Origin of the sequence: Tardiphaga sp., from assembly GCF_041424195.1 — a bacterium.
Classification (GTDB): domain Bacteria; phylum Pseudomonadota; class Alphaproteobacteria; order Rhizobiales; family Xanthobacteraceae; genus Tardiphaga.
The window spans coordinates 112,635-165,888 of sequence record NZ_JBGMOE010000228.1; the positions used below are offsets into that span (position 1 = coordinate 112,635).

Here is a 53,254-nt window from a genome sequence, read left to right on the forward strand (position 1 = left end):
GTCTACGCAAGCGACGACGGGCATGCTCATTTCGTCAAGGATTTCGTCCAAGCGTGGGACAAGGTGATGATGCTCGATCGTTTCGACGTGCGAAACGCTTGATAGTTCTGACAGGCAGTCGGTAGGTCGGCGCGAGGCTACGGCAACCAGTTGCTGTATTCAGCCCGACCTTTCGTCCGCTGCTTGCCATTTTGCATGACGATCGAGCGACGTCGTGTGCGGTCATCTAACGCGTGAAAGAGCATCATGGACAGACGCTTGCACTATGGGAATACCGCAAAGATCCTACATTGGTCGGTGGCGGTACTTCTGCTCGTTCAATTCCCGATCGGCTGGTTCATGCCCGACATTCACGCCGGGCCGCCCGGCGCCGCCATGTCGCTTCACGTCTCGTTCGGCATTCTTATTCTGGCGGTCGTCGCGGTTCGCTTGATTTGGCGAATTACGCATCCCGTAGCCCCGGAAAGTTCGCTTCCGGGATGGCAGCGCGTCAGTTCGGAGGCCGTCCATTGGCTGCTTTATGCACTTGTGCTCGGGACCACACTGACCGGCTGGCTATTCGCCTCTTTCCGCGGGTGGTCGCTGTCGCTCTTTTCGATCGTACCGCTTCCGATGCTGGCTTCGAAGAGCGCTTCGGACTTAAAGCTAATGGAGGGGTGGCATCAAGTAGCCGAGTGGGCTTTGCTTGTCGTGATTGTATTGCACATATCGGCGGCCTTGCTGCACATTTTCGTCTATCGCGATGGCGTAATGCGGCGCATGTTGATTGATGAGCACCAGCGCCCTTAGCGCGATAGATCCTGCTTTTGACATGTATCAATCGCCGTTTCCCCCTAGGGTGGAAGCTGGATTACACGACTTCCTGTTTCTCCGGACAAAGTGATTGCAGTGACTCGAATTGGCACGATGACGCTGGCACTTCTTTGCTTGTTGAGAATGCTCGAACCCGCATTCTCGTTCGGTGGAGTGGCGCAGGACAATTGGAAGCCTGACCATCTTGAGCGATTGTCGCCGGGACTTCGCACTATCGTACGAAAATGGGAGAGCGTTTGCGGAGGATCGATAGCCGCCGCTCAGCAGTTTGCGCTCTATCTTTCGATTCCCGGCGGTGAACTCGTCGCCCTTCATTTCGATGATTTTCGTTGCGGCACCCGCTCTGTCCTTTGCAAATCCAATGGGTGCCTGCACGAAGTATATTACTCGATGAAGGGGCGATATCGCCGTGTGCTTTCCGTGCACGCCCGCGACGTTCGACTGTTTCATGATAATGACGCCGCCTGCATCGAGATCTCTGGGGTCAATGGCGAGACGAAGGTCTTAAGGTGGAGCGGCCGTCAGTTTGTCGAGCGGCAATGATGGCTCGGGCTGCGGGGAAGGCGGCGTTTCAGCCGCGAACAAGCGTCCATTCCGGAATGGCTTGGACTGTTGCGTTTCACATGCCAAGAGCCGGCAGAATAGATCGACTGCGGGAATGCCCGGAGCCGATCCTAAGCGACTGGGAGCAATGATGCTTAACTTCCATCAAGCAAGCTTGAGCCATCAATTCTGGCGCCGAACAACGTGCACGCTGCTAACGGTCACGATCGTTTGCCTCTCATCTGCCTCGATAGCCGAGGAAGATATAAAGATCAGCGCAGCGCAGGTGCAGACCCTTGGCATTCGATCGGTCCACCCAGTATCGAGCCGAAACGATCTGACGTTACCCTATCCCGCCCAGATCGTGATACCTACTCCGCAATTGTGGGTCGTGAGTTCGCCCGTGGCCGGCATGGTGACCAGCCTGTCGGTAGCGCGCGGCGACCGGGTCGATGTCGACCGACCGCTCGTCACCCTCGAGAGCCCCAGTTTCGTGTCGCTGCAACGCGAATATCTGCAAGCGTTCTCGCAGGATGTGCTGGCAGCGCAACAACTCAAGCGAAATGCCGAATTGTTCGACGGCAAGGCGGTCCCCCAACGCGTGCTGGAGACCAGCCAGGCGGAAGCTCGGCAGGCCAGCATCGCAGTCGCGGAGAAACGGCAGATGTTGCGGCTCAGCGGACTTGCGGATGCCGCCATCGCGCGGCTGACCACCGAGACGGCTATAACCGCGACCATGTCGGTTGCCGCGCGCCAGCAGGCCACGGTTGTCGAGATTCTGGTCTCGCCTGGCCAGCGCGTTGAGCAGGCGGCGCCGCTCGTCAAGCTCGCGCGCCTTTCCGTGCTATGGGCCGAGATCGCCATTCCGGCCTCCAACATCAGTGCGATCCGGCCAGGCGCGCGGGTTGAGATCGACGGCTATGCCGTGCCGGGTAAGGTCATCCTGGTGTCCGAAACGACGGACGCCGCGACCCAGACCGTCCTGGTGCGCGCCGAGGTGCCGAATTCCGGCGAATTGCGGCCGGGGCAGACCGCCGCAGCGCGGATCGGCTTCATCTCAGTCGGTGAAAGCGCTTGGGAAATCCCCTACAGCGCGCTGGTCCGGCGCGGCGACAGGGCGTCGGTCTTCGTAGCGATCGACGGCGGCTTCCGAGTGCTGCCGGTGACGCTGATTGCCGAGGACCAGGATCACGTCGTGATTTCGGGCGCGATCTCCGACAAGGACGAGGTCGCCGTCAGCAGTACTTCGGCATTGCGCGGCATCCTGCTTCGGCTCGGGGCTGGCGAGTAATGCTTCAGCGTCTGGTTGCTTTCGCCCTATCGCAGCGCCTGTTCGTCGCATTGAGCGTGCTGATGCTGGTCGGCGCCGGCGTCGTGCTGCTCCCGACGCTACCGATCGATGCCTTCCCGGACGTCTCGCCGGTCCAGGTCAAGGTCATCATGAAAGCGCCCGGCCTGACGCCGGAGGAGGTCGAGCAACGGATCACGGTCCCGATCGAGCTCGAACTGCTGGGATTGCCAAACAAGAAGATCCTCCGCGCCACGACCAAGTATGCCCTGGCCGACATCACCGTCGATTTCGAGGACGGCACCGACATCTACTGGGCGCGCAACCAGGTCTCCGAGCGCCTGGCCAACATCACGCGTGACCTGCCCGAAGGCGTGACCGGCGGCCTCGCTCCGATCACCAGCCCGCTGGGCGAAATGTTCATGTTCACCATCGAAAGCCCCGAGCTATCGTTGGCGGAACGCCGGACACTGCTCGACTGGACCATCCGGCCGGCACTGCGCACGGTGCCCGGCGTTGCCGACGTCAATTCGCTGGGCGGCCATGTCCGAGCGTTCGAGATCGTGCCGCTCAACGAGGCCCTCGCAGCACGGGGCATCTCGTCGGAAGTGTTCCGGCGCGCGATCGAGACCAACAGCCGCAATGATGGCGCCGGTCGCGTCAACCAGGGCGAGGACAGCGCGCTCGTCCGCATCGAGGGCAGCATTCGCTCGATCGACGACATCAAGGCCATCGTCGTCGATACAAGGGACGGCGTTCCGATCCGGGTCAACGATGTCGCCCGCGTCCAGATCGGCGCGCTGACGCGCTATGGCGCGGTCACCATCGACGGCCGCGGCGAGACGGTCGAGGGGCTGGTGCTCGGCCTGCGCGGCGCGAATGCCGGCCAGTTGGTTCGCGACGTCCGCCAACGCTTGGAGGAGTTGCAGCCGTCCTTGCCAAAGAGCGTGACAATCAACGTGTTCTACGACCGGAGCCGGCTGGTCGGCCGTGCCGTCGGCACCGTGGTGCGTGCGCTGGGCGAAGCCACGCTCCTGGTGATCGTGCTGTTGCTGCTGTTTCTTGGCAACTGGCGCGCCTCGCTGATCATTGCCTTCAGCCTGCCCCTCGCCATCATGATCGCGCTGATCGTGATGCGTCTGGTCGGCATGTCGGCCAATCTGATGAGCCTGGGCGGACTTGCGATCGCCATCGGCATGCTGATCGACGCCCTGGTAGTGGTCGTCGAAAACATCGTCGGCAACCTTGGCATGGACCGCGACGGCAAGGCGACGCCGCTGATCCATATCGTCTACCGATCGGTGTGCGAGGTGCTGGAACCGGTTGCCACCGGCGTGATGATTATCATCATCGTATTCTTGCCGCTGCTGGCGCTGCAGGGGCTCGAAGGCAAGCTGTTCATCCCGGTTGCGCTGGCCATCATATTTGCGCTTGCCGCTTCGCTAGTGCTGGCGCTGACGGCACTTCCCGTAGCGGCGTCATTCTTTCTCAAAGCTACGCCACACCGCGACCCCTGGCTGATCCGCCAGGCGTCGCGCGCCTATGCACCGGCGCTTGTCTGGTCGCTCGCCCATGAACGCAAAGTCATGGTAGCGGCCGTGGTCGCCCTGGTGGCGTCGGGCGTGGCCTACACCCAGCTCGGCAAGACGTTCATGCCGACGATGGACGAAGGCGACATCATCATCAGCGTGGAGGCCATCCCGTCGATCAATCTCGATCAGTCGGTGGCGATCAACGGCAAGCTCCAGGCCGCCATCCTTGCGCGGGTCCCGGACATTGCGGGGATCATCGCGCGCACCGGATCGGACGAGCTCGGCCTTGATCCGATGGGTCCGAACCAGACCGATACCTTTCTCGTCCTCAAGCCGGCCGAAGAGCGCCAGACGGCCGACAAGGCCGCCCTGCTGCAGCAGCTCCGGCACGTGCTCGCTGACTTTCCGGGACTGTCGCTCAGCTTCACCCAACCGATCGACATGCGGGTGCAGGAGATGATCAGCGGCGTACGCGGCGATGTCGCGGTGAAGATCTTCGGGCCGGACATCGCCAGGCTCAACGAGATCGCCAGCGCCTTGTCGGCGATGCTGTCTTCCATCGACGGCGCGGAGGACGTCTATACGACGCTCAACGAGGGCGCGCAGTACTACACGGTCGCAGTCAATCGCCTGGAGGCGGGCCGCCTCGGTCTGGCGGCGGACGGAATTGCCGCCTCGCTGCGCACCCAGATCGAAGGCCGCACAATCGGTACCGCGCTGGAAAACGGACGGCGCACGCCCATCCTGGTACGCGGCAGCGAGACGACCCGCGAGGCGCCATCGATGCTGGCCAGCTTGCCGCTGACGCTTCCGTCCGGACAGCATGTGGCGCTGTCCCAGGTCGCCCGCATCAGCCGGGTGGACGGCCCCGTCAAGATCGACCGAGAGGACGGCGCCCGGATGAGCGTCGTGCGCTCCAACGTCCGTGGCCGCGACATGGTAGGCTTTGTGATGGCCGCGCAGCAGAAGGTGGCTGCCGAGCTGAGGCTGCCGCCGGGCTATCGGCTCACGTGGGGCGGGCAATTCGAGAACCAGCAGCGCGCCGCCGCGCGTCTGTCAGTCGTGGTCCCTGTCGCCATCGGACTGATCTTCGTGCTGCTGTTCACCACATTCGGCTCCATCCGGCAGGCGCTCATGGTTCTGGTGAACATCCCCTTTGCGCTGATCGGCGGGGTCTTTGCGCTTGTGTTGACCGGCGAATATCTCTCGGTTCCGGCGTCGGTCGGATTCATCGCGCTGCTCGGCATCGCCGTACTGAACGGCGTCGTGCTGGTGTCCTATTTCAACCAGTTGCGCGCGCGCGGCGTGGCCGAGTCCCGCATCGTGATAGAAGGCGCTCAGCGCCGGCTTCGGCCGGTGCTGATGACCGCCAGCATCACGGCGCTGGGCCTGGTGCCCCTGCTGTTCGCAACCGGCCCCGGATCCGAAATCCAGAAGCCGCTGGCCATCGTAGTGATCGGCGGGTTGCTGTCATCTACGGTGCTGACCCTGATCCTTCTACCCATTCTCTATCGCCGGTTCGGCGGCGTAGCGAGGAAGGCCGTATGACTGTCGAATCCGTCTGCCTGACGCTGATCGCCGCCCGCCGGCTGCGCGACGAACTGTTCGACTTCCTCAGCGACCAGCATGATCTGGTGTCGGGATTTACCGCATCGGACTGTGCCGGCTTCGGCCCGACCATCCGCCTGCCCTCGGCGCCCGAGCAGGTGAAAGGCCACGCCGACCAGGTCCTGGTGCGGATCATCCTGCAAAAGGTCCAGGCCGCCGAATTGCTCTCCCGCATCAAGACCGCCTACGCAGGGACGCGGCTCGTCTACTGGATCACGCCGGTCACCGAGTTCGGTACGCTGGATGACCGCAGCATCGAAACGGACCACTGAACTGCAGTCTTGTTTGCTCGGTTCGGCGCGGATGCGCCGTCATTGGTCCGGTCGCGGCCCATCAATTGGAAAGGAAGCCACTAAACGCACCGGCCCAGGCTGCAACGGCAACCAGGATCAATCCTGGCATCACGCGCACGGCGAAGACAGCGCCACTTGTGGCCGCCAGAACGAGTTTGGTGATGGTGTTGGTCGAAAAGGCAGCCAGAATAGGCAGCAGCGCGTCGGGCGCGGCAAGTTTACCCGACGCGACCAGTGAGGCGACCGAGATCGCCGCCGAATGCGTGTCGGCGAAACCTGCCATGGCCGCGGCGAAGATGATTCCTTTTTCGCCGAAACGGTCCTGCAACGCTGCGGAGGCGAGCAGAATTGCGGCAAGGGTCACCGCAAAAATAGATGCCGTCCGGAGACTGAAAGCGTGGCCTTTCTGCGCGTTGGCTTCGGTGTCGCCGCGCAGCGCCAGCACGGTGAAGGCCGCACCGTAGACGCCGGCCGCTACCCCGGCGCAGGCCAGCGGTACGGCCAAAGTCTCGAGGGTCGCCACGCTGGTGCTCGCAAGAACGACGGCCATTTGTACGACCGTCGCGACCGTGGACAACACGGCACCGGCAACCGCCGCTGGTAGGACGTTCTCCGCCTTCGCCGCGCGTACGCCCATCGCTGCAATCGTTGCAGCGCTTGAGATGAACCCTGAAGCGAGGCCGGCTGCGGGAAGTCCGAAACGGCTGCCGAGGACTCGCACCGCGATGTAGCCGGCGGCGCTGATAGCCATGATGAGAATGACGATCAGCCAGATGGAATGCGGATTCAGGGCGCCATACGGGCCCATCGGGCGGTCCGGCACCAGCGGCAGAACGATCAACGTGGCCCCTGCGAGGACCAACGCATCTCGCATCTCCTGCTCGGTGAGGATGCGACTGACAAATCGATGAAGCTGCGATTTCACCGCCAGCAGGATTGCCAGCGCCACGGCGAGGCCGCCCGCCAACGGGGTATTGTCCATCGAAAGTCCGCCCAGCATGACCGTCACTGTGAGAGCCAGTTCTGTCGTGAGACCGGGGTCTCTATCACTGCCGCGCCAGTAAGCAATGGCGGCAAGGCCCAGTACGCCGGCCGTCGTGACAGCCAACAGCGTCGTACCGCCGACGATAATACTGATCGCGCCGGCAAGCGAAGCGACAGCAAACGTTCTGATACCTGCTGGCGCGCGGCTTGCCCCGGATCCCTTGCGACGCTCGCGCTCGACGCCGATCAGCAGGCCGATGCCGAGGGCGGCGCCCAGCTTGAAAACGATCGGATCGATGATGGCTATGCCTCCTGCCCAAGGGCGCTGTGCCCATAGCATCCTGATGCCGGCATGGCACCAAGCTCGCTAGTCGCAACGACTTCGTCGCGCGACGGCGGCGCCAGTCAACCGAAGTTATCATTCGGCTCATATGCCGGCCCGCTATTGATCTGCGTCAATGGCGGGAGGCTAATGCGCGCTAGTGTACTTACAGAGGTGGCTCATGCGTCTACGAAACACCAACACGGATTATGGCGCTGTTTCGCAATCGCTGCATTGGCTGACGGTTGTTTTCGTCGCCCTTGCATGGCTGTCTGGAATACTTGGTGACGAGCTCCCTGGGGGCATGCGAAAGTCCGGTCTGCTCGTTCATATTTTCACCGGACTTGCCATTCTAGTGCTGATGGCCGCGCGGATGGGCTGGCGTGCATTTGACAGAATGCCGTTGGCTGAAGGAGCCGACCGTACTTCCTCGGTATCGCGATGGGTCGAACTGGCGGGACGAATGGCGCACGTCGGCCTTTACGCGCTGCTTATCGCGGTTCCGGTTATCGGCATTGTCCTTCAGTTTGCGCGCGGCGAAGCCCTGCCGCTGTTCGGGCTGATGGAAATTACATCACCATGGCAAAAGGACCGTGCGTTCGCTCATAATGTCAAAGAGCTGCACGAAATCGCCGCTCACGGGCTCGTCGTTCTAGCGGGTCTCCACGGGGGCGCGGCACTCGCGCATCATTGGATTTTCCGTGACCGCACGCTTGTCCGAATGCTTCCGCATTTCACCAAGCGAGCGGGTTGACGCCGCGGCGCGACAAAGCGCCATCGCAGTGAAAGTTGCCGGCCCGGTCCCCGCCGGGGCAATCTCGACAGCAGACATCTGACCGGTACCGCCGCGCAGGTGCAGTTACAGCCGCCGAGAGGTCCCGAGATGAATGCCGGCTTCTTTATACGGTCCTTACTGGTGCTGTTGCCGGTGTTCGGGGTTGCGCTCGGCTTTGCGCTGCCGGCACTCGGATTGGGGCCGTGGCAAGACAGCGCATTCGCCGCCTTCACGATTCCGGTGCTGGTCGTCCTGTCATACGACATCGTCGCGAGCCTGCGGCGCGGCGAAGTCGGGCTCGACATCGTAGCTTTGCTCTCGATGGCCGCCGCGCTCTTTGTCGGCGAAGAACTGGCCGCCGTGGTGGTGGCGTTGATGTACGCCGGCGGGCAATTTCTCGAAGCCTACGCCGAGCGCCACGCGCGGCGCGAGATGACCGCGCTTCTGGCACGGGTACCTCGCACCGCCGTCCGGCATCGCGGCGACGGCCTGGAAGAAGTCGCGCTGGACCTCGTCGCGCCCGGCGACCGCCTGTTGATCCGGCAGGGCGACGTCGTCCCGGTCGACGGCGTGGTGGCGAGCGGGCTGGCAGTGTTAGATCAATCCGCACTGACCGGCGAGTCGATCCCAGTCGAGCAGAAGGCCGGCGAGACGGTGATGAGCGGGTCCACGAACGCGGGTGAGGCCTTCGATCTCACAGCGTCGCACCGTGCGGCCGAAAGTACCTATGCGGGCATCGTGCGTCTGGTCGACGGGGCGCAGCGCTCCAAGGCGCCGATGTCACGGCTCGCCGATCGGTTCGCGCTGGCTTTCCTCGCCGTCACCGTGCTGATAGCTGCGTTGGCCTGGTTCTTCACCGGCGATCCGGTGCGCGCGGTGGCCGTTCTCGTCATCGCGACGCCGTGCCCACTGATCCTCGCGGTACCCGTGGCGATCGTGTCCGGCCTTTCCCGGGCTGCCCGTCACGGCATCCTGATCAAGGGCGGCAAAGCGATGGAAGCGCTGGCCCGCATCCAATCGCTGGTCCTCGACAAGACCGGTACGCTTACCGACGGGCGCGCGAAGGTCGTCGCTATAGATATTCTAGGTAATGACGATCAAGCCGACGTTTTCCGCCTCGCCGCTTCGCTAGATCAAGCGTCCAAGCATATCATTGCTCAGACCATCGTTGCCGAAGCCCAGAATCGCCAGCTCAGTCTGACAAGACCTTCCGAGGTCGTCGAGACGCCCGGCGAGGGGGTCGAAGGGGTGGTGGAAGGGCGAAAGGTCGCGGTCGGCGGCCTCAAGTTCGTTCGGTCCAAATTGTTGCCCGGCGCGGAAAGTCCTGATCGGTCCGACGCGGCGGCCGGCGGCGTTGTCGTCGCCATTGCCATCGATGGGCGCTGGGCGGGCGAGATTAGGCTGGCAGATGAACTGAGGGCGGGCACCGAAGCGTTTCTGCAGCACCTGCGGACGCTCGGCGTGGAACGGGTCGTTCTGGCGACGGGAGATCGCCGTGAGGTGGCGGAGACCATTGTGGCCGGCCTCGGTTTTGATGCGGTCCGCGCCGGCTTGACCCCTGACCAGAAAGTCCTGGTCGTTCTGTCCGAGCGAAAGAGCGGACCGGTCATGATGATCGGCGACGGCGTCAACGACGCGCCGGCGCTGGCCGCGGCCGATGTCGGGGTGGCGATGGGAGCCCGGGGAGCGGCGGCCTCCGCGGAGGCTGCCGACGTCGTGATCCTTGTCGATCATCTCGACCGCATCGTGCCCGCCATCGAGATCGCGCGAAGGTCGCGTCTCATCGCCCTGGAGGGCGTCTTTGCGGGCATCGGGCTCTCGATAGTCGGCATGGTCGTCGCAGCGTTCGGCTACATCACGCCTGTCCAGGGAGCCCTGATTCAAGAAGTAATCGACGTCGCGGTCATTTTGAATGCTTTGAGAGCTCTAGGTGACGGAAGCGCTGCTACCAAGGCTTAATGTAGCATGCGGCCCCCGAGGTGTCTTTCGAACATCACTCCAATCCCGCCTGTCGACCATTATTCTTAAATGTTACGGAACGGCCGTCTATCTGCAGATCAAGCAACCGGCGACGAACCGGCGGACGGCGCGAACATGGGATACAGAGCTTCAAACAACCCATAGGTCGCCCTGAAGGGCCTCATCAAGAATGTTTAGGCGTCAGAACTCTTGCCCGCTCCTCTGCCAATAGCTCCAACAATATCTTCCGCTCGGCCGGGGCTGTCACCTCTTCGAGACGCTTCTTGAACAAGGCCAAATTCGCAGCGTGGATGAAGTGATCCATATCGTTCTCCCCGAAGTGGCGCCTCGGTCCAGCAGTTGAAGTTGCGATGAAATCGCTAGTAGTGAAGCGGCGGTAAAACATGAAAATCACGGGCGCTTGAGCCGCGATTCTATTCAGCTTCTCGAGTGGCGGTTAAGTGGCTCATACCTTCAAGCTTGCGGAGCGCTAACGGAATACTTTTCGCCATCGCCGTCTGCATGTTGCCTAGGACCGTCCTATCATCTGGGCGGGACGATGCCCTTGATCCACCCGTTCCAGACCGCCCCTTTCGCGGGGTCGTCATTCCGCAGCTTCTTGGGATTCCAGGCTTTCGGGCAGCCCTCGCACCAAGGGAATTCGAAGGCGCATAGATCGTCGTTCATTGCGCTGTCGGCTCCGCCGACAGAAAACGTGTCGAGGTGGCAATTGAAAGGGGCTCGGGGAATCTGTGTCATGGCGCACCTGCAAAACTCGACAGGCGGGAGCTCAAGGCTCTCAGTCACCGATTGATGCCAATGGCCGAACGGTGATGCGGGGAGCCTACGCCTGCCTATGTCCGAAAGTCGACCGATAAGTGCAGAGTGCCCGTCAGAATTTCTGGTTTACAGCACCCTGGTGCGACTACATCGTTCTTCTTGCAGTGCAAATCGGATGAGATCTGAAATTGCACCGGCGGCGCCCAACGTCAGGTTTGGCGGCTGCTGCAATTTGAGTGCAGCGCTCGATATGGCGACGTCAGACTGCCAAGACGAGTTGAGGCTGCTCGCCCTGATTTCCTTGGAGCGCGGATAGCGAAACGCCCAATAGCCGCACGGCCTTAGGCAGCGGCATGACAGCCTGGAGCAAGCCGACAGCCAAGCGCTCGAGGTCGTCGCGGCTGCCGACGGCGATAGGGACGGACCGGCTCCGCGACATGATCTCAAAATCGGCGAACTTCACCTTGAGCGTCACGGTCCGGCCGCGGTTGCCGGTGTTCTCGCAGTGGCGCCAGACCTTATCGACGAGCGGTTGGAGCTCCGCGACCATGGCGTCGAATTCCGTCAAATCCTGGAAGAACGTGTTCTCGGCGCCGACGGACTTCCGAATGCGGTTGGCGCGGACAGGGCGCTCGTCGATGCCGCGCGAGATCCAGTAATAGTAGACGCCGGCCTTGCCGAAATGTGCCTCCAGGAAAGCAAGCGTCTGACCGCGGATGTCGAGGCCTGTCTGGATCCCGAGAGCGTGGAATCGGGCGGCGGTCGCAGGACCGATGCCGTGGAATTTGCCGACTGGCAGGGTCTCGACGAACGCCGGCCCCGTCTCCGGAGAGATGACGTACTGGCCGTCGGGCTTGCGGTGGTCGGAAGCCAGCTTCGCCAGGAATTTGTTGTAGGAGATGCCGGCGGAGGCATTGAGGCCGGTCTCGGTCTTGATCCTGGCGCGGATGGCGAGGGCGACGTCGCGCGCCAGCGGGATCTCCTGCAGGTTCTCGGTGACGTCCAGGTAGGCCTCGTCCAGCGACAGCGGCTCGATGACTGGTGTGTGCTCGGCGAAGATCGCACGGATCTGCTGGCTGATGGCCTTATAGACCTCGAAGCGGGGCTTCACGAAAACAAGGTCCGGACATTGCCGCCTGGCGGTGACCGACGGCATCGCGGAGCGGACCCCGAACTTGCGGGCTTCGTAGCTGGCGGCGGCCACGACGCCGCGTTCGCGCGAGCCGCCGACGGCCACCGGTCTGCCCCGGAGCTCCGGATTGTCCCGCTGCTCGACCGAGGCGTAAAAGGCGTCCATGTCGACGTGGATGATCTTGCGCTGCCGCTGCGAGGGCGCCGCGCCGGGGAGCTCGTCGGCATCGTCTGGCTCTAGGTCAGCCACGGTGTCGGCTCCTGCCAGCCGCAGCGAGCAAGCCCCACGGCCCGCCAACACACCGGTCGAGCCCGCCATCGTGCCCAGACGGGCCGTCCAGGGGCGACGCGTCCAAAATGCCATACACGCCTACGCCGACCGACACCCCCACCACGGCGCGCCTGGGACGGGCCGATCGGTCCGCGTCCGGAATGGATCTCGTCGGCCTTGTGTCTGGAGCGGCGGTCATATCTCGGCCCCGCCTTCGTCCTTTTTCTGGCCTCGAGCGACGATCGTAAGCGAACCGTCCGGAAGCGGCCGCTGGAGAGCCTTCGCCTCGTCCCACGGCGCGCTCATCCAGACATCGACCTCCTCGGGCGTCGTCAGGATCACCGGCATGGCTTTCGGGTGGACCGCCTCGACCTCGGCGTTAGGCTTCGTCGTCAGGAAGCCGAAAATATCTGTGGTGACCTCGCCCTCCCGGACCTTCCGGACGGACGTCCAGTTCGTCCACAAGCCGGCGAAGCAGACCAGCGGCCGGCTCTCGTCGAGGGCGAACCAGATGTCGCCGCCGGCGTCCTTGTTGAACTCGCTAAACGAGGACAGCGGGACCACGCAGCGGTTCCCGACCCCGAGCCACGGCTTCCAGTGCTTGCTGGTCACGTTGCGGATGTTGGTGGTCCCCTTGTCCGGCTCCTTCCGAAGCAGATCGTTGAAGTCGATGGGCTTGCCCTTGGCCTCAAGCTTGGCGGCCCGCTTCTTGGTGGCGTCGAACAGCGCCTTTGACGACGACGGCATGCCCCACCGCGCCATCGCGAGTTCACGGCGGCCATCAGCGTTGCGCACGATCGGCGCCGGATAATCGGGAAAGATGCCGGGCATCGAGGGCAGGTTTCCGGCGCTGTCCCGGTCGACCTTGAACAGGTTGCGGATCGCGGCCTGGTTCTTCGTCATCGAATAGAGGTTACACACGCAGGTTTCTCGCTAGTTTAGCTCCGTCGCTGTCTATCCTGAGGTCAAATAACGCCGGATCCTTCTGGACATCTTTAAATAGCGTCCGGAACAAAGCGCTGTAGACCTCGTGCAGGAGTACATCGGTTTCCAAGAGAAGGGAGCCGATGAGCGTAACGCCTTCGTCGAATACCGCCTGAAATAAATTTATCGACGGTGTGCCATCGTCGAACGGAATATCGAAGGGAGCGATGGTCATCCTCATCATCGCGGCGTCCGAGTGCGCTACGATCTGGTTGCGCATCTGCATAAGCTGGTCATGAAGCGCACGATTCTCCGGCGTCGGGTGGAAGTCGATCATCTTCATCGTCAATGGAGGATAGCCGCCCTTCGACTGTGTGAACGGCCGTGTATAGGCGATGACGAGTGTGGTCTCGAAGCAGCGGAAACGACGGAGATCAACCTTCGAGTATTCTTCGCCCTCATCTAGCTCATGCAGAAAGGCCGACGCGCTGAGAGCCTGTTGGAGGTCGTTGAGCGAGTAGAGCAAGCGTTGCCTGCGGCGTGCTGCTTGCTGCAAGGCTCTTTCTGAATCGGAATGATTGGGCTGCATTTCGCTGCGTCCGCCTGATATCTATTCCCGTCGGCCGTCATCATAGCGTGTCCGCGCAGCCAATTGGAGCAATGTCGCTGCGGGGCGCTTCCCAGCCCGATGGCATTTCCAGCATCTTAGCTTGCCGGCCAGATCATACACGAATGTCGTCGAGGGGCGCTGCAGCGCGGCCAGATCGATGTCGTTGGGTGTCTTGCAGCGGGAGCACTCGAGTTCGAGCCACGGGTATCCGCCGTTGATCGCCTGATCGATCGTCGGGGAGGGATCGATTGGCTCACCGTCGGCCCACATCCTCTCGTTCCAGCTTTCACAGGTCAGTTTGTCGGCCTTCCGGATCAGCGCTTCGCCCTTGGCCCGGAATTCCTCGGCCTGGCGGGCAAAAACAGTGGTCATCGCGCGTGCGCCGGCGAGCTCTTTCTTCTGAGCCTTGCGGTCCCCTCCAGAGAGGGGCGTCGGGTGATATTTAGGAGCCATCCGGAGATCCTGGCCAGACAACACGGCGGCGCAACCGGGCCTCAGGGCGCCTCAAAAATCGGCCAGCAACCGTCATCATCGCGATTGCCTGTCCGCTGTCGGCAACCGTCGTCGAGGACGGCGGGTCCCGGCCTCCTTCCACGTCGTATGCCGCCCATACAGCCGCAGGGCTTCAGCAGTCTGGATTTCGACGACACGGTCGCAACGCCGGCAACTCACGCGCAGCACGTGGCGGGGGATCTCCGACAGGCGGCGCTGTTGGATGGGAATGCCGGTGGGTCTGACGTCGGCATGGAGGTCGTTCAGGACCGCTTCCCAGTATTCGGGCGGCATATCGGCCGAAGCGGCGCCGGCGGGGTCTGCAGCGGGCGTTCTCCGGACAGCCTCGATGGCCAACTTTTCCATCTGTTTGGGTATCGACATGCGCCAGCTCGCAAGATGATCCTTCATGGCGAGAATTAGAACATAAAGAGAACAAAAGTCGAGTCGGTTCGAAACGATTTTTGTCCGCGTCGGTCAAAGATGGCGCCAAAGCTGGTGGTGAAACAATTCCGCAGCCGAAGGTCCCCCCCCCCCGAGCTATCGCTCTCCGGATCCGGGGCCTTGGACTTCGACCGTCCCGGAGATCGTGAAATTAGCATGGACAACACCGTGAAAAAAGAAACGGCGCCGCCTGTGTCGGAGATCGGAGGCCGACGCATCGGCCTTGCCCTGTCAGGTGGAGGCGTGCGCGCCGCGGCCTTCCATTTGGGTGTCCTTAGGCGTCTCGCTGCCGAGGGCCTGCTGGAGCGAGTTTCGGTTATCTCGACCGTTTCGGGCGGGAGTCTGGTAACGGCGGCGGTGATGGCCGAAGCGGGGATGCTGTGGCCAGGCAGCGGATGACGATGATCCGACGGGAGATGGAGCTGGATTCGAGAAGGCCGCCGGCCAGACCGGCGCGCGGGGCTTCTCAGGCCGGACTGCGAGGAATCCTTGCGCGGAACGGAGCAGCGGCGAGCAAACTGACTATGGCTGCCCGCAACGAGTCCGGCTACCTGGACGACGACGAAGAAGGAATTCTTGAGGACTTTTTAGAGCTTGGAGCGATCCCAAGGGAGGGGGAGGAGGATGCATAATGAGTTACTCTGCTTCGGAGCGCTTGCTGCGGTCGCTCGGGATAGAAAAGCCCGACGAAATCGATCTCGAAACCGTCGCGTGGAGCGTCGGTGCCAAAGTCAAATACCGTCCACTGAAATCCTGCGAGGCCCGGATCTGCGGATGTGGCGACAGGGCGATTATCTCTGTTGACGACAGGAAGACCCCTCAGAGGCGGCGGTTCTCCGTCGCGCATGAGATCGGCCACTGGATCTACCATCGCGGTCAGCTTCTGGTATGTCGCCCGAGCGAGATCGGCAGCTTTGGCGGCCTTCGCAAGGGCGCGATAAGTCCCGAATTCGTCGCGGATCAGTTCGCTTCGGAGCTGTTGCTCCCTTCCTACATCCTCGGGCCTGTTCTCAGTCAGTACAAGTCCCTAAATTTGAAAACGGTCATCGAGATCGCAGGCGCGTTCAAGGCGAGCCGCACCGCGACAGCGATCCGGCTTGTTCAAAGCAACAAGTTTCATTCCATGCTTGTGTGCCACGGGCAGAAAGGACGGAGATGGTTTCTCCGTCCCCCATGTGTCCCGGACCGCTGGTTTCCTAGGGAGGATCTTGACCGGGAAAGCTACGCCTTCGACGCATTGTTCGGTTCGAAGGTCGAGCAGCCTCATCCGAGAAAGATCGGTGCAGACGCATGGTTCGATCGGCGGGACGCCGAGCGATACATGATGCTCGAACATACGTTTCCGCTTCCGAACGACGAAGTTCTCACGCTGCTGACCTTCACCGACGGTGATATGATGGAAGAGCGGGACACGTCCTGGTCCTACCGACGAAGATAGGAGATCAAAATTGCCGAAGAACATCCTAATCTTTGCGGACGGTACTGGCCAAGCTGGGGGTTACCGGTTCGACGAAAACCGATCCAACATTTACAAGCTTTATCGCGCCACCCGCTGCGGTCCTGACACGAACATCGATCCTAAGGAACAGTTGGCGTTCTATGACGCCGGGCTCGGGTCCAAGCCGCCCGGCGGCGCGACGTTCGTTGCGCGCGCCTGGCGATGGCTACACAATCTAGCAAGTCAGGTGACAGGGCTTGGCATCACCTCGAACATCATTGATTGTTACGCCGCCATCATTCGGATGTGGGAGCCGGGAGATCGCATTTTCCTGTTCGGCTTTAGTCGCGGCGCCTACACCGTCCGCTGCCTTGCCGCCGCTTTGGGACAGTGCGGCGTACCGACGCAAATGCCCGATGGATCCCCGCTGCGTCGCGACGTATCTACGTCCACGCGGATCGCACGTGAGGCCGTTAAACATATCTATCAGCACGTGAGCTCACCCAACGATAAGGCATACGTGCCCCAGCGCGTCGCCTTGGCCCAACGTTTCCGCACGCGGTACGGCAGCGACCACGACGGCGGGTCGAACGCCATCCCGTTCTTCATCGGGGTGTTCGACACCGTCGCTTCGCTGGGCAGCAAAGCCCTCACCATGGCGATGATCGCTGGCGGCGTCCTGGCAGTCTTTCTTGTCAGCGTCACGCTGTCGTTCTTTTTGTTTCCGCTCTGGCCGACTTTCGGTTGGTTGCTTGCATTGGCTTTTGTTCTTACGGTCATCGGATACATCTGGACCCATCTGAAGTATGCCAGAAACCTCGATGGTTACACCGTTTGGCAGACGGTTCACCTGGTTGCCCCCAAGATGCAATTCTATGATCTCCATCTGAACAACGCTGTCTGGTACGCCCGGCACGCCATGTCGATCGACGAGAATCGAGCCGATTTCGCGCGGGTCCCGTGGGGCGGCGTCCACAACACGGGACCTGTACGTCCTGACGAGTATCCCGACTGGCTGCAGCAGATCTGGTTTGCAGGCAATCATTCGGATATCGGTGGCAGCTACCCGGAGAACGAGTCTCGTCTGTCCGATATTTCGCTCGAATGGATGACTCATGCTGCGAAAAATCTTCCGGACGGGAATGCGCCAGACGGTTTCGGCATCAAGGTCGATGAGCGATACCTTCAATTGAACCCCGACCCGCTGGGCCCCCAGCACGACGAACGCGAGCCGGGTTGGTTTGGCGGGCGCTTCAGATGGCCCGAGGGCTTTCGGGAAGTGCAGCCGGAAGCGGACCTGCATTCTACCGTTCTTGAACGCTTCGCCAGCAACGGTGGGGTTCAGCACTATTATGAACGCTCGCCCTACCGACCGCCAAATCTCAGCGGACATTCGAAGGTGAAGCACTATTACGTTGAACAGCCCAGCGCGCCCGACCCTTCACTATCCGCAACATCATCGCTGCGCACGGATCGTGAATGGGGTTGGCCGTCCCGCATCGGTTAGAGGATGAACGCCGAAATTGACTGCTCCCTACCCCACCTTGAGTGGTCGTGCGGATCGAATTGAAGCTGCTGCCGCGGATCGCTTTCAACAATCTGGCGACCTCGCCCCATCCCAAACAAGCTTTTATGCGAACAGCTCGCAGGTACGTGACGCTCTTTTGGGGTATTTGTCGGTCTTATGAGGTGCGGGACAGAGCCTAGGTCCGATAGTTCCGGCTTACCGCGCAGATCCACCACAGCCTGCGAAGGCACGGGCTCTTGATCTTTGGCGACACGGAATCGAAGGACGCCCGACCAGCTCTCGGCCGCCAGGCTGGTGTGTTTGAGCGGTCTTCCCATCTGGACCAAGATGTTGACGTCCGGCGTGCTGCCCCGATTTGCCATTTCGTTAAAGTTTTCGAGCGCGTCCGGCTCGAGATTGTTCTTGGCGTTCATGTAGACCATCAAGGTCCACTCGGCCGTCTTCGCTGGGGCGGCGATCGCCAAACTGGCGTTCAAACCGAAAACGCACACGCAAATGACTTGCAGAAGTCGCATGGTTTGATGCCCCCGAACATAAGATCAACGTTCGTTTATTGAACCGCAATCTGAAATTGCGATCAAGCGGAGGTTGCGCTGGAGATCCGGAGCGCGCCGGACCCTTCGCCGAGCTGATGGACAGCTGCGCGTCGCGCTCTTGCCGGGGCCGGGACGGAGGCGGCGCCTCTAGACCCGCATGAAGCTTTTCGACTCGAGGTGAGATGCCCGAAGTGCATTCGGGCGGAGCGGAGTTGTTTCGACGTAGGCTGCCGCGGGGCGGCATGGGTCGCCGTTCACGTCACGTGAGGATGACAAGTTCGTTCGTGGGCGGGAAATATCTCGCAAATAGCTCGTCGAGATCCAGACCACGGATGCCGCGACGATCGAAGATGGCTGGCCGTTTCAGGATGCCGGGCGCGGGATTGCCCGCGACGACGTCGTACGTGCCGTCTTGGCTTTCGTCGAAGCCCACATACAAACTGCCGCTTTGAAAGACGTAGAACTCGTCGGTCGCGATTGCGTCTCCATCGGCGGACTGGAGCGAAAGCCTGGCCGGTTCTGGACTGGTCGACCCCACGTAGAAGCCCCCTTCCAGTTGCCGCCGTGGCCCGCCGTCTGGCTTCGACCAAGCCACGTATCGCGGACCAACCACGTAGCTCATGTGGTGAACGATTCCGCCTTGACCGTCTGGCGTCGCGACGACCGCGGGCTGGTAGAACACGATGAGATCGATCATTCCGTCGGGCCGATCGATGAAATAGTCGTTGGCCCACTTCTCGCAGCTCGCGACGGAGGCGTTCTCCGGCAGGTGGATCAGGACTGCCCTGGATAGGTCCGTATCGGTTGCGGCGTGTCTGTGCGCGTTGGCGTACGCTTCGTCGAGCTTGCTTATCAGGTTCTGCCGCTCGTTCGGGTGCATCCGGGCGAGCACGGTGATCTGATAGGACAGGCTCGGGGATGTGCGCGCTTCGAAATCCGGAAGAGGTTGCACGAAGGCGGTCCAGACTTCGTCGGACGCCGGCGGCCCGCCCGGAGCAGACAGAATCGAAGGCAACGCCGCAGCGAGCCTGCGCCAATCGGCCGGAGTCGGATGCGTCCTGGCGATCGCCCGCAGTTCCAGTCCGTTCAGGTCTAGCATCCTCAGTTCACCTACGAACGCGGCTTCCAGTCTCGCACCTTCGGATCGCGCGTCCTTTTCGTGGACGGAAGCGCCGTAGTTCTTGATCGACATCGCGAGCCGTCCACCGCCGGCGAAATGGATAGTGCCGTCGTAGCCTGGCTTATGGCCGATGCTGGGCACGATCCGGTGTTTTTTCCGCTGAGCGAAAATGTTGAGACCCAGCAGTTCGAACGCGGCGCCCTTACGGTTGTTGGCCGGTTCGTTCCTGATCTTGGCAAGCTCGCGTCGCGTCCACTTTTCATCGATCTGCCGCATTCCGCAGATGGCGTCGCCGAACCAAGCGAGTTGGCAGGTGGCCAAGGCATCCCGGCGGCGCCATAGACCCTGCAGCGGATGATCGCCGCCGTTCTGCAACCAATCGAGCCCGAACGCGGAAGCTATGGCGCTCAGCCTGGTCTCCACATCTTCCGGCGCCGAGCCAAGAGAGTTCAGTCGTCCGTCAAGGTGAGCGGTCATTCGGTTCCGGGGTTCGAGACCGGGGCCGCCCGAGCGGCGCCCGGAGGGGTGAACGGACTTTTGCGAGCACGGTCATCTGGGTCGCGACGACGCCTCGCGCTCGCGACGAAAATCGTCGATCTCGTCGATCACGCTGGCAACGTCCCTGATGCCCTCTTTGAGGGCGTCTTGAGAAGGAAGGCGCGGCATTCCGCCGCCGGGCAGCGGGTAGCGGGTCGATGTGCCGTAGCTACTGAACGCGTCGAAGCCCGCAAGGTCCGGCCTGAATACGTGGTCTGCCGGAAGCATCGCCGCGAGCGCTCCGATCTGATGCGTTGTGCCGAAGGCGATGGTCTCGATCGTCAGCACGGCCTTCGCGAGCTTCTCCGCAGCCTGCTGCAGGTGAAACGCCGCATTGCCGGGATCGACCTTCAGGACGAGCCGTGCGACCGCGATGTCGTTCCTGGCAAGCTCGATGAAGCTCTCGGCCTTCCCACTCATCCGGCGATTTCCAGCCGCCGCGAACGGCTGCGGTAGATCTCGCGTCCCTCGGAGACGATCGCGTTGAGGAACGAGCCGGCATCGTCCTTTTCCTGAAGGAAAGTCGATCGCGACACCGGCACGATGTCGCACCCGAGACCGCACGCAACGATCGGCCGCGCGACCGCTTGGTGCGAGTAGTCAGAGTCGGGAAGTCCGTCGGGCATGACGACCAATAGGTCGAAGTCGCTATCCGACCGGGCATTCCCCCGCGCACGACTGCCGAACAGCCAGATGGATGATGGCTTCAACTCGGCCACCAACCGGTCCCTGAGGAATGCGATCGCGGCCTCTTCGTTTCGGAAAGGGCCGACCGGTACCAGCTTAGCATTGCCGAGCAGGCGGCGGATGTCCGCATCGCCGTCATTGCGAAGCAACTCCGCCACGCTCTGGAGGATGTCACGATGCTCCGGTTTGGCGCGGATCGACTGGACCGGCAAAGGCATCGATTTCTCCCGTAATACGATTCCGGCCTAACGTATTACAGCCCCGCCATGTGTCAAGGCCGACAAAGCCGGCGTTTCCATCGTGCCGTCCTCTAACGGCACGGCTTACGCCGCAGCCGTTTCAGGCAAAGCAGGGCGTGGCTTGCGGCGGAGCGCTTTCCGTTCCTTCTCGCAAGCGGCGAGGATGGCCTTGGTCCAAAGTGCCATTCCCTCCGCCTTGAGGGCGATGCGCTGCGAAGAGTTGTAGTGAATCTCCGTCACCGGAGCCATGCGCTCCCTCTCGGGCATGACGTCCCGCGGCAGCTTGTGACCGAGGATCGCCGATGCCGCGCCTCCGAGCCGCTTGTCGTCGAGGAAGGCGCCCAGCGTCCGCCGCACGTCGTGCAGCGTCCACGGACGGATGCCGTAGTGTTCGAAAAGGTCGACCCGCTTCTTTGCCTTCTCCGCCGCTTTCGGGCCGGGCTTGCCCGGCCGGTCCGGCTTGTTCTTGCCGCGATGATCGAACACGCGTCCCTGCAGGCGGTACATCAGGAGGTTCAAAGCGGCCTGGCTGACCCTCTCGTCGCGGTCCCTGCCCGAGAACATCCATTCCGATTTCCCGCCCGAGTCCTTGTAGAACCCGTCCAGCACCTTCAGTACCTCCGGAGGAATGGGAAGCGCATGAGGTCGGCCGCCGTCCTTGCCGCCCTTCATCTCTTCGCGGTTCCAGTTGGCGATCTTCCAGCCGGGCAGTTTAGCTTTGCGGTCCGGAGCGAACATGCGGTCCGGACGCAGAACCAGCAGCGACCCCGTCCGCTGCGCCGTGAGTACCGCGGCCCAGAGCGCCCCCACCGTCCCGGGATAGGTGGCATGTTCCTTGTCGGACAGATGGCGGAACGTGTCGGCGACGACCATCGTCCGCGCAAGTTCGGCGATGGTCGGTTCGTGATATCTCACGTTCGACTTGTACTTCACCGACCAGCGGGTCCACCAGGGATACTGTGTGTTGTTTAGGCCCGCCTTGGCGCCGTGATAGCTCCACGCCCAGGTCAGCATTTCACGGCCCTGCCTGACGGCCCGATGCACGGCGGACTTGCCGTAGGCCGCGAGCATGCGGTCGCGGACGACTTCGAGATCGTCGTTGGTGACCGTCGCAACCGGCCGATCGTTGACCAGGGCGAATTCCGGCAACTCCAGATACTTCCGGTACTGCGGCCTGTATGAGGCCTTCAATTCCGGAAGCTTGTCCTCGAGAAACTTCTCCGTCATCCGCCGCCAGGTCCACGTCGGATAGATGTCGCCCTTGAGCCGGCGACGCCCCCATTCAGAATTGTCGTCGGCGACTTCGTCCGCCGTCCGCCAGTCCGAGCCGTCGTGATAGGCGGCCTGGCTGCGGAAGCCGTCCTCTTCCATGGCGTGCGACCGCAGCGAGAGGAGGGTCTCCACGAATACCTTGAGGTCCCGTCCACGCTTGGCCGCATCGCGCGCCTGATGCGTGATGTATCTGGCCGTCGTCAGCGGAACGTCCTTGCATTCCCCGATCCTGATCGTCCGGTCGCGCTTCCGGATCAGCCATGAAGCTCCGGTCTTGGTGATGCGCAGCGTGAGCCCGGCGCACTCGGTATCCTTCCACTCGATGATGCGTGCTCCGGATCCCGGGGTCCGGGAAATCTTGATCGCCAGATACACGTCGGTGGGCAAAAGCCTCTTGTTGAGGCGTTCGTAGGGCGTCTTTTCGGGCATCGGAGCCTACAACAATTCTACAACGACAGCTAAAAACGTTGAATTATTTAGTTTCAGCGAGGAAACCGTAAAATATCCGATAAATATCGGTAAATCAATAGGTTGCCTGTCACGGAGATCAGCCATCATCAGGCCGCTTTCGTCTTCCCAAGCTGCATACGAGGGTTCGATTCCCTCCGTCCGCTCCAGCACTTTCTTTATTCCGGACGACCAGCGCCGCGTCGCGGTTGAACGGTTTGGCGTCCCGGCCGTTCTTGAAGAGGGCGCCCGTTGGTGCGCTTTAAGACAAGGTCGTTGAATGTCATTTCCCAATTCCGCTGCAACCGCCGGCAATGTGCCCGGTGTCGTCGCCTCCAGCGTCTATGCCAATGGTCGCCGCGTTGCCGACATCCCTGTCGAGGAGGCGGGCGTCTGGGCGCAGAAACCTGGCCACGTGGTCTGGATCGGCCTGTTCGAGCCGTCCCTTGAACTGCTGGAAAAACTGCGTACGCAATTCGATCTGCATCCGCTCGCCATCGAAGATGCCCTCAAATCGCATCAACATCCAAAAGTGGAGCAGTATGGCGAGGCGCTGTTTATCGTGGCGCGCACCGCCCAACTGGTCGATCAGACCGTCGCCTTCGGGGAGACGCATATCTTTTTGGGCAAGGGCTACGTGGTGTCGGTGCGCCATGGCGCCTCGACATCCTATGCGGCAGTGCGTGAGCGGTGCGAGGCCTGTCCGGCCAACCTGACGGGCGGCGAAGATTACATCCTCTATGCGATCCTCGATTTCATCGTCGACAATTATCGCCCGGTCATCGAAGCCATCCTGTCCGAGATCGATGAACTCGAGGATGATGTTCTGCACCGCATGCTGACGCGGGCTGAATTCGAGCGGCTGTACAAACTGCGCCGCGATCTGCTGCGGCTTCGTCGCGCGGTCGGGCCGCTGGTCGATGTCTGTCACCGCCTCGAACATATCGATATTCTGTTCATCGACGATGAAATGAAGCCGCTGTTTCGCGATGTGCTGGATCACGTCAAACGGGCCGAAGAAGATATCGACTCGCTGCGTGAAGTCCTGGCCTTTGCCTTTGAAGCCAGCTTGATGTCAGGGCAGTCGCAGCAGACCGAGATTACGCGCCGGCTTGCCGCCTGGGCCGCGATTCTTGCAGTGCCTACCGCCGTTGCCGGCATTTACGGCATGAACTTCGAATACATGCCCGAGCTGAAATGGGCCTATGGCTATTACGCCGTGCTGGGCGGTATAGCTGCGATCTGCGGCTACCTGTATGTCCGGTTCAGGCGCAATGGATGGCTGTGATCCGGTAACCGATCACACCACCGCCTTCGCCGCTGCGCGCCCCGCCGTGCGACCCGTGAACAGGCACCCGCCGAGAAACGTGCCTTCCAGCGAGCGATAGCCGTGCATGCCGCCGCCGCCGAAGCCGGCGGCTTCGCCGACCGCATAGAGGCCGGGCATGATCTGGCCGTTGCTGCCGAACACGCGCGAGTCCAGATCGGTCTCGAAACCGCCCAGCGTCTTGCGCGTCAGGATGTTCAGCCGCACGGCGATCAATGGTCCCTGCGCGGGATCGAGGATGCGATGCGGTCTGGCGGTGCGGATCAGGCGGTCGCCGATATATTTGCGCGCATTGTGGATGTTCATCACCTGCGCGTCCTTGACGTAGGGATTGGCCATGGTGCGGTCACGCGCCTCGATCTGCGTGCGGATCTCGTCGAGCTTCAGCAGATTGTCGCCGGTCAGTGCATTCATCGCGCTGACGAGATCGTCGAGATTGTCGCGCACCACGAAGTCGATGCCGTGATCCTTGAAGGCTTCGACAGGCGCCGGTGCGCCCTTGTTGGTGGCGCGGCGCGCGGTCATCAGCCAGCTCTTGCCGGTGAGGTCAGGATTTTGCTCGGAGCCCGAGAGCGCAAACTCCTTCTTGATGATCGCCTGCGTCAGCACGAACCATGAATAATCATAGCCGGTGGACTGGATATATTGCAGCTGGCCCAGCGTATCGGAGCCGGGAAACAACGGCGGGGGCAACCGCTTGCCGGTGGCGTCGAACCACATCGACGATGGCCCTGGCAGAATGCGGATGCCGTGCTTCGGCCAGGTCGGATTCCAGTTCTCGATGCCCTCGACATAATGCCACATGCGGTCGCGATTGATCAGCCGGGCGCCGGCAGCTTCCGTGATGCCCATCATACGGCCGTCGACATGGGCGGGGACGCCGGAGATCATGCGCTTCGGCGGGTCGCCGAGGCGCTTCGGCCAGTTCTGCCGCACCAGATCATGATTGCCGCCGATGCCGCCGGAGGCGACGATCACGGCTTGCGCGCGCAGCGAAAATTCGCCGATCGTACTGCGCGAACTGCTTTCGCCGCGCTCGGTATTCGACGGTTCGAGGATCGCGCCGCTGACGCCATCGACAGTTCCGTTGGTCACGCTGAGTGCATCCACGCGGTGGCGGAACCTGAAACTCAGCAGGCCTTTCTTCTGTGCTTCGCGCGCGCGTCGCTCGAACGGCTCGACGATGCCGGGGCCAGTGCCCCAGGTGACATGGAAGCGCGGAACCGAGTTGCCGGGACCCATCGCGTCATAGCCGCCGCGCTCAGCCCAGCCGACCACGGGAAATACGCGGTGACCCATGGCGCGCAGCCAGTCGCGTTTCTCGCCGGCGGCGAAAGCGACATAGGCTTCGGCCCAGCGCCGTGGCCACAGATCCTCATCGCGATCGAAACCAGCGGTGCCATGCCAGTCCTGCAGCGCCAGATCATAAGAGTCCTTGATGCCAAGGCGCCGCTGTTCCGGCGAATCGACGAAGAACAAACCACCGAACGACCAGAACGCCTGGCCGCCGAGATTCTGTTCGCCTTCCTGATCGACCACGACAACGCGCTTGCCCGCATCGGCAATTTCCGTGGCCGCAACAAGGCCCGCGAGCCCGCCACCGACGACGATGACATCCGCATCACCGGCCATTGTGTTTCCCCATTTTGTTAATGGAGATTGAAGGCGGCGCGGGAACTTTGGTCAACGAAAATTGCAAGCGAAGGGCGGTGCTGTTCCAGATTGATACTGCAACGGAATGAGGTGCATCCCGCGCGCAACACTCGATTTGAATCGCATTGGAAGCGTCATGCTCGTCTGGACAAAAACACGATCTGGCAACACGCTGATCAGGCCTGCATCATCGGGGCAGTCAGATTCGGGATCGACAGGTTTTGGGGCTGGACATGAAGTTCGTTACGGGTTTGCTGGCGGCGGTCTTGCTGTTCGCGGGCGTCACGGCAAGTCATGCGGTGGTTCGCATCGCAGATGATCGTGGCGGGCGGATCGGAACCTATGTCGACAAGTATCAGGGATTGCGCACTTCCGGCGAAACCGTGATCATCGATGGCCTGTGCGCCTCGGCCTGTACGATCGTGCTCGGCGCGGTGCCGCATGACCGGATCTGCGTTACCTCCAATGCCAATCTCGGTTTTCATGCCGCCTGGGACATGGGTGCCAATGGTCGTGCGGTGACCAATCCGGAGGCCACCCAGATGCTGTATTCGATGTACCCGACGCAGATCCGGCGCTGGATCTCCCGGCGTGGCGGGCTGAAGACGCAGATGATCTTCCTGCGCGGCCGCCAGCTGATGGGCATGTACAAGCCCTGTTACATGGATGCCCACGCCTCCAGCGCACGCTAGAGCGTTTTCGAGCGAAGTGGATGCCGGTTCGCGTCAAGAAAACGCGTCAAAACAAACAGCTAAAGGCCGATCTGGTTTTTATTCCATCAGTATGACGTGATCCCCTGCGGCGCCGGGAGCGCTTGCCCACGGTGTCATCTCGGCCTATCTGGAACCCGAATGGCGGGCTCCTGATGATCTCGGGCCTTGGCCGTTCCGAGATCGTCTGATGGTGCAGCCTTTATCGACCCCGGAGAGCACAATGCCCGCGTCCGAGCGGCCGTCACGGCTTGCGTCGGTCATCGTCGCATCGGCCGCGGCGTTCGCGGCGCTCCTTGTGGTGGGCGCAATCGGGCTGTGGGCACATTATGGCACGGCCGTGTTTTTCGAGATGATCAAGACCGGCATTGCCGCCTGCATGTGATTGGCTGCCAAAGAGTAATTCAGGGAATATTCCATGACTGATCGAACCACCCGGCCGCTGGTCATCATTGCTGCCTTCGCAGGCAGCCTCGCGGCGGGATTGCTGGTCGTGCTGTGGCTGACAGGAGGTTTCCGCAATGTCGCAGCACCGGCCTCGATCGGCGGTCCGTTCCAGCTCACCGATCAGTCCGGCCAGACCGTCACCGAGCAGAGCCTGAAGGGCAAGCCGACGCTGGTCTTCTTCGGCTTTACCCATTGCCCGGATATCTGTCCGACCTCGCTGTTCGAAATGTCGGAAGTGCTGCGCGCGATGGGCAAGGACGCCGATCGTATCAATACCTATTTCATCTCCGTCGATCCCGAGCGCGACACGGCGGCGATCATGAAGGACTACCTGTCGAGCTTCGATCCGCATCTGAAGGGATTGACGGGCTCGCCCGATGCCGTGGCGAAGGTGATTGCCGGCTACCGCGTCTATGCCAAGAAGGTGCCGACCAAGGAGGGCGACTACACGATGGATCACACCGCGCTGATCTATCTGATGGACAAGGACGGCAATTTCGTCGCGCCATTCAACCTCAAGCGCAAGCCGGAAGAAGCGGCCACGGATCTCAAGCGCTATCTCTGAGGTCGCCCGCGGTTCGCTGCCATCGTCCCCGTCCGATGCACCAGGCCATGCTCGGTCTTTTCCCAGTGATGGCGCCGGGTCCAGAATAACCACAGCGCGCGCCAGGTCGCGATCGAGAGACATCCCCAATAAATCGGCGTCAGGGCCAGGATCCAGCCATCGCGCAGGCGGCCACGGCGCATCAGGCCGGTGAGGCCCAGGACGCATGTTGCGATGAAGCCGCCTGCGATGGCCAGCATGTGTAATGACGACAACCGGCCGCCAAACAGCAGGCCGCTATCTGCGAGCAGCAGGTAAGCGACAAGTTTGACGACCAGTACCGCAAAAGCCAGCGACGTCAGGATATTGCCGCCGAAAATGATGTTGAGTGCGAGAAATCCCCGCGCGCCGGCTTCGTCCCACAACCGGCGGGGATCGCGCATATGCACGGCCCAGGTCTGCATCCAGCCTTTCATCCAGCGCGATCGCTGCCGCAGCCAGGCGCCGAAGGCGATCGGTGCTTCCTCGAGTGTAACTGAAGGAATGGTCATGGAACGATAGCCGAAACGAGCCAGGCGAATCCCGAGGTCGGCATCTTCCGTAACGTTATAGGCATCCCAGCCGCCAATGCGGCGCAAGGTGTCGGTGCGGAAATGGTTCGAGGTACCGCCAAGGGGCAACGGCATGCCCAATGCGACCAGCCCGGGCAGGAAGACCGCGAACAGCCCGGCATATTCCACGCTCGCCATGCGGGATAGTAGGCTGTGCGTCAGATTATCGAAATGCAGCCCGGCCTGAACGCAGGCGACATCGTCGTTGTGCTGGCGAAACATGTTGAGCGCGGCGCGCAATTGGCCGGGGTCGGGATCGTCTTCGGCATCGAACACCGTGACAAAGCTGCCGCGCAAGAAGGGGAGAGCAACATTCAACGCCTTCGGCTTGGTCTTCGGACCTGCTGCCTGTGCGATGAGGACCTGAACCTGCGGTCCCGGTCGTGCTCTGGCAATCGCCGCGCGGGTCCGCAGATCGTCAGGCTCAAGAACCAGAATGATGTCGAGTTTCTCGGAGGGATAGTCGAGCCTTTGCAGGGACCGTAACAGACCCGGGACGGACGCTGCCTCGCGATAGAGCGCGACGACGACGGAATAGATCGGTAACTGATCGTCACGCAGCGGCGGCAACTGCCGCTCCGGCTGCGGCGGAACCAGCACGCAAGTCAGCCTGAGAAGCGAAAAGGCGAGAAACCAGATCGCTGCCAGACCGCCGATCAGGTCCATCGTCAGCGTCGGATGCAGAAGCGCGAGGACCGCGCATATCAGCAGCAGAATCGCTGGCTGCAATCCTTCGCGCCAACCGATGGCTGACTTGGCCGACATCGCCGGCTGCTTTTGCCGCAGGCCTTCGGCGGCGATATGCGAAAGCGCGTCGCCGGTTTGCTCGGTCAGATATTGATGCAGGTGATGCCGCGTTGTCAGGCGAATGCGGGCAACGAGCGACGGATAGGTCGTGGAGAAGCGCGTCAGCCGTCGCGCCGCGAAGGCGCGCGGCGCGACGACCCAGGTGAGCGCGCGATTATGCCGGAGCGGCAGGATGCCGGATTCTGCGATCCTCGGGAGGTCGGCATCTGCCAAGGGGCAGTGAGTGCGCCCGACAGTCGAAACATCGTCGAAGTCGACGCCCAGATGGCCGGCCAGATACGCGACATACTTCTCCTCGCTGATGACGCCCCATTGAATCAGGATCTGATCGGCACCCAGATTGAGCTCGCGGCTTCGTCGCTCCGCGGCGTGCAGAAGCGGAGCCGGGAGTATGCCACGCAGGCAGTCGAGCTCGCTGGCCGGGCTGTCGCGGTGGTCTGGCGCCCTGTAGTTCGGCGCGGTGGAGGAAGACGTCCAGCCGAGGGAGCTGAGAGGCCGGCGCGAAACGCGCGGCCGATGACCCGGGAAAGATTGCTGCACCCCCATGCAACGCCCTCACACTACAAACGCTACTCGCGTCTCGCGCCGGATGGTCTATAAGATCGCGATCCGGACCCACCTCCATGCAACCACAGATGGTTAATTCCTGCAACCAAATACCTCTGACAAGGTGTCGCGCAACCGCGCTGGCCCTTGGCGTTCTGCTGGGTGCGTGGATGTCGCTGTTTTCGGCCGTCCCGGCTTCGGCGCAGATCTCGGCTCCGGCTGCGAGCCAGCCCGGCCCGCAGGCCGTCCCCGGCTTCTGGGACCCGCGTCGCCGTCCGGACCGACCGGACCTGTCGCGCATCACCGTGATCCGCTTTCTGACCGAGACTGACTACCCGCCGTTCAATTTCACCGGTCCCGACGGCAATCCGGCCGGCTTCAACGTCGATCTTGCGCGCCTTCTTTGTGAGGAGATCAAGGTCACCTGCACCGTGCAGATGCGCCGCTTCGAGACATTGCTCGATGCCATTTCCAGCAACCGCGGCGACGCCATCATCGCCTCCATGGCGGTGACGCCGCAGATTCGCGCCCGCGTCGATTTCACCGATCCCTATTACCGTGCGCCGGCGCGCTTCGTGGCCCGCAAGAATGCGGTGATGCCAGAGATTCGCCCGGAATATCTCGAGGGCAAGAAGGTCGGCGTGATCGCGGGCTCGACCCATGAGGCCTATCTGAAGGCGATGTTCACCGACGCCGTGCTGGTGCCTTTCCCGAGCGACGATGCGCTACGTCAGGCGCTGAAACGCAGCGAGGTCGACTTCATCTTTGGCGATGCGATTTCGTTTGCCTTCTGGATCAACGGCAGCGATTCCGCCGATTGTTGCGCCTTCAGCGGCGGCCCCTTCATCGAGAGCCGTTTTTTCGGCGAAGGCATCGGCATCGCCGTCCGCAAGGGCAACGACACGCTGCGCCAGGCGCTGAACTGGGCCCTGTTCCGGGTCTGGGAGAAAGGCCGCTACACCGATTTGTGGCTGCGTTATTTCTCGGTCAGCCCGTTCTGAATTTTCTCATCCAGCGGTTTGGCATTTCGGTGCGGAGCCGCTAGGTTCCGCGGCCCGGAGGCCCAAAACACGATGTCCACGCTAGACCCCACCATGAGCCCGAGCGAGCTGCGCGCGCTCGCCGAGACTTCCAACGCCTGGCCGTTCGAGCAGGCGAAGGCGCTGGTGGCGCGTCTGAAGAAAACGCCGAAAGACGAAGTGCTGTTCGAGACCGGCTACGGTCCGTCGGGCCTGCCGCATATCGGCACTTTCGGCGAGGTCGCGCGCACCACCATGGTGCGCCATGCCTTCCGCGTGCTCACGGAAGACAAGATCAGGACCCGGCTGATCGCCTTCTCCGACGACATGGACGGCCTGCGCAAGGTGCCGGACAATGTGCCGAACAAGGACATGCTGGCGGCGCATCTCGGCAAGCCGCTGACGCGGGTACCGGATCCGTTCTCCAACGAATATCCGTCATTCGGCGCGGCAAATAATGCGCGGCTGCGCGTCTTTCTTGATCAATTCGGTTTCGACTACGAGTTCGCCTCGTCGACCGACTACTATACATCCGGCCGGTTTGACGCGACGCTGCTGAAGATGCTGGCCGTCTATGACAAGGTCATGGACATCATCCTGCCGACGCTGGGCCCGGATCGCCGCGCCACCTATTCGCCGTTCCTGCCGATCAGCAAGACAACGGGTGTGGTGCTGCAGGTGCCGATGATCCGGCGCGACGTGGGTGCCGGCACGATCACCTATGTCGATCCCGACACCAACGAGGAGGTCACGACGCCAGTCACCGGCGGCAATGTGAAGTGCCAGTGGAAGGCCGACTGGGCGATGCGCTGGGCCGCGCTCGGCATCGACTATGAAATGGCCGGCAAGGATCTGATCGACTCCGTGAAGCTGTCCGGCAAGATCTGCGCGGCGCTCGGCGGTACGCCGCCGGAGGGCTTCAACTATGAACTCTTCCTCGACGACAAGGGCGGCAAGATCTCCAAGTCGAAGGGCAACGGCCTGACCATCGACGAATGGCTGCGCTATGCCTCGCCGGAATCACTGTCGCTGTTCATGTATCGCGAGCCGAAGGCGGCCAAGCGGCTGTTCTTCGACGTGATCCCGCGCAATGTGGACGAGTATCAGCAATTCGTCGAAGGCTATGCCAGGCAGGACGGCAAGCAGCGCCTGTCCAATCCGGCGTGGCATATCCATGCCGGCGATCCGCCGGTGGCGGACATGCCGGTCACGTTCCAGCTGCTGCTGACGCTGGTATCGTCGTCGAATGCCGAGAATGCCGAGACCCTGTGGGGCTTCATCCGGCGTTATCGTCCGGGCGTCAGCGCAGAGACGCATCCGCGGCTCGACGCCATGGTCGGCTATGCCATCAACTACTATCGGGATTTTGTGGCGCCGACCAAGACGTTCCGCGAGCCCACTGATGTGGAGCGCGTGGCGCTGCAGGATCTGCGCGATGCGCTGTCGCAACTGCCGGCAGAAGCGACGCCGGAAGATATCCAGAACGCGGTCTATGAGATCGGTCGCCGCGAGCCGTTCCTCGACCACAAGAAGCTCGCCAAGGATGGGCGGCCCGGCGTGTCGCTCGACTGGTTCAACATGCTGTACCAGGTGCTGCTCGGCCAGGAGAAAGGCCCGCGCTTCGGGTCCTTTGTCGCGGTCTATGGCGTGCAGAATGCGATCAACATGATCGACGGCGCGCTGGCGCGCTCGGCCTGAGGCTCACACCATACGAAACGTCAAAGGCGCGCTTCCTGATGGAGCGCGCCTTTTTCCTGATGCCTATTTCGGCGCTGCCGTCGCTATCGCCGGCGTGACAGGCTCCGGCATTGCCGACGAGTGGTGATGCGCGATCAGCCATTTCTTGTCGCGGTAGACATAGACGTAGCTGTAGCGGGCCTTGACGATTTGCGTGTCTGCGGGGGATTTGCCGGACAAGGTGAAGGTGTAGGTGCCGACGTCGGATGCCATGTTGCAACCGATCTTGACGGTCCGCGTGTCGATCTTGCCTTGCGGGTGCTTTTCCAGGAAGTGGACGAAGTAATCCTGAATGCTGGCGCTGTCGGTGCGCGGCGTGTTGGATACCGTCGGCAGCAACACCGCGTCGGAGGCGTAATTGGCGGTGACCTTGGCGGGGTCGAGCGTCGCGAGCGAGGCATTCCAGCGATCGAACAGGGCTTCGATCTGCTTCGTCGTGACGACGGCGCAGTTCATGGGCTTCGCATGTGCGAGAGAACCTGCGCTGACCAAGACCAGCGCGGTCGCGCCGGTAACGATTGTTCTGGCTTTCATGGCCCACCGATGGTTGCGAGTTCCGGATAGGGAACTCGCATAAATCATTCGGGGGGCAGACGCCAGTCCTGAAAGTGTCTGGTTACTGGCTCGCCCAGACGATGCGGGCGATCCATTCGACGTCGTTGACCGGAAACGACCGGTCGACATGATTCGGATTGAGCGACTGCAGTTCGATCAGCTTGGTGGTCCGGCGCTTCAGCTCCTTGACCATCACCTCGCCGTCCTTGGTCTTGAGGACGATGCGGTCGCCCTTGCGGATCTGCGCTTCCGGCGAGACGACGATGATATCGCCGTCGCGATAGGCGGGCTTCATCGAATCGCCGGAGATCTTCAACGCATAGGCATGTTCGTCATTCACGGAGGGCAGGCCGACTTCATCCCAGCCCTTGCTGCCGGCAGGAAAACCGGCGTCGTCGAAGTAGCCGCCATGGCCGGCCTGCGCGAAGCCGAGCAGCGGCACCGACTGCACGATGCGCTTGGTGCCTTCGATCATGTTGACGAAACTGTCGATCGGCACGCCGGTCGCGGTCAGTGCTTTCGAGACCGACTCCGTTGATGGCCAACGCTCGCGGCCGTCATTGGTGATGCGCTTCGATTTGTTGAAAGTGGTGGCATCGAGCCCCGCTTTCTTCGCAAGGCCGGAGGGTGACAGGCCGTTGCGTTCTGCGAGGCGGTCAAGAGCGTTCCAGATCTGGGCGTGCGAGAGCATCATCGGTTTCAGTCCGTTGGCCCGGATTTCTGCGGGGCGGTGAATCGTGGCGAAATCTAGGAATTATTGCCGTGAATGCACGGATTTCGCAACAGGCATTTGAAAAAAATGTGCAGCCTTGAAGTGGAGAGGTGCCGCCGATACGGTCGGTTGCCGACTCCAGCCACCGAAACCCGCGACTGGGCGTCCGCACACATCGAAAACAGCTGATTCAACAATTTGGAAGTCTGGGCGGTTGCGCACCATCTATAAAATCTGTCCGGCTTCGAGCTGGCGCGAGGCCGAGCGCCAGGGCACCTATCGCGGCAGCGCCGACGATGCCCGCGACGGTTTCATCCACTTCTCCACCGCAGCGCAGCTCCCCGAGACGCTCCGGAAGTATTATTTCGGCAAAACCGGCCTGTTTCTGATCGCTGTGGACGCAGACGCACTCGGCGACTTGCTGCGCTGGGAGCCATCTCGCGGCGGCGATCTTTTCCCGCATCTCTACGGAGAGCTCGATCTCGGCGCCGTCACCGCCATCATGGATCTGCGCGCGCGCTCTGACGGCAACCACGACATTCCGGAGCTCAAATCGTGATTCGCGCCTTCGATGCCTTTTCCCTGCCGATGCTGCGCATGCTTGATGCCGAAGACGCACACCGCCTCGCAATCCGCGGGTTGCGCATGCTGCCTTATGCACGCCCGCGGCCGGATGATCCTAAGCTCGCAGTCCGTGCATTCGGTCTGAACTTCCCTAATCCGGTCGGTATCGCTGCAGGCTTCGACAAGAATGCTGAAGTGCCGGATGCGCTGCTGCGGCTTGGCTTCGGCTTCGCCGAGATCGGTTCGGTGACGCCGAAGCCGCAATCCGGCAATCCACGGCCACGGCTATTCCGGCTGGAGCGCGACGAAGCCGTCATCAACCGGATGGGGTTCAATAACGACGGTGCTGAGGTCGTGCTGCGCCGGCTGGCTGCACGCGCGCAGCATGGCGGCATCGTCGGCGTCAATATCGGTGCCAACAAGGATTCTGCCGATCGCGCCGACGATTATGTGCGGCTGATCGAGACTTTCGCGCCGGTGGCGAGCTATTTCACCGTCAACGTATCATCGCCGAATACGCCGGGACTGCGAAACTTGCAGCAGGCCACCGAGCTCGACGATCTGTTGGCGCGCGTGATCGACGCGCGCGAGCGTGTCCGCAAGAACGCCGGGGATTCTCCGGTGCTGCTGAAGATCGCCCCCGATCTCAGCCTCGCCGATCTCGATGATGTCGTGCATGTCGCGCGCTCGCGCCGCGTCGACGGCATGATCGTCGCCAACACCACCATCGGCCGCCCATCGACCTTGCGCGAACAGACGCGTCTGAAGGAGCAGGGCGGATTGTCCGGCCGCCCGCTGTTCAGGCTGTCCACCCGCATGGTGGCGGAGACCTTCGTGCGCGTCGAAGGCGCGTTCCCGCTGATCGGCGCTGGCGGCATCGACAGCGGCGGCGCGGCACTCACCAAGATCCGCGCTGGCGCCAGCCTGATCCAGCTCTATTCGTCGCTGGTCTATAAAGGCGTCGGCCTCGTCGAGAGCATCAAGGCCGATCTGTCGTCGACATTGCTGCGCACCGGCCGAGAGTCCCTGTCGGAAATCGTCGGCGCGGATGCGGCGACGATTACTGCGGAAGACTGGCCGGGTTAACTCCGCATGATGAGGAGCGCGCGCTTGCGCGCGTCTCGAACCATGAACTGGCCTGGCTCGGAATTCGCCGCCATCCTTCGAGATGCGGCCTGTGGCCGCTCCTCAGGATGAGGGCAGAAAGGGTTCACCCGAACGTCTGCCGCAGCAGTGCCGGATAGCGCAGTGCCTGCAGCCCGCCGCGGGCGATGTAGTGCACCAGCAGTGCCAGCCACAATCCGGTATTGCCGAGCTGACGCAGCAAGAACCATGCGGCCAGGAAGCACACCAGCGACAGCACCATCAGGTTGCGCATGTCGCGCGCCCATGTGGCGCCGATGAAGACACCGTCATAGGCAAAGGCGAAGACGCCGAGCATTGGCGCCAGTGCGACCAGCCAGAGATAGTCGCGCGCGACCCGGCGAACATCCGGGCTCGATGTCATTGTATCGATCAGCAGCGATCCGCCGAGGGCGTAGATCGTGCTGAGCGCGATGGCGAAGCTGAAACCCCAGATGATGACGAGGCGCACCGCGCTGGAAAAGCCCACGCGGTTGCGCGCGCCATAGGCACGGCCGCAGAGCTGTTCGGCGGCGTTGGCAAGTCCATCGAGAAAGAACGCGCTGATCATCAGGAAGTTGTTGAGCACCGCATTGGCAGCCAGCGTAAGATCGCCGGACCGCGCGCCCTGTGCCGTGAAGAACAGAAATGCCGCGATCAGCGCGGCGGTACGGATCATGATGTCGCGGTTGACCGCCATCATGTGCATCAGTCTGTCGCGCTCCAGCAGCACAGCCCATGGCTGGGTGAGACGTCCGCCTGTGATGCGATAGGCCACCAGCGTCCCGATCACGAAGCCGGAGAGTTCGGCGATGATGGCGGCATAGGCGGCGCCCGCGATGCCCAGATCGAGCACCAGCACGAGCAACAATGTCGCCATCATATTGATGGCGTTGACGGCGATCTGCACCGTCAGCGCAAGACTGGCGCGGGCTCGGCCCACCAGCCAGCCCAGAATGACGAAGTTAGCCAGCACCAGCGGTGCCGACCAGATGCGGATGGTGAAATAGGTTCGTGCAGCGCCGGTGACGCCGTCGCTGCCGCCCATGGCAGTCAGCAGTCCGGCCGCGAGCGGCACCTGCAGTACGATCAGCAATCCGCCGATCACCGCCGAGATGATGAAGCCGCGCGGCAGTAGCGCGCGGAGTTCCTGCTGGTCGCCTGCACCGAGCGCCTGCGCGGTGAAGGCCACCGTGCTCATGCGCAGGAAGCCGAACAGCCAGAACAGGCAGTCGAACAGCACCGAAGCCATGGCGACGCCGCCGAGCAGGGTGGCGTCGCCTAGCCGTCCGACGGCAATTGTTGCCACGATGCCCAGTAAGGGCGTCGTGAGATTGGCCAGCATCGCTGGCCCCGCGATGGCAAAGATGTCGCGGGTGGTGGCAGGCTCGAACGCTTGCGATGGCGTGGTGTCGTCAGTCGACAAGCGTCAGATGTCCGTAGTTTGGAAAGACCTCAGCGGCCGCGGGGGGCGCTGAACAGCCGCATGATCAGCCAGATCGGCACCACGATCACGGCGCCGAGCAGGAAGTAGCGCCAGAGGCCGTTGATGGCGTCGAAGCCGAGGTCATAGACCCACTGGAACAGGCGGCGGATGCTGGTGACGATGTTCCACGGATCGAAGCCGATGGCGGCCAGCACGACGCCGACCAGAATCGACAGCAGGATCAGCCGGCCGAGCACCGCCAAGGGAGATCCGCCGAGAAAGCGCGACAGGCCGTCATTGCTGGCCGGCAACCCTTTGGTCTGGAAGTCCTGGCTCTCATTTGGCTGCATCGTGGTCTCCTGCGCGCAAATCGCGCGCTGATCATAGGTGGTCCCACGCAAATGGGGAACCCGCTTGCGGCGTCAAGGCGTGGCAGGCTCGGCCGGCGTAATTGCGATCTCAGACTTTAGCATGCGCTCAAGCGTCTCCAGCCGGTCGGCGTCACGTGGCGGTTTGTCCCAGCGCAGTCGACTGATACGGGGAAACCGCATCGCGACGCCCGACTTGTGTCGCGGCGAGCGCGCCAGGCCCTCGAAGGCGACTTCGAGGACGAGACCCTTCTCAGGTTCATGGGTAACGTGGCGCACGGGCCCGAATTTCTCGGTGGTATTGCGGCGGACGAAGCGGTCGATCTGCAGCAGTTCCTCATCGGTGAAGCCGAAATAGGCCTTGCCGACCGGCACGAGCTGGTCGCCGCTCTCGCCTTCGGTCCAGACGCCGAAGGTGTAGTCCGAATAATAGGACGAGCGCTTGCCGTGGCCGCGCTGCGCATACATCAGTACGGCGTCGATGACGTGCGGGTCGCGCTTCCACTTCCACCACTGGCCTTTCGGTCGCCCCGGCAGATAGGCGGAATCGCGCCGCTTCAGCATCACACCCTCGACGGCGGCGGCATCTTCGCCGGCTCCGGCACTGGCAGGATCGGCACGTGCGGCGGTGAGGGCATCCCATGTTGCGAACGGGATCTGGTCGGACAGATCGATCCTGTCGTCGTCGAGCTCGGTGATGAAGGCTTCGAGCTTTGCACGGCGTTGCTCAAATGGGAGCTCCCGCAGATCTGTCTCGCCGTCGCTCAGCAAATCATAGGCCCGCAGATGGATCGGATACTCCTTCATTAGTTTCGGCGTTACGCTCTTTCGGTTCAGCCGTTGCTGCAGCACGTTGAACGATTGAACGCGACCTTCGCGCAGCACCAACAGCTCGCCGTCGATCGCGCCAGGCAAGCGCAGCGATGGTACGAGGTCGGGGAAGCTTCCGGTGATGTCCTCGCCGGTGCGCGAATAGAGCCGCGTAACAATCTTGTCGCCATCGCCTTTGCCGCTCACCGCCTGAATCCGGATACCGTCCCATTTCCATTCCGCAACGAAATCCGCTGCATCGAGATTGGCGAAGTCGGACTCCTCGATGGCATGCGCCAGCATTACCGGGCGGAACGGTGCAGGATCGCGATTGACCGGCTTCTCGGCGCGGCCTTCAAGCCAGGCAAACAATTCGCCATAGGGCGGCGCGTGGCCGGGCCAGATCAGCTCGACCTCATGAGGATCCTTGTCGCCGAGTGCTGCGACAGCGGTTTTGGCCAGCCGGGCCGAGACGCCGATCCGCATTGCGCCGGTGACAAGCTTCAGCAGCGCCCAGCGTCCGGTCTCGTCGAGCTCATCGAGCCAGCGCGTGAGCTGCGCGGGCAATTCGGCCTTGCCCAGGGTGCGGAGTGTGGTGACGACTTCGGTGAGTGTCGGTGGCGGAGGGTTGTTGTGCGCGGTCTCCTGAGACTTCGGCCACATCAGCGCCACCGTCTCGGAGAGATCGCCGACATAGTCATAGGAGAGCTCAAACAGCACCGGATCGGTGCGCGATGCGATCAGGTCGCGGATCAGGCCGGACTTTGCATGTTTGAACGACAGCGCGCCGGTTAGCGCCGCCAGCGCATAGCCTCGATCGGGATCGGGCACTTCGCGGAAATAGCCCGTGATCAGCCGCAGCTTGTTGTTGCGGCCGGGTTCATAAGCGAGACGATCGAGCAGTTCGGCAAAGCGGTTCATGCGTCGGTGCTTTCGCCGGGTGGGAGAACTTCCTCTTCCTCCTCGTCGCCATAGCCGACCAGCGCCAGCGGGCGCGCGGTCAGGCCCCTGGTCTGGCACCAATGCACCAGCGCGTCTTCCTGGCCATGGGTGACCCAGATCTCGCGGGCACCCGTCGCGCCGATAGTTGCGATCAGACCATCCCAGTCGGCGTGATCCGAAATCACCAGCGGCAGCTCGACGCCGCGTTGCCGCGCACGGGCGCGCACGCGCATCCAGCCGGACGCAAAGGCGGTGACTGGATCGGGAAAGCGCCGCGTCCACACATCCGACGTAGCCGATGGCGGCGCCAGCGTTACGGTGCCGGCGAGATCGGCTTTTCTGACGCCTTTCACCTGGCGTAATTCGCCGAGATCGATGCCGCGGCTCTGATAGTAGTGTGTGATCTTCTCCATCGCGCCATGCAGATAGATCGGTGCATCGTAACCGGCCTGACGGATCAGCTTGATGACCCGCTGTGCCTTTCCCAGCGAATAGGCGCCGACCAGATGCGCGCGCTCCGGAAACAGCGCGACGGAGGCCAGCAGCTTCTTCACCTCGTCGGCGGCATCGCCATGACGAAACACCGGAAGCCCGAACGTCGCTTCGGTGATGAACACGTCACAGGGCACCACCTCGAACGGCGTGCAGGTCGGATCATGGGCATCCTTGTAATCGCCGGAGGCAACGATGCAGATATCCTTGCAGGTCACCGCCATTTGCGCTGATCCCAGCACATGGCCGGCGGGGTGGCAGGAGACCGTGACGTCACCGAGTTTGATTGTCTCGCCATAGGCAATCGCCTGCGTGCTGCCGGCGAAATTGTCGCCATAGCGCAGCCGCATCATGTCGAGTGTCTCCTGCGTCGCCAGCACATGGCCGTGACCCGGTCGCGCATGGTCAGAATGGCCGTGGGTAATGACCGCGCGATCCACGGGCCTCACCGGATCGATATGGAAGCCGCCGGGCCTGCAGCACAGACCGGCGGGAACCGGGATAAGGATGTCTTGCGGACGCATCTCGGTTATATAGGTCCGCCTTGGGTTGGTTCGAGTCGTCCTGCGAACGCCCCGCCCTCCGATCGGTTCCCGCCATGCCCGCGCGCTTGTTCATGTCATCCGGCGATATGAACGCCGATCGGCGTTTCGACTATGCGCGCGACCTGCAGATGCGGGGCGATCTGGTGGCGGCGGCCGATCTGTTTGAGCAGGCCACTGATCTGGCGCCGGGCTTTGCCACCGCATGGTTCGTGCTCGGGGAGGTCCGGGAACAGCTGGGTGACACCGCCGGGGCCATCGCCGCGTTTCGCCGCGCGCAGGCCAGCGATCCCGGTGATCGCAACGGTGCTGGTCTGCGGTTGATGCGGCTCGGCGCTGACGATCTTTCGGCCATGCCGGCAACCTATGTGACGGCACTGTTCGATCAATACGCGCCCAAGTTCGACGCGGCTCTGGTCGATACGCTCGGTTATCGCGGGCCGGCCGTGCTGTTGGGCGCCGTGCGTGCCGTATGCGCTGCGACGGATAGGGCGATGCTCTTCCCCCGCGCCATCGATCTCGGCTGCGGCACCGGGCTGGCAGCCGGCGCTTTTGCCGCCTGCACCGGCAGCATCATCGGCATCGACCTGTCGCCGCGCATGATCGAGCGCGCTCATGCCACCGGGCTTTATGCCGAGCTTGAAGTGGCGGAGATCGTCGAGGGTTTATGCCGCCGGTCAGATTGCAGTGTCGAGCTGGTCATCGCAGCTGACGTGCTGATCTATCTGCACGACCTTGCGCCGGTTTTGCGAGAAGCTACGCGCGTGCTGGTTCCTGACGGGCTGCTCGCCTTCACGGCTGAGACCCATGACGGCGACGGTGTCACTCTCGGTGCGGGCTTGCGTTATGCGCAGAGCGAAAATCATCTGCGCGGCCTGATCGCAGCTGCCGGCCTGGCGCTCGTTCATCTTGAACACGTTTCGTCTCGCACGGAACGCAGCGTTGCCGCACCAGGACTGGTGGCCGTCGCGATGAAGCGTCGGCCTTAACGCCGTCGGGGTCAGCCAGGGCGAGTTCGCTGGAGCAATCCAGAAGTCGAAGAGAAAACACGGTCACTTCGTTGCAAGGGCTCCTTGCGATGATGACCGGGCAATGACGTCTGTGAGCGCCAAGCGCCCTCAAACAAAAACCCCGGCCGCGAGGCCGGGGTTTTCGTTTGAGCGGATGTCGCTGGGATCAGTACTTCGCGACGACCGGGCTGTTGAAGTGGTAGTTCAGGCCGGTGCGGAAGATGTGCTCGGTAACCTTGCTGCTGTTGGTCACGCCGGGAGCGACCAGATCGGTGGATTTGCCAAGATCGACATAGAGATATTCGGTCTTGCTGGTCCACTGCGGTCCAAACAGGCCGAGCAGCTTGAACGGGGTTTCGAGGCCAGCGCCGGCGGTCCAGCCGGTCTTGGTGCTCGACAGGTCAGCAACCTGAACGCCGTTGTTGAAGATCTTGGACTTCACGCCGCCATAAGCGAAACCGCCGGTTGCGTAGAACAGGCTGGAGCCGACCGAGTAACCGACGCGGCCACGGACGGTGCCGAACCAGGGCAGCTTGGAGTCGTAGCCAATGGTGCCGAGACCGACGACGGTCTTGTTGTCGCGCTGGCTGGATGCCTGGATATCGGTCTCAAGACCGTAAACCCAGTTCGAAGCCTGCCAGTTGTAACCGATCTGACCGCCACCATTGATGCCGTCCGGATTCAGGCTGAACTGCTCCAGCGGAGCGATGGGAGCTCCCGTCAGAGTCGTACGGTTACGGCCGGTGCCGGAACCGAGGTTGCCGCCGAGATACCAGCCGGTCCAGTTGGCCGCAGCCACGGGGGTGTAAGCGCTGTTGCCGCCGATGCGGTAGTTCAGGCCGACACGGAAGAGGTTTTCACGGATTTCGTTGTTGGTGAACTGGCCAGCGAAGGGCGCGCCGAAGGCGTTCGTCTTGTTGCCGAGGTTCAGATAGAGATATTCGATCTTGCCGGTCCAGTTACCGCCGAGCGCTGCTTCGACGCCGCTGCCGATGGTCCAGCCCGTCGCAGTGCGGTTTTCCGAGAACGCCGTCACGCCGCCTTCGGTGATCGTGCTCTTGATGTTGCCGTAAGCGAAACCGCCGGTGAAGTAGCTGAGAACCGGGCCAGTCGCGAGACCGACGCGGCCACGAACCGTACCGAACCAATCGGACTTCTGGCCGTAGACGGTTGCCGGAGCGACCGAAGCGCCGCCGCCCGTGAGGCCCGAACCCTGGATGTCAGCTTCGAGGCCGTAAACGATCGGGCCGAGCAGCGAGTCGGCCTGCCAGTTGTAGCCGATCTGGCCGCCGCCGAAGCCGCCCTGCGGCGAGACGTACAGCGAGTCGTTGTTGAGGCTGTGGGTGGTGCGGTCGCGACCGATGCCGACGCCGGCGTTCACGCCGATATAGAAGCCGGTCCAGTTGTAAACGGCGACAATCGGCGCCTTGTAGTAAGGGGCCTTGACGGCCATGTCGGCGGCCTGCGCGCTGACGGCGGTGCCGATAATCGCGGCGCTGGCAAGAAGAATACGTTTCATGGTCGACCCCAGTTCAGATTTGAACCGTCAGAATAGGGGAGTCGTGTCGGGTTGGCTGTATCCGGGCGGCCACACTGCCCGACATTGCAACCGCAGAGAGTTCAGCCGGAAAAAGCCAGTTAAATAAGCGTTTAGGTACTGTTGCGCGGGTGCGTGTTCCGTCACGTTTCCGCGCACCAGCGCCCCCGTCGATAGCCCGCCCTGCGGAAAACCTGTTGTAACTGCAAGGGATTGCCAACCCTGCCGCGTCCGCAGAGGATGTCGCACGCCCGCACAGCCGCGATCAACGCGGCGGCGGGTCACAAAAACGCACCCGCAGAAGCGGGTCTCGGGAGAAAACACCAGATGCCTTCACGCCACAGGTCCGTCTTCAAGACCGCAACACTCGCTGCAGTTGTCTCGATATTGGCCCATTCGGCCTTTGCTGCGGACAAGAAATACGATCCGGGTGCCAGCGATACCGAGATCAAGCTCGGCCAGACCATCCCCTACAGCGGCGCCGGTTCCCTTTACGGCGTGATTGGCCGGACCCAGGCCGCCTATTTCCAGATGCTGAACGAGAAGGGTGGCATTAACGGCCGCAAGATCAATTTCATGTCGCTGGACGATGCCTACAGCGCGCCGAAGGCCGTCGAGGCTACCCGCCGGCTTGCCGAGCAGGACGAGGTGCTGGCGCTGTTCGGCTCGCTGGGCACCGCGCCGCAGTCGGCGGTGCAGAAATTCCTCAACAGCAAGAAGATTCCACAACTGCTGCTCAACACCGGTGCGTCGCGCTGGAACAACCCGAAAGAGTTCAAGTGGACCACGCCGGGGCTGCCGATCTATTCGACCGAGGGCCGTATCATCGCGCGCTACCTGATGCAGGCCAGGCCGAACGCCAAGGTCGCGATCCTTTACCAGAACGACGAGTTCGGAAAGGATTTCATGAATTCGTTCAAGGAGATTCTGGCCGAAGCTGGCGGCTCCGCGAAGGTCGTTGCCGAAGCGTCCTATGATCTCACCGACCCGACCATCGACTCGCAACTGATCAATCTGGCTAAATCGGGCGCGGATACGTTCTTCAATATCTCCACCGGCAAGGCGACGTCGCAGTCGATCCGCAAGGTTGCGGAGCTTGGCTGGAAGCCGCTGCATCTGCTGGTATCGACCTCGAGCGGCCGCTCGATCATCAACGCCGCCGGCGCCGAGAACGCCAAGGGCATCGTTGCGATGACCTATACAAAGGAAGTCGGCAGCGAGAAATGGAAGGACGATCCGGATGTCCTCGCCTTCCAGGAGCTGCGTAAGAAGTATCTGCCCAATGTCGATCCCGACAATACCATCGCATTCCAGGGCTATTCGCAGGGCGTGACCATGGCGGAGATCCTGCGCCGCTGCGGCGACGATCTCACCCGCGAGAACGTGCTCAAGCACGCCACCAATCTGGAAGGCTATCGCGCGCCGGTGTTCCTGCCGGGCATCACCTACGGCTTCACGTCGACCGACTACACCACCATCAAGGCGCTCTATGTCGGCACCTTCAACGGCACCGATTGGGATCTGTCGGACAAACCTGTCAGCCAGTAAAGCGCGTATTTTAAAGTAACGACCATCCCCGGCGACACGCCGGGGATGGTGACGACCAATCGGACTCGCAAAGAGCCGGATCAAAAATCATCAGGGAGAAAACGCTATGAACAAGGGACTATTTGCGTCTGCGGCGCGGGTCGCCGTCGTCGTGTTGCCGCTGACTGTGACGGCCGCTGTTGCCGCCGACAAGAAATACGATCCAGGCGCCAGCGATACTGAAATCAAGATTGGGCAAACCATTCCGCATAGCGGCCCCGGTTCGCTGTATGGCGTGCTCGGTCGTGTCGGCGAAGCCTATTTCCAGAGTTTGAACGAGAAGGGCGGCATCAACGGCCGCAAGGTCAAGTTCCTCACGATGGACGATTCCTACAGCGCGCCGAAGGCGGTCGAGGCGACGCGTCGCCTTGTCGAGCAGGATGAAGTGCTCGCGCTCTACGGCTCGCTCGGCACGGCGCCGCAAACGGCCGTACATAAATATCTCAATTCCAAGGGCGTGCCGCAACTGCTGCTCAACACCGGCGCATCGAAGTGGAACGATCCGAAGAACAACAAATGGACCATGGCCGGGCTGCCGCTGTATCCGACCGAGGCGCGCATTCTCGCCAAGTATGTCGTCAGCATGAATCCGAATGCGAAAGTGGGAATCCTCTATCAGAACGACGATTTCGGTCGGGATTTCCTGGGACCGTTCAAGGATGAACTCGCGAAAGCCGGCGGCACTGCCAAGGTGGTCGCCGAGGTGACCTATGATCTCACCGATCCCACGATCGATTCGCAGCTGATCAATCTCGCCAAATCCGGTGCCGATGTTTTCTATAACATCACCACCGGCAAGGCGACGTCGCAGTCGATTCGCAAGGTGGTCGAGCTCGGCTGGAAGCCGCTGCAGTTGTTGTCCGCGGGCTCCACCGGCCGATCGATCCTGGAGGCGGCAGGGCTGGAAAACGCCAAGGGAATCGTCTCGATTGCCTATGGCAAGGATATCGGCTCGCCGCTTTATGCCAAGGATCCCGACATCGTGGCTTTTGAGGCACTGCGGGCGAAATATCTGCCCACGGTGGCCGCCGACAACTCGATCGCCTTCTTCGGCTATGGTCAGGCCGTGTCCATGGCCGAGATACTGCGCCGCTGCGGCGATGACCTCACGCGCGCGAATGTCCTGAAGCAGGCCATCGGTCTCAACGGCTTCCGCGCTCCGCAAATGCTGCCAGGGGTGAGCTACAGCTATACCAACGACAACTATGTGCCGATGGCGACTCTCTATACCCAGCGGTTCGACGGCAAGGACTGGATCATCTCAGATAAGTCGGTGACGCAGTAGCGTCGCCGGCCTCTCCGTCATTGCAGGGCCCGGGAAAGCTGGCAAGCCGGTTTTCTCGACCTCGCAATGACGGTGGTGAATGCCTAGTTGTCTCATGTGCCGCCCCGTAAATCCGTCGCCAAACCCGATCTGCTGCCCGATCACTTCCTGCGCTGGTTTGGCATGCGCGGCTGGTCGCCGCGCGAACATCAATTGGCGCTGCTGCAGAAGGCGCGCGACGATCGCTCGGCATTGCTGATCGCGCCGACCGGCGCGGGCAAGACGCTGGCCGGCTTCCTGCCGACGCTGGTGGAACTGAGTGCGGCTCATCTTAACCTCTCCCCGCTTGCGGGGAGAGGTCGGCTCGACCGCAAAGCGGACGATCCGGGGGAGCGTGAGCCTAAAGCTGAAACTTCGGAGACGCCCTCGACTCCCCCTCATCCGTCGCGGACTGCGCGGGAAGAAGGAAAGAGCGCGCTGGTATCGATGGGCCGGGATATCCGTCGCACCGGCGGCCTGCACACGCTCTACATTTCCCCGCTGAAAGCCCTCGCGGTCGACATCGCGCGCAATCTGGAAACGCCGATCGCGGAGATGCAGCTCCCGATCAAGGTCGAGACCCGCACCGGCGACACGCCAGTGTCGCGCCGCGCGCGGCAGCGGCGTTATCCGCCGGACATCCTGCTGACCACGCCGGAACAGCTGGCCTTGCTGCTGTCGTCCGACGATGCGCCGTTTCTGTTCTCATCACTCAAGCGCGTCGTGCTCGACGAGCTGCACGCGCTGGTGACCTCGAAGCGCGGCGATTTGCTGTCGCTCGGACTCGCCCGGCTGTGGAAACTGGCGCCTGACATGCGGGCCATCGGCCTGTCGGCGACGGTGGCCGAGCCGGAATCGCTGGCGCGCTTCCTCGTGCCGCAGCCCGTCGGCGAGAGCGTCTCCGCCGATATCGTTGTCGCCGGCGGCGCGGCCGAGCCGGTGGTCGAAATGCTCGACACCAGGGAACGATTGCCCTGGGCCGGCCATTCCGCGCGCCATGCGCTCGGCGAAATCTACGAGCTCATCAAGGCCAACAGGACCACTCTGGTCTTCGTCAATACCCGCAGCCAGGCCGAGATGCTGTTCCAGGATCTCTGGCGCATGAATGACGACAATCTCGCCATCGCCTTGCATCACGGCTCGCTCGATGTCGCGCAGCGTCGCAAGGTCGAGGACGCAATGTCCGCCGGTAGATTGCATGGTGTGGTCTGTACCTCGTCGCTCGATCTTGGCGTCGACTGGGGCGATGTCGATCTCGTTGTCAATGTCGGCGCTCCCAAGGGCGCGTCGCGGCTGATGCAGCGGATCGGCCGCGCCAATCACCGCATCGATGAAGCCTCGCGCGCCGTGCTGGTGCCGGCCAATCGATTCGAAGTGCTGGAATGTCGTGTCGCCATCGATGCCGTCGCCGAGAATGCGCAGGACACGCCGCCGTTGCGGACCGGCTCGCTCGATGTGCTGGCGCAGCACGTGCTCGGCTGCGCTTGCGGCGCACCGTTTCGCGCGGATGATCTGTATGGCGAAGTACGCTCGGCGGCGCCTTATGCCGAACTGTCGCGTGTCGACTTCGACGACACCGTGGAGTTCGTGGCGTCCGGCGGCTATGCGCTGAAAATCTACGAACGTTTCGCCCGCATCAAGCAGGACGCCTCGGGCAAATGGCGCGTCACCAATCCGAAGGTGCGCCAGATGTATCGCATGAATGTCGGCACCATCGTCGAGGATACGATGCTGAAGGTGCGGCTGGTGCGGTCGCGCAGCAGCGGGCAAGGAAAAGGCAAAGGCGCGACCGGAGCGATCGCGCGCGGCGGCCGCATGCTCGGCCAGATCGAGGAATACTTCATCGAAGGCCTCGTGGTCGGCGACACTTTTGTTTTCGGCGGCGAAGTCGTGCGCTATGAATCGCTGGTCGAGGATCAGGTCTATGTCTCGCGCGCCCATGACAAGGACGCCAAGGTGCCGTCCTATATGGGCGGCAAGTTTCCGCTCTCGACCTACCTCGCCGAACGCGTGCGCAAGCTGCTGGACGACAAGCGTGCCTGGAAAGGCCTGCCCGACCAGGTCCGCGAATGGCTATCGCTGCAGGCCCATGTCTCGCATGTGCCCGGCACGCGTGAATTGATGGTGGAGACGTTCCCGCGCGCCGACAAGCATTACCTCGTCTGCTATCCGTTCGAAGGCCGCCTCGCGCATCAGACGCTAGGCATGCTGCTGACGCGGCGGCTGGAACGCGCGCGGGCGCGGCCGCTGGGCTTCGTCGCCAATGAATATGCGCTGGCGATATGGGGCCTTGGGGACACGTCCCATATGATCCGGCAGGGCAGGCTCGATCTTGCCGCGCTGTTCGATCCCGACATGCTCGGCGACGATCTCGAAGCCTGGCTCGCGGAATCGGCGCTGATGAAACGCACGTTCCGCACCTGCGCGGTAATCTCGGGGCTCATCCATACCCGTTTCACCGGCGAGGAGAAATCGCGCCGTCAGGTGCTGTTCTCGACGGACCTGATCTACGACGTGCTGCGCAAGCATCAGCCCGATCACGTGCTGCTGCGCGCAGCGCGCGCCGACGCCGCGACGGGATTGCTGGACATTCGGCGATTAAGCGACATGCTGACGCGCATTCAGGGTCGTATCATTCATCGGGAACTCGATCGCGTGTCCCCGCTGGCGGTCCCGGTGATGCTGGAAATCGGCCGTGAAGCGGTCTACGGCGAGGCGTCGGACGAGCTCCTGGCGGAAGCGGCCGAGGAACTCGTGAAGGAGGCGACTGGATCACCTTGATTCCCAGCGGGTAGGATGGGCAGAGCGTCTTCGCGAAACCCATCACGGCGGTGCTTCTCATTGATGGGTTTCGCAAAGGCTCTACCCATCCTACAAGAGACCATGCTCACCGAATCGATCAGTGTGGAAACAAGTTCCGTCAGCATCGCCGGCGTCACGCTGGCTGCGGACCTGTCGGGCGCCTTGTATTGGGACGAGCAGAAACTGCTCGTGGTGTCCGATCTGCATCTCGAAAAGGGATCGAGCTATGCCAATCGCGGCGTGCTGCTGCCGCCCTACGATACGATCGCAACACTCGGTCGCCTTGGTGCCGTGATCGCGCGTCACGATCCGCGCATCGTGATTGCGCTGGGCGACAGCTTCCACGACCGTGACGCCCATGAGCGGCTGTCGCCGGCCAATCGCGAGGTGCTGTCCGCATTGCAGTTGCGTCGTGACTGGGTCTGGATATCCGGCAATCACGATCCCGCATTGCCGCCTGATCTCGGCGGCACCGTCGCTGAAGAAGTGGCCATCGGCCCGATCACCTTCCGTCATGAACCGACCGGTGCTGCAGGCGAGATTGCCGGTCACCTGCATCCAAAGGCGCGCGTCAGCACGCGCGGTCGCGCCGTCGAACGTCGTTGTTTTGCGAGCGACGGCACCCGCGCAGTGATGCCGGCCTTCGGCGCCTATACCGGCGGGCTCAACATCCGCGATGCGGCATTCGCGCGAATCTTCCAGACCCTCGGTTTCGTTGCCCATGTGCTCGGCGACCGCCGCATGCACGCCATCGCAGCGTCGCGCTGCTGCTAGAGCGACATTTCGCGCATCTCGTACATCGTCATTCTAGCCGTCCAGGAGAAGGCGAACCTGCGGGATTTCCAGGATGGCAGACTCCCTTGCGGGCTGTCTGTTGACGAGATGGTCGATGAGATCCCCGGTCGTGGAGCCACGGGTCAGCATCAGGCACGTTGCGTCATCAGCGCGCGTGGCGTGCCAAACGCCGGGACGCATGCAGATTCCGACGCCAGGAGACAGGCGATACGCGCGGAGGGTCGACAGGTCCGGCTCCTGGTTTGCGTCACTCAAACAAAGGATCTGAACGATCTCTTTCGTGAGAGGTACGACCGCCTGCTGGGTCAGGTGATGGACTTCGAGCTTTGAGACAAGCGGACTGTTGTCGCGATATTCCACCCACAGGACCTCGGTGTCGCCTCCCGTGCCGGCATCAAAGAAGTGTTCGTGCCAGAAATCGCTGGCCGGGCTTCGAAAACTGACCACGTCTTTTTTGAGCGGATCGGTTTTGCCGAGCACCCACCCGAAGGGTTCGAACGATGTGGGGCTCAGAGTCTCAACGGTAACAGCGTTGGATGTCGGCATGGAGGGCTCCTGAGGCTCGTGTCCGAAGCATGGCTTCATGGCCCTGCAAACCGACGAATATCTAAAAGGAAGATCCGGCCTTACGCCGCCTTTGCCTGCACCGTATCGCAGAATTCGGCGAGGTGGTCGGCAAGCCGCAGCGTTGCCGGGCTCGCGTCGGGGGCGGCCATCAGCGTCACCTCAGTCTGGTCGATCGGCGCGAAGCCTTCTTTCGCCGTCAGGATGCGATGGTCAGGCTGGATAGCCATGTCGGACAGGATACTGAGGCCAAGTCCGGCGGCGACCGCGGCCTGGATGCCGGCGAGGCCGGAGCTCGTATAGGCCATGTGCCAACTGCGGCCTGCCGCCTCGATGGCATGGATCGCGCGGGTCCGGTAAAGGCAGCCGGCGGGAAAGCCGATCAGCGGGACCGACCGGATGGCGGGGTCGATCGGATGCGCCTTGCTCGTGACCCAGTGGATCCGCTCGGGCCAAACCGCAATGCCACCTTTCTCGCCGGCGGCGCGCTTGAACAGTGCCAGGTCGAGTTCGCCGCGTTCGAGATCGCGGCGCAAATACGTGCTCTGGTCGGCGCGCACGTCGAGCCGCAGGCCGGGCCGCGACCGCGAAAAATTCGCCAGCAATTCGGTCAGGCGATAGGCCGCAAAATCCTCGGGGATGCCCAGCCTGACAGCGCCTTCATTGGTCGGCCGGGCCAGCACGTCGCGGGCTTCCTCCGCCAGCGCCAGCAGCCGTCGCGCATAGGACAGGAGCCGCTCGCCGGCCTCGGTCGGCGTCACGTCCTTGCCGGTCCGGTTCAGCAGCGGCTGGCCGATATCCTCTTCCAGCCGCTTGATTTGCTGGCTGACGGTGGATTGGGTGCGGTGAACGCGCTCGCCGGCGCGGGTAAAGCCGCGAGCATCGACCACCGAGACGAAGCTGCGAAGGAGTTCGAGATCCAGCATCGGCTTTCCATTCGTTTTTCAACTGATAACGAGTGTATCATTTAATTTCCAAATGAGAAGACGGGCGCATAGACCAGCGGGAAAGGAGATTTCCGATGTCCCTCGCGCCGTCAGTCGCGGTTCCCCGTGCTGCCTTCAATCCGCTGCCGATCTATATCGGCATCTTCTGTCTGCTTTGGAGTTTCTCCTTCGTCGCAGGGAAGATCGCCGTCACCGATTGCCCGCCGCTCATTCTGCTCGCCGCGCGGTTCTCGATTGCGGGTGTTCTGATCCTTGGCATTTCTGCCCTGCGCCGGGATGCCTGGTCGCTGTCCTGGCGCGATGTCGCGGCCTACGCCGTCATCGGCCTCGCCAATAACGCGTTGTACCTCGGCCTTGGCTATACCGGCCTGCAAACCATCTCCGCCGGTCTCGGCGGCCTGGTCGTCAGCGCCAACCCGGTGTTTACGGCTGTGTTCGCGGCATTGTTGCTGAAGGAGCCGCTCACCGGACGCAAGGTTGCCGGGCTCTTGCTCGGCATCGCCGGCGTCGCCTCGATCGTCTGGCACCGCATATCGGTCGGCACCGACAGTGCGCAGGGCATCGTATTCACGCTGGCATCGCTGGCGTCCATCGTGACCGGGACCATCCTGTTCAAGCTGCTGGCACCGAAGGGCAGCCTGTGGCTCGGCAACGGCGTGCAGAATCTTGCGGCTGGCGTGGTGCTGATCCCGGTGGCGCTCACATTTTCCGATATTGGCGCGATCGTGCCGAGTGCGCGGTTGGTCGGCTCGTTTGCATTCCTGACACTGGGTGGTTCTATCCTCGGCTATCTGCTGTGGTTTCATCTCCTGAAGACCTGCGGCGCCACCGCTGCCAGTGCCTATCACTTCCTGATGCCGCCCCTCGGCATGCTGTTCGCCTGGATGGTGCTCGGCGAGCATGTTGAAGGTCGCGATCTCCTGGGGATCGTCCCGGTCGCCCTCGGTATCTATCTCGTCACCAGACCGGCCGCTTCACCAGCACCCCTGCGACAGGAGTAGTTCATGTCCCTCGCCATCACCCTCATCGGCGGCCCCACCGCGCTGATCGAAATCGACGGCTTCCGGTTGCTCACCGATCCGACCTTCGATCATCCGGGCGCTTACAAGCTGCCGCATGTCACGCTGGAAAAGCTCGTCGGTCCCGCGATCTCCGCTGCGCAAGTCGGTGCGGTTGACGTGGTGCTGCTCAGTCACGATCAGCACTCCGACAATCTTGATAATTCCGGGCGCGATTTCCTGCGCCACGCGCCGCGCACGCTGACAACCGTTGCGGGCGCCAGGCGCCTCGGTGGGGATGTCGAAGGTCTCGCGCCATGGGACTGCACCGAGCTTGCAGGCAAGGATGGTCGATCGCTGACGATCACCGCAACGCCGGCGCGTCATGGGCCGGCCGGCATCGAGCCGCTGTCAGGCGATGTCATCGGATTTGTGCTGAGCTCGAACGCGCCGGGGATCAGACCGATCTACATTACAGGCGACACCGTCTGGTTCGATGGCGTGGCCGAGGTCGCGCGGCGTTTTCCGGCCGGCGTGGTGCTGCCCTTTGCCGGCGCGGCGCAAACCCGCGGGCCATTTCATCTCACCATGGATACCAATGACACGATTGAGACGGCGCGCGCGTTTCCCGATGCGACGATTGTGCCGGTGCACACCGATGGATGGGCGCATTTCAAACAGACCGCCGGCGACCTGCGCGCATCTTATGACACGCTGGGCTTCGGGGAGCGTTTGCGTATCCTCGAACCGGGTGTGCGGACCTTGATCTAGCCCATTGCCAGTTCCTGATTCGGAACGTTAGCTGCGACGGCACGTTGCCAAACGGTGAGATGGCAGGGACCAGATGTCGGAGCAGTCCAGCGCGAAGCTTGATGGTCAGGAGGCTGAAGCTGCTGACCCGAAGGGCTTTCTGAAACGTCTCGGCCCTGGTCTGATCACCGGCGCCTCCGACGACGATCCGTCCGGCATTGGTACCTATAGCCAGGCCGGAGCGCAGCTCGGCTACGGCATCGGCTGGACCATGCTGTTGACCTTTCCGCTGATGGTCGCGATCCAGGAAATTTCCGGACGCGTCGGCAGCGTGACCGGTCGTGGCATTTCCGGGAATGTCTGCCGGCATTATCCGGCGCCGCTGCTGCATTTCATCGTGTCGCTCCTGTTCATCGCCAACACCATCAACATCGCAGCCGATCTCGGTGCCATGGCCGACGCTACCAAGCTGCTCATTGGCGGTCACGGCATCGTCTATGTCGTGCTGTTCGGGGTGCTTTCGGTGGGAGCGCAGATTTTCTTCGACTACAAGCGCTATGTCTCGGTGCTGAAGTGGCTGACGCTGTGCCTGTTCTCGTATGTTGCCGCGCTTGCCGTGGTGAAGGTCGACTGGGGCGCAGCTATATCGGGCATCCTGCTGCCTCAGATGACCTGGAGCGGCTCGTATCTCACCACCGTGGTCGCCATCCTCGGAACGACGATTTCGCCGTATCTATTCTTCTGGCAGGCCTCGCAAGAGGCGGAGGACGAGCGCATCGATCCGGACAAGGATCCGCTCATCGAAAAGCCGCTCGGCGCGGCAATGGAATTCTCCCGCATTCGCGCCGATACCATCGTCGGCATGGCATTTTCGAACCTGATCGCGCTGTCGATCATCATCACGGCCGCGGCCACGCTGAATGCCACCGGCAAGACCGATATCGAGACCTCGGCGCAGGCGGCTGAAGCCTTGCGTCCGGTCGCCGGAGTATTCGCGGAATGGATCTTTGCGCTGGGCATTGTCGGCACCGGTCTGCTGGCGATCCCGGTGCTTGCAGGTTCCACCGCCTATGCCGTCGGCGAAGGACAGCGCTGGCGCGTCGGCCTCGATCGCAAGCCACGCGAGGCCGTGGCGTTCTACAGTGTGCTGGCACTGTCGGCGACGATCGGTATCGCGCTGAATTTCACCTCGATCAACCCGATCTCGGCGCTGTACTGGAGCGCCGTCATCAACGGCGTACTGGCCGTTCCGGTGATGGTGCTGCTGATGGTGATGTCGCGCCGCAAGGATGTGATGGGCGATTTTGTCATCAAAGGCCCGCTGCACTGGCTCGGTTGGCTGTCGACTGCAGCAATGGCGCTCAGCGTCGTGGCGATGGGCGTAGGTGTCTTCCTGTAGGATGGGTTTCGCTTCGCTCTACCCATCCTGCGGTCTGTGAGCTTTCAATCCCGCC

50 protein-coding genes (1 of these 50 running past the window's edge) are annotated in these 53,254 nt (G+C 62.3%); 27 read left to right on the forward strand and 23 right to left on the reverse strand.

The window, feature by feature from the left end:
- From katG to ACEK02_RS32180, 6 genes are all read left to right on the forward strand, one after another.
- A protein-coding gene (gene katG, locus ACEK02_RS32155; protein ID WP_371425798.1) for a catalase/peroxidase HPI crosses the window boundary here: on the forward strand, positions 1-102 show its 3' end. It extends 2,193 nt beyond the left edge of the window; only the last 102 of its 2,295 coding nucleotides appear in the window; its start codon lies off the left edge, out of view; it ends in the stop codon at positions 100-102.
- A gap of 144 nt (positions 103-246) precedes the next feature.
- Positions 247-789, forward strand: coding sequence for a cytochrome b (locus ACEK02_RS32160; RefSeq protein ID WP_371425800.1), 543 nt, complete (start codon positions 247-249; stop codon positions 787-789).
- A 117-nt stretch (positions 790-906) separates the two neighbouring features.
- A complete protein-coding gene (locus tag ACEK02_RS32165; RefSeq protein WP_371425802.1) occupies positions 907-1,356 on the forward strand; it encodes a hypothetical protein in 450 nt (149 codons plus the stop codon).
- Positions 1,357-1,507: 151 nt separating this feature from the next.
- A complete protein-coding gene (locus ACEK02_RS32170) occupies positions 1,508-2,647 on the forward strand; it encodes an efflux RND transporter periplasmic adaptor subunit (protein WP_371425804.1) in 1,140 nt (379 codons plus the stop codon).
- The gene (locus ACEK02_RS32175) at positions 2,647-5,724 is read left to right on the forward strand and encodes an efflux RND transporter permease subunit (protein ID WP_371425806.1); all 3,078 of its coding nucleotides are present in this window, start codon (positions 2,647-2,649) and stop codon (positions 5,722-5,724) included. The genes ACEK02_RS32170 and ACEK02_RS32175 overlap by 1 nt, the downstream gene beginning before the upstream one ends.
- Positions 5,721-6,056 (forward strand): DUF3240 family protein, encoded by a 336-nt coding sequence (locus ACEK02_RS32180; protein WP_371425808.1) that lies wholly within the window; start codon positions 5,721-5,723, stop codon positions 6,054-6,056. The genes ACEK02_RS32175 and ACEK02_RS32180 overlap by 4 nt, the downstream gene beginning before the upstream one ends.
- Positions 6,057-6,117: 61 nt before the next feature.
- Here ACEK02_RS32180 and ACEK02_RS32185 read toward each other — a convergent pair whose 3' ends face one another.
- Entirely contained in the window at positions 6,118-7,401 is a 1,284-nt protein-coding gene (locus tag ACEK02_RS32185) for an MgtC/SapB family protein (protein WP_371425810.1), read from the reverse strand.
- 163 nt (positions 7,402-7,564) lie between these two features.
- Here ACEK02_RS32185 and ACEK02_RS32190 point away from each other — a divergent pair, with 163 nt between their 5' ends.
- Together ACEK02_RS32190 and ACEK02_RS32195 are read left to right on the forward strand one after the other, a co-directional pair.
- Entirely contained in the window at positions 7,565-8,137 is a 573-nt protein-coding gene (locus ACEK02_RS32190; RefSeq protein ID WP_371425812.1) for a cytochrome b, read from the forward strand.
- 129 nt (positions 8,138-8,266) lie between these two features.
- Positions 8,267-10,117, forward strand: a complete 1,851-nt coding sequence (locus ACEK02_RS32195; protein ID WP_371425814.1) for a heavy metal translocating P-type ATPase — start codon at positions 8,267-8,269, stop codon at positions 10,115-10,117.
- 184 nt (positions 10,118-10,301) lie between these two features.
- Here ACEK02_RS32195 and ACEK02_RS32200 read toward each other — a convergent pair whose 3' ends face one another.
- From ACEK02_RS32200 to ACEK02_RS32225, 6 genes are all read right to left on the reverse strand, one after another.
- Positions 10,302-10,442: a hypothetical protein gene (locus ACEK02_RS32200; RefSeq protein ID WP_371425816.1), complete on the reverse strand. Its 141-nt coding sequence runs from the start codon at positions 10,440-10,442 to the stop codon at positions 10,302-10,304.
- A gap of 714 nt (positions 10,443-11,156) precedes the next feature.
- A complete protein-coding gene (gene dinB / locus ACEK02_RS32205) occupies positions 11,157-12,347 on the reverse strand; it encodes a DNA polymerase IV (protein WP_371425818.1) in 1,191 nt (396 codons plus the stop codon).
- A 147-nt stretch (positions 12,348-12,494) separates the two neighbouring features.
- Positions 12,495-13,220, reverse strand: coding sequence for an SOS response-associated peptidase (locus ACEK02_RS32210; protein ID WP_371425820.1), 726 nt, complete (start codon positions 13,218-13,220; stop codon positions 12,495-12,497).
- Complete coding sequence (locus ACEK02_RS32215; protein WP_371425822.1) at positions 13,213-13,812, reverse strand: hypothetical protein; 600 nt, start codon at positions 13,810-13,812, stop codon at positions 13,213-13,215. Before ACEK02_RS32215 ends, ACEK02_RS32210 begins: the two co-directional genes overlap by 8 nt.
- A gap of 21 nt (positions 13,813-13,833) precedes the next feature.
- On the reverse strand, positions 13,834-14,286 hold the full coding sequence (locus ACEK02_RS32220) for a hypothetical protein (RefSeq protein ID WP_371425909.1): 453 nt from the start codon (positions 14,284-14,286) through the stop codon (positions 13,834-13,836).
- A gap of 75 nt (positions 14,287-14,361) precedes the next feature.
- Positions 14,362-14,736: a hypothetical protein gene (locus ACEK02_RS32225; RefSeq protein ID WP_371425824.1), complete on the reverse strand. Its 375-nt coding sequence runs from the start codon at positions 14,734-14,736 to the stop codon at positions 14,362-14,364.
- Between the two features lie 189 nt (positions 14,737-14,925).
- On the opposite strand from ACEK02_RS32225, the gene ACEK02_RS32230 reads away from it, so the two are divergent.
- From ACEK02_RS32230 to ACEK02_RS32240, 3 genes are all read left to right on the forward strand, one after another.
- Positions 14,926-15,168 carry a patatin-like phospholipase family protein gene (locus ACEK02_RS32230; protein WP_371425825.1) on the forward strand — a complete coding sequence of 81 codons (243 nt, stop codon included), beginning with the start codon at positions 14,926-14,928 and terminating at the stop codon, positions 15,166-15,168.
- A 232-nt stretch (positions 15,169-15,400) separates the two neighbouring features.
- Complete coding sequence (locus tag ACEK02_RS32235; RefSeq protein ID WP_371425827.1) at positions 15,401-16,207, forward strand: ImmA/IrrE family metallo-endopeptidase; 807 nt, start codon at positions 15,401-15,403, stop codon at positions 16,205-16,207.
- A gap of 10 nt (positions 16,208-16,217) precedes the next feature.
- On the forward strand, positions 16,218-17,714 hold the full coding sequence (locus tag ACEK02_RS32240; RefSeq protein ID WP_371425829.1) for a phospholipase effector Tle1 domain-containing protein: 1,497 nt from the start codon (positions 16,218-16,220) through the stop codon (positions 17,712-17,714).
- Here the strand turns inward: ACEK02_RS32240 and ACEK02_RS32245 are convergent.
- The 5 genes from ACEK02_RS32245 to ACEK02_RS32265 all read right to left on the reverse strand — a co-directional run bounded on the left by ACEK02_RS32245 (position 17,711) and on the right by ACEK02_RS32265 (position 22,555).
- Positions 17,711-18,250: a hypothetical protein gene (locus ACEK02_RS32245; RefSeq protein ID WP_371425831.1), complete on the reverse strand. Its 540-nt coding sequence runs from the start codon at positions 18,248-18,250 to the stop codon at positions 17,711-17,713. The two genes, ACEK02_RS32240 and ACEK02_RS32245, sit on opposite strands and share 4 nt — an antisense overlap.
- A gap of 280 nt (positions 18,251-18,530) precedes the next feature.
- Positions 18,531-19,868, reverse strand: a complete 1,338-nt coding sequence (locus ACEK02_RS32250) for a hypothetical protein (protein WP_371425833.1) — start codon at positions 19,866-19,868, stop codon at positions 18,531-18,533.
- 72 nt (positions 19,869-19,940) lie between these two features.
- On the reverse strand, positions 19,941-20,348 hold the full coding sequence (locus tag ACEK02_RS32255) for a HEPN domain-containing protein (protein WP_371425835.1): 408 nt from the start codon (positions 20,346-20,348) through the stop codon (positions 19,941-19,943).
- Positions 20,345-20,833, reverse strand: coding sequence for a nucleotidyltransferase domain-containing protein (locus ACEK02_RS32260; protein ID WP_371425837.1), 489 nt, complete (start codon positions 20,831-20,833; stop codon positions 20,345-20,347). The genes ACEK02_RS32255 and ACEK02_RS32260 overlap by 4 nt, the downstream gene beginning before the upstream one ends.
- Positions 20,834-20,938: 105 nt before the next feature.
- A complete protein-coding gene (locus ACEK02_RS32265) occupies positions 20,939-22,555 on the reverse strand; it encodes an integrase arm-type DNA-binding domain-containing protein (RefSeq protein WP_371425839.1) in 1,617 nt (538 codons plus the stop codon).
- Between the two features lie 298 nt (positions 22,556-22,853).
- On the opposite strand from ACEK02_RS32265, the gene corA reads away from it, so the two are divergent.
- Positions 22,854-23,861: a magnesium/cobalt transporter CorA gene (gene corA, locus ACEK02_RS32270; RefSeq protein WP_371425841.1), complete on the forward strand. Its 1,008-nt coding sequence runs from the start codon at positions 22,854-22,856 to the stop codon at positions 23,859-23,861.
- A gap of 12 nt (positions 23,862-23,873) precedes the next feature.
- Here the strand turns inward: corA and ACEK02_RS32275 are convergent, their stop codons facing one another.
- Positions 23,874-25,532: an FAD-binding dehydrogenase gene (locus tag ACEK02_RS32275; protein WP_371425843.1), complete on the reverse strand. Its 1,659-nt coding sequence runs from the start codon at positions 25,530-25,532 to the stop codon at positions 23,874-23,876.
- 254 nt (positions 25,533-25,786) lie between these two features.
- On the opposite strand from ACEK02_RS32275, the gene ACEK02_RS32280 reads away from it, so the two are divergent.
- The 3 genes from ACEK02_RS32280 to ACEK02_RS32290 all read left to right on the forward strand — a co-directional run bounded on the left by ACEK02_RS32280 (position 25,787) and on the right by ACEK02_RS32290 (position 27,275).
- Positions 25,787-26,245 carry a hypothetical protein gene (locus tag ACEK02_RS32280; RefSeq protein ID WP_371425845.1) on the forward strand — a complete coding sequence of 153 codons (459 nt, stop codon included), beginning with the start codon at positions 25,787-25,789 and terminating at the stop codon, positions 26,243-26,245.
- Between the two features lie 241 nt (positions 26,246-26,486).
- Positions 26,487-26,648, forward strand: a complete 162-nt coding sequence (locus ACEK02_RS32285) for a hypothetical protein (protein ID WP_371425847.1) — start codon at positions 26,487-26,489, stop codon at positions 26,646-26,648.
- A 33-nt stretch (positions 26,649-26,681) separates the two neighbouring features.
- Positions 26,682-27,275: an SCO family protein gene (locus ACEK02_RS32290; protein WP_371425849.1), complete on the forward strand. Its 594-nt coding sequence runs from the start codon at positions 26,682-26,684 to the stop codon at positions 27,273-27,275.
- Here the strand turns inward: ACEK02_RS32290 and ACEK02_RS32295 are convergent.
- On the reverse strand, positions 27,266-29,218 hold the full coding sequence (locus ACEK02_RS32295) for a glycosyltransferase (RefSeq protein ID WP_371425851.1): 1,953 nt from the start codon (positions 29,216-29,218) through the stop codon (positions 27,266-27,268). The two genes, ACEK02_RS32290 and ACEK02_RS32295, sit on opposite strands and share 10 nt — an antisense overlap.
- A gap of 170 nt (positions 29,219-29,388) precedes the next feature.
- Between ACEK02_RS32295 and ACEK02_RS32300 the strand changes: the two genes are divergently transcribed.
- Positions 29,389-30,219, forward strand: a complete 831-nt coding sequence (locus ACEK02_RS32300) for a transporter substrate-binding domain-containing protein (RefSeq protein WP_371425852.1) — start codon at positions 29,389-29,391, stop codon at positions 30,217-30,219.
- 72 nt (positions 30,220-30,291) lie between these two features.
- Positions 30,292-31,935, forward strand: a complete 1,644-nt coding sequence (locus ACEK02_RS32305; protein ID WP_371425854.1) for a lysine--tRNA ligase — start codon at positions 30,292-30,294, stop codon at positions 31,933-31,935.
- A gap of 63 nt (positions 31,936-31,998) precedes the next feature.
- Here ACEK02_RS32305 and ACEK02_RS32310 read toward each other — a convergent pair whose 3' ends face one another.
- Positions 31,999-32,508, reverse strand: a complete 510-nt coding sequence (locus ACEK02_RS32310) for an SgcJ/EcaC family oxidoreductase (RefSeq protein ID WP_371425856.1) — start codon at positions 32,506-32,508, stop codon at positions 31,999-32,001.
- An 82-nt stretch (positions 32,509-32,590) separates the two neighbouring features.
- The gene (locus ACEK02_RS32315) at positions 32,591-33,220 is read right to left on the reverse strand and encodes a helix-turn-helix transcriptional regulator (RefSeq protein ID WP_371425911.1); all 630 of its coding nucleotides are present in this window, start codon (positions 33,218-33,220) and stop codon (positions 32,591-32,593) included.
- A 235-nt stretch (positions 33,221-33,455) separates the two neighbouring features.
- Between ACEK02_RS32315 and ACEK02_RS32320 the strand changes: the two genes are divergently transcribed.
- A complete protein-coding gene (locus tag ACEK02_RS32320) occupies positions 33,456-33,800 on the forward strand; it encodes a DUF952 domain-containing protein (protein ID WP_371425858.1) in 345 nt (114 codons plus the stop codon).
- Positions 33,797-34,891 (forward strand): quinone-dependent dihydroorotate dehydrogenase, encoded by a 1,095-nt coding sequence (locus ACEK02_RS32325; RefSeq protein ID WP_371425860.1) that lies wholly within the window; start codon positions 33,797-33,799, stop codon positions 34,889-34,891. Before ACEK02_RS32320 ends, ACEK02_RS32325 begins: the two co-directional genes overlap by 4 nt.
- A gap of 124 nt (positions 34,892-35,015) precedes the next feature.
- Here the strand turns inward: ACEK02_RS32325 and ACEK02_RS32330 are convergent, their stop codons facing one another.
- The 4 genes from ACEK02_RS32330 to ACEK02_RS32345 form a co-directional block, all read right to left on the reverse strand.
- Complete coding sequence (locus ACEK02_RS32330; protein ID WP_371425913.1) at positions 35,016-36,272, reverse strand: MATE family efflux transporter; 1,257 nt, start codon at positions 36,270-36,272, stop codon at positions 35,016-35,018.
- Between the two features lie 110 nt (positions 36,273-36,382).
- Entirely contained in the window at positions 36,383-36,703 is a 321-nt protein-coding gene (locus ACEK02_RS32335; protein ID WP_371425862.1) for a DUF6460 domain-containing protein, read from the reverse strand.
- Between the two features lie 72 nt (positions 36,704-36,775).
- Positions 36,776-38,452 carry a cisplatin damage response ATP-dependent DNA ligase gene (locus ACEK02_RS32340; protein ID WP_371425864.1) on the reverse strand — a complete coding sequence of 559 codons (1,677 nt, stop codon included), beginning with the start codon at positions 38,450-38,452 and terminating at the stop codon, positions 36,776-36,778.
- Entirely contained in the window at positions 38,449-39,489 is a 1,041-nt protein-coding gene (locus tag ACEK02_RS32345) for a ligase-associated DNA damage response exonuclease (RefSeq protein ID WP_371425866.1), read from the reverse strand. The genes ACEK02_RS32340 and ACEK02_RS32345 overlap by 4 nt, the downstream gene beginning before the upstream one ends.
- A 74-nt stretch (positions 39,490-39,563) precedes the next feature.
- On the opposite strand from ACEK02_RS32345, the gene ACEK02_RS32350 reads away from it, so the two are divergent.
- Positions 39,564-40,496 carry a methyltransferase domain-containing protein gene (locus tag ACEK02_RS32350; RefSeq protein ID WP_371425868.1) on the forward strand — a complete coding sequence of 311 codons (933 nt, stop codon included), beginning with the start codon at positions 39,564-39,566 and terminating at the stop codon, positions 40,494-40,496.
- A 187-nt stretch (positions 40,497-40,683) separates the two neighbouring features.
- Here the strand turns inward: ACEK02_RS32350 and ACEK02_RS32355 are convergent, their stop codons facing one another.
- Positions 40,684-42,036, reverse strand: coding sequence for an outer membrane protein (locus tag ACEK02_RS32355; protein WP_371425870.1), 1,353 nt, complete (start codon positions 42,034-42,036; stop codon positions 40,684-40,686).
- A gap of 345 nt (positions 42,037-42,381) precedes the next feature.
- On the opposite strand from ACEK02_RS32355, the gene ACEK02_RS32360 reads away from it, so the two are divergent.
- The 4 genes from ACEK02_RS32360 to pdeM all read left to right on the forward strand — a co-directional run bounded on the left by ACEK02_RS32360 (position 42,382) and on the right by pdeM (position 48,520).
- Positions 42,382-43,602, forward strand: a complete 1,221-nt coding sequence (locus tag ACEK02_RS32360) for an ABC transporter substrate-binding protein (protein ID WP_371425872.1) — start codon at positions 42,382-42,384, stop codon at positions 43,600-43,602.
- 106 nt (positions 43,603-43,708) lie between these two features.
- The gene (locus tag ACEK02_RS32365; RefSeq protein WP_371425874.1) at positions 43,709-44,926 is read left to right on the forward strand and encodes an ABC transporter substrate-binding protein; all 1,218 of its coding nucleotides are present in this window, start codon (positions 43,709-43,711) and stop codon (positions 44,924-44,926) included.
- Positions 44,927-45,022: 96 nt separating this feature from the next.
- The gene (locus ACEK02_RS32370) at positions 45,023-47,725 is read left to right on the forward strand and encodes a ligase-associated DNA damage response DEXH box helicase (protein ID WP_371425915.1); all 2,703 of its coding nucleotides are present in this window, start codon (positions 45,023-45,025) and stop codon (positions 47,723-47,725) included.
- A gap of 102 nt (positions 47,726-47,827) precedes the next feature.
- Entirely contained in the window at positions 47,828-48,520 is a 693-nt protein-coding gene (gene pdeM / locus ACEK02_RS32375; RefSeq protein WP_371425876.1) for a ligase-associated DNA damage response endonuclease PdeM, read from the forward strand.
- Positions 48,521-48,553: 33 nt separating this feature from the next.
- Here pdeM and ACEK02_RS32380 read toward each other — a convergent pair whose 3' ends face one another.
- Both ACEK02_RS32380 and ACEK02_RS32385 read right to left on the reverse strand, forming a co-directional pair.
- On the reverse strand, positions 48,554-49,087 hold the full coding sequence (locus ACEK02_RS32380; RefSeq protein WP_371425878.1) for an ureidoglycolate lyase: 534 nt from the start codon (positions 49,085-49,087) through the stop codon (positions 48,554-48,556).
- Positions 49,088-49,167: 80 nt separating this feature from the next.
- Positions 49,168-50,031, reverse strand: coding sequence for a LysR substrate-binding domain-containing protein (locus ACEK02_RS32385; RefSeq protein WP_371425880.1), 864 nt, complete (start codon positions 50,029-50,031; stop codon positions 49,168-49,170).
- Between the two features lie 95 nt (positions 50,032-50,126).
- Between ACEK02_RS32385 and ACEK02_RS32390 the strand changes: the two genes are divergently transcribed.
- The 3 genes from ACEK02_RS32390 (at position 50,127) to ACEK02_RS32400 (ending at position 53,199) form a co-directional block, all read left to right on the forward strand.
- Positions 50,127-51,053, forward strand: coding sequence for a DMT family transporter (locus ACEK02_RS32390; protein WP_371425882.1), 927 nt, complete (start codon positions 50,127-50,129; stop codon positions 51,051-51,053).
- A gap of 3 nt (positions 51,054-51,056) precedes the next feature.
- On the forward strand, positions 51,057-51,821 hold the full coding sequence (locus ACEK02_RS32395; protein ID WP_371425884.1) for an MBL fold metallo-hydrolase: 765 nt from the start codon (positions 51,057-51,059) through the stop codon (positions 51,819-51,821).
- 73 nt (positions 51,822-51,894) lie between these two features.
- On the forward strand, positions 51,895-53,199 hold the full coding sequence (locus tag ACEK02_RS32400; protein WP_371425886.1) for an NRAMP family divalent metal transporter: 1,305 nt from the start codon (positions 51,895-51,897) through the stop codon (positions 53,197-53,199).
- Positions 53,200-53,254: the final 55 nt, after the last annotated feature.

Coding starts and splice junctions, on each gene's coding strand:
- ACEK02_RS32160 (WP_371425800.1), top strand. CDS start 247: ATGGACAGACGCTTGCACTATGGGAATACCGCAAAGATCCTACATTGG.
- ACEK02_RS32165 (WP_371425802.1), top strand. CDS start 907: ATGACGCTGGCACTTCTTTGCTTGTTGAGAATGCTCGAACCCGCATTC.
- ACEK02_RS32170 (WP_371425804.1), top strand. CDS start 1,508: ATGCTTAACTTCCATCAAGCAAGCTTGAGCCATCAATTCTGGCGCCGA.
- ACEK02_RS32175 (WP_371425806.1), top strand. CDS start 2,647: ATGCTTCAGCGTCTGGTTGCTTTCGCCCTATCGCAGCGCCTGTTCGTC.
- ACEK02_RS32180 (WP_371425808.1), top strand. CDS start 5,721: ATGACTGTCGAATCCGTCTGCCTGACGCTGATCGCCGCCCGCCGGCTG.
- ACEK02_RS32185 (WP_371425810.1), bottom strand. CDS start 7,401: ATGCTATGGGCACAGCGCCCTTGGGCAGGAGGCATAGCCATCATCGAT.
- ACEK02_RS32190 (WP_371425812.1), top strand. CDS start 7,565: ATGCGTCTACGAAACACCAACACGGATTATGGCGCTGTTTCGCAATCG.
- ACEK02_RS32195 (WP_371425814.1), top strand. CDS start 8,267: ATGAATGCCGGCTTCTTTATACGGTCCTTACTGGTGCTGTTGCCGGTG.
- ACEK02_RS32200 (WP_371425816.1), bottom strand. CDS start 10,442: ATGGATCACTTCATCCACGCTGCGAATTTGGCCTTGTTCAAGAAGCGT.
- dinB (WP_371425818.1), bottom strand. CDS start 12,347: ATGGCGGGCTCGACCGGTGTGTTGGCGGGCCGTGGGGCTTGCTCGCTG.
- ACEK02_RS32215 (WP_371425822.1), bottom strand. CDS start 13,812: ATGCAGCCCAATCATTCCGATTCAGAAAGAGCCTTGCAGCAAGCAGCA.
- ACEK02_RS32220 (WP_371425909.1), bottom strand. CDS start 14,286: ATGGCTCCTAAATATCACCCGACGCCCCTCTCTGGAGGGGACCGCAAG.
- ACEK02_RS32225 (WP_371425824.1), bottom strand. CDS start 14,736: ATGAAGGATCATCTTGCGAGCTGGCGCATGTCGATACCCAAACAGATG.
- ACEK02_RS32230 (WP_371425825.1), top strand. CDS start 14,926: ATGGACAACACCGTGAAAAAAGAAACGGCGCCGCCTGTGTCGGAGATC.
- ACEK02_RS32235 (WP_371425827.1), top strand. CDS start 15,401: ATGAGTTACTCTGCTTCGGAGCGCTTGCTGCGGTCGCTCGGGATAGAA.
- ACEK02_RS32245 (WP_371425831.1), bottom strand. CDS start 18,250: ATGCGACTTCTGCAAGTCATTTGCGTGTGCGTTTTCGGTTTGAACGCC.
- ACEK02_RS32250 (WP_371425833.1), bottom strand. CDS start 19,868: ATGACCGCTCACCTTGACGGACGACTGAACTCTCTTGGCTCGGCGCCG.
- ACEK02_RS32255 (WP_371425835.1), bottom strand. CDS start 20,348: ATGAGTGGGAAGGCCGAGAGCTTCATCGAGCTTGCCAGGAACGACATC.
- ACEK02_RS32260 (WP_371425837.1), bottom strand. CDS start 20,833: ATGCCTTTGCCGGTCCAGTCGATCCGCGCCAAACCGGAGCATCGTGAC.
- ACEK02_RS32265 (WP_371425839.1), bottom strand. CDS start 22,555: ATGCCCGAAAAGACGCCCTACGAACGCCTCAACAAGAGGCTTTTGCCC.
- corA (WP_371425841.1), top strand. CDS start 22,854: ATGTCATTTCCCAATTCCGCTGCAACCGCCGGCAATGTGCCCGGTGTC.
- ACEK02_RS32275 (WP_371425843.1), bottom strand. CDS start 25,532: ATGGCCGGTGATGCGGATGTCATCGTCGTCGGTGGCGGGCTCGCGGGC.
- ACEK02_RS32280 (WP_371425845.1), top strand. CDS start 25,787: ATGAAGTTCGTTACGGGTTTGCTGGCGGCGGTCTTGCTGTTCGCGGGC.
- ACEK02_RS32285 (WP_371425847.1), top strand. CDS start 26,487: ATGCCCGCGTCCGAGCGGCCGTCACGGCTTGCGTCGGTCATCGTCGCA.
- ACEK02_RS32290 (WP_371425849.1), top strand. CDS start 26,682: ATGACTGATCGAACCACCCGGCCGCTGGTCATCATTGCTGCCTTCGCA.
- ACEK02_RS32295 (WP_371425851.1), bottom strand. CDS start 29,218: ATGGGGGTGCAGCAATCTTTCCCGGGTCATCGGCCGCGCGTTTCGCGC.
- ACEK02_RS32300 (WP_371425852.1), top strand. CDS start 29,389: ATGTCGCTGTTTTCGGCCGTCCCGGCTTCGGCGCAGATCTCGGCTCCG.
- ACEK02_RS32305 (WP_371425854.1), top strand. CDS start 30,292: ATGTCCACGCTAGACCCCACCATGAGCCCGAGCGAGCTGCGCGCGCTC.
- ACEK02_RS32310 (WP_371425856.1), bottom strand. CDS start 32,508: ATGAAAGCCAGAACAATCGTTACCGGCGCGACCGCGCTGGTCTTGGTC.
- ACEK02_RS32315 (WP_371425911.1), bottom strand. CDS start 33,220: ATGCTCTCGCACGCCCAGATCTGGAACGCTCTTGACCGCCTCGCAGAA.
- ACEK02_RS32330 (WP_371425913.1), bottom strand. CDS start 36,272: ATGCTGGCCAATCTCACGACGCCCTTACTGGGCATCGTGGCAACAATT.
- ACEK02_RS32335 (WP_371425862.1), bottom strand. CDS start 36,703: ATGCAGCCAAATGAGAGCCAGGACTTCCAGACCAAAGGGTTGCCGGCC.
- ACEK02_RS32340 (WP_371425864.1), bottom strand. CDS start 38,452: ATGAACCGCTTTGCCGAACTGCTCGATCGTCTCGCTTATGAACCCGGC.
- ACEK02_RS32345 (WP_371425866.1), bottom strand. CDS start 39,489: ATGCGTCCGCAAGACATCCTTATCCCGGTTCCCGCCGGTCTGTGCTGC.
- ACEK02_RS32350 (WP_371425868.1), top strand. CDS start 39,564: ATGCCCGCGCGCTTGTTCATGTCATCCGGCGATATGAACGCCGATCGG.
- ACEK02_RS32355 (WP_371425870.1), bottom strand. CDS start 42,036: ATGAAACGTATTCTTCTTGCCAGCGCCGCGATTATCGGCACCGCCGTC.
- ACEK02_RS32360 (WP_371425872.1), top strand. CDS start 42,382: ATGCCTTCACGCCACAGGTCCGTCTTCAAGACCGCAACACTCGCTGCA.
- ACEK02_RS32365 (WP_371425874.1), top strand. CDS start 43,709: ATGAACAAGGGACTATTTGCGTCTGCGGCGCGGGTCGCCGTCGTCGTG.
- pdeM (WP_371425876.1), top strand. CDS start 47,828: ATGCTCACCGAATCGATCAGTGTGGAAACAAGTTCCGTCAGCATCGCC.
- ACEK02_RS32380 (WP_371425878.1), bottom strand. CDS start 49,087: ATGCCGACATCCAACGCTGTTACCGTTGAGACTCTGAGCCCCACATCG.
- ACEK02_RS32385 (WP_371425880.1), bottom strand. CDS start 50,031: ATGCTGGATCTCGAACTCCTTCGCAGCTTCGTCTCGGTGGTCGATGCT.
- ACEK02_RS32390 (WP_371425882.1), top strand. CDS start 50,127: ATGTCCCTCGCGCCGTCAGTCGCGGTTCCCCGTGCTGCCTTCAATCCG.
- ACEK02_RS32395 (WP_371425884.1), top strand. CDS start 51,057: ATGTCCCTCGCCATCACCCTCATCGGCGGCCCCACCGCGCTGATCGAA.
- ACEK02_RS32400 (WP_371425886.1), top strand. CDS start 51,895: ATGTCGGAGCAGTCCAGCGCGAAGCTTGATGGTCAGGAGGCTGAAGCT.